This window comes from uncultured Microbacterium sp. (assembly GCF_937927635.1).
Taxonomy (GTDB): Bacteria; Actinomycetota; Actinomycetes; order Actinomycetales; family Microbacteriaceae; genus Microbacterium.
The window spans coordinates 169,547-226,068 of the sequence record NZ_CALBRW010000016.1 but is presented as its reverse complement, the minus strand read 5'-3'; the positions used below and the strand labels follow the sequence as shown (position 1 = coordinate 226,068).

Sequence of the window (56,522 nt, the reverse complement as noted above, 5' to 3'; positions counted from 1 at the left end):
GGCGGGTCAGGCGCGCTCGGCGAACTTCCCCTCGGTGCGGATGCGCGCGTTGAGCTCGTCGAGATAGCGCTTCTCGTCGAAGTCGGTCATGTCGACCTCCTCGCCGGTCCACGCGGACAGGTGCATGGCGTTGGCCAGACGCACGCCGTTGATGCCGTCGGCGCCGGGGGCGATCAGCGGGGTGCCGTCGAGCACGTTGCCGGCGAAGTTCTGCAGCACGGTGGCATGCTGCAGCCCCCACACCGACTCGTACTCCTTGGTCTCGGTCGTGTACAGGCTGTCCGCGTCGAGCTTGCCCATGAAGAGCTTCATGACGTCCTCCATGGTCATGTCCTTCGACAGCACCTGCTCGGAATCCTTCAGGCGCGTGATCGTGACGGTCTTGGAGTTCTCGACCACGATCTTGCCCCGATCGAACAGGATCTCCAGGCGGTCGGTGCCGACCAGGTCGTGGGTGGCGGTCATGAAGTGGCCGGTCGCACCGTCGCCGAAGTCGACGATGGCGTTGACCTCGTCCTCCACGGCGATGTCGCGGCGAAACCCGAAGCCCAGCTTGGCGAAGGCGGCCTTCGGCACCCCGCACAGCCACTGCCAGAGGTCCAGCTGGTGCGGCGCCTGATTGACGAGCACGCCGCCGCCCTCGCCGCCCCAGGTGGCACGCCAGTCGGACTGGTCGTAGTAGCCCTGCGGGCGCCACCAGTTGGTGATGATCCACGAGGTGTGCCGCAGCGCGCCCAGCTCGCCCGAGGAGATGAGCTCCTTGAGGTCGACGTACAGCGGGTTCGTGCGCTGGTTGAAGAACACGCCGAAGGTGAGCTCCGGCTTGGTGGCGGCGTAGTCGATCACCTCGCGCGCCTGCGCGGTGTACACGCCGACCGGCTTCTCGAGCAGGGTGTGCACGCCGCGCTTGAGAGCCTCGATGCCCATCTCGGGGTGCAGGTAGTGCGGCACGCAGGTGACGATCGCGTCGACGTCGCCGGACTCGATCATCGCGATGTAGTCGTCGTAGAACGGCACCGCGAGCTCGTCGGCCTTCGCCTTCTTCGCGGGGTCGATGTCGGCGATGGCGCCGATCTGCATGTTCGGCACCTTGCCGTCGGCGAGCAGGCCGGCGTACATGCCGCCCTCCGCGCCGAGGCCGATGATGCCCAGGCGAACCTTCTTGTCGGTCATTGCTACTCCATCTCTGTGAGCTGTGCGATCTGCTCGGGGTAGGAGCCCCGGTAGACCTCGTGGATGATGTCGACGAGTCGTGCGCCGTCGGTCGGGGTGATCCAGAACGGCTCGGAATCGCCGCGCCGTGCGTAGAAGTCGGTGATCAGTCGTTCGTGCGAGACGCCCCAATACGCGCGCTCGCCGCCGGCGGACTTCTCCTCGGTCACGGTCTCCACGCGCCCGTCGGTGTAGGTCACCCTGAGATCCCCGCTGAGGAAGAGCTCAGCGTGCTCGGTGACCACGCTGACCGTGATCGGGTCGTTGGCCGCGTGCGCGTTGGTGGCGTAGAAGATCGAGCGGATGCCGTTCTCGTGGGTGAGTGTCAGCTCGGCGGTGTCCTCGACCTCGATCGGCAGGGCTCGGGTGGCGGCGGTGCCGGCGACCGACTGCACCTCCCCGACCAGCCAGCGCAGCAGGTCGAGGGTGTGGATGGCCTGGTTCATGAGCAGGCCGCCGCCTCCGCCCGACCAGGTGCTGCGCCAGGGCGACGCCTGGTAGTACTCCGGGGTGCGGTGCCAGATCACGGTACCGGCGGCGCCGGTGATCGCCCCGAGCTCGCCGGAGTCCAGCAGCTCCTTGGCGGCGCGGACCGGCGTGTTGTAGCGGTTCTGGAAGCACACCGCGATCTTCGCCGAGCTGCGTGCGGCGGCATCCACCACGGCGGCGGCCTGCCGCGGATCCCGGGCGAGGGGCTTCTCGGTGATCACATCGATCCCGGCCTCCAGCGCGTCGATCGTGGCGGCGGCGTGCGCGGCGTGGGGCGTGCAGATGTGCACGACGTCGGGCGCGGCCTCGGCGAACAGCGTGCGGTGGTCGGTGAAGGCCGGCACGCCCAGCCGATCGGATGCCGCTGCGGCCCGTGCCTGGTCGATGTCGCACACGGCGACGAGCTCGGCATCCGGCATCGCGGCGATCGCGTCCAGATGCAGCGCGGAGATGTCGCCCAGCCCGATGACGGCCGCACGCACGCTCATCGCGTGGTCACCCCGGCCTGCCGCAGCAGTTCGGCGAACGCGCGGGCGGCGTCGCCGAAGGCCACCGGGCCGGAGAATCCGCCGAGGGCGTGCGCCTGTGCGAGGTGCGGCTCGAGCGAGGCGAACCCGGTGTAGCCGTCGGCCGCGAGCGCCTGGACGGTCTTGAGCACCTGTCCGTCGCCCTGGCCCGCGGGCACGACCTCGCCGGTGGCGGCGACGGCATCCTTGACCTGCAGGTAGTCGAGGTGAGGGCGCAGCATCGCGAATCCGTCGTCATGCGGATGCGCGACGCCGACCTGCACGAAGTTCGCGCTGTCCCAGGCCAGGCGCAGAGCCGGTGAGGCGACGGTCTCGACCAGATCGAGCACCCGCTCCGGGATGTCGCCGTAGATGTCCTTCTCGTTCTCGTGCAGCAGTGTGACCTTTTCGCGCTCGGCCTCGTCGGCGAGCAGTCGCATCCCGGTCATCACGGCGTCCCGGGTGCTCTCGACCGGCACGCCCTCACCGCGGAAGAAGGAGAAGATCCGGATGCTGTCGGTCTGCAGCGCGTGTGCGACGCGGATGATGCGCTGCAGGCGGCGCACCTCCAGAGCCGGGTCCAGCGACACGTCCACCTTGCCGATCGGGGAGGCGACCGCGGAGACGCCGAGACCGGCATCCTTCAGCAGGCGGGCGAGCTCGCTCAGCTGCTCATCCGAGAGATCCACGACGTTCACGCCCCAGGCGCTGCGGACCTCGATGTGCTGAGCGCCCAGCGCCTTGAGCACGGCGATCTGCACGCGCGGGTCGGGATCGATCTCGTCTCCGAACCCGGAGAGGGACCAGGTGATCGTGTTGTCCGTCATCATCGAAACCGCCTTGGCTCGTTCACGCCCGTGGGAACGCCTCCGCAGTCGCGAAGGCGCGACCAGCTTACGGACGAAGCGCCCATATTGCAACCGATTGCCAAAATCATTCATCACATCGGTCCTGGTGCTCGACAAGACATGATCAGTGTCTGGCAACCGGTTGACAAACGATGGCGGCCCACGGAAGAATACGAGCAGAACTTCCGCTGTGCACACCGAAGGACAACATCATGGTCGATCTGTCTCAAGCCCCGTTCCACCTCGATCGCGGTGCGATCGACTGGGTCGAGCGCACCGCCGCCGGCATGACGCTCGACGAGAAGATGGGGCAGCTGTTCATCAATCTCAACACCTCGTTCGGCGAGCCCTACCTCGACACCGTGGTGCGACGGTACGGCGTCGGCGGCATCCGGTTCATGGGCTCCGACTCCGCCACCGTGCAGCAGCACATCCGCTACGCGCAGTCGGTCGCCAAGATCCCGCTGCTGGTGGCATCCAACCCCGAGATGGGCGGGGCGGGCAGCATCGACGACGGCACCCTGGTCACCACCCACCTCGGTGCGGGCTCCAGCCCCGACCCGGACGACGCCTATCGCCTCGGGCTCGTCGGCGGCCGCGAGACGGCGGCGATCGGCTGCAACTGGGCCTTCGCCCCGATCGTCGACATCCACCGCAACTGGCGCAACACCGTGATCGGCACGCGCTCCTTCGGCGACAACGCCGACATCGTGATCGAGCGCGCCAAGCGCTACTTCGACGGTCTGAGCGAATCCGGCTCGGCCGCCGCGATGAAGCACTTCCCCGGGGACGGCGTCGACGAGCGCGACCAGCATGTGGTGACCACCTACAACACCCTCGGCTACGACGAGTGGAACGAGAGCTACGGCCGGGTGTACCGCGAGCTGATCGCGCACGGCGTGCAGTCGATCATGATCGGGCACATCGGCGCCCCCGAGCTGTCGCGCCATTTCCGCCCGGGCATCGCCGACGAGGACATCCTGCCCGCGACCCTCGCGCCCGAGCTGCTGCAGGATCTGCTGCGCGGCGAGCTGGGCTTCAACGGGCTCATCCTCACCGACGCGTCGATGATGGTCGGCATGACGCAGTCCATGAAGCGCAGCGACGCCGTACCCGCGGCGATCGCCGCCGGTTGCGACATGTTCCTCTTCTTCCGCAACCCGCTGGAGGACCTCGAGTACCTGCGCGCCGGCATCGAGAACGGCGTCGTCACCGAGCAGCGGCTGGACGAGGCCGTCACCCGCATCCTCGGTCTGAAGGCGTCGCTGGGGCTGCACGAGAAGCCCAAGGACCAGCTGGTCCCGCCCGTGCAGGCACTGTCGGTCATCGGCAGCGACGAGCACGTCGAGATCGCGACGACCGTCGCGGACCACACGGTCACCCTGGTCAAGGACACCCAGCACAACCTGCCGCTGACGCCGGCATCGCATCCCCGCATCCGCCTGTACGGCGTCACCGGGCAGTCCGACTTCACCGGCACCGATCCGCGCGGCTATCTCGACATCGCCCGCGAGGAGCTGGAGCGCGCGGGCTTCGAGGTGCACGTGTTCAAGGACGCAGCGCAGCGCCGGGCCGAGGGCGAGGAGGGCGTGTACTTCCACACCGTCATGGCCGATGAGGCATCCGGGGACTACACCGAGAAGTACGACGCCGCGATCGTCTTCGCCAACGTCGCCGGGTTCGCCCAGGAGGCGACCGTCCGCATCCGCTGGTCCTCGCCGATGGCCGCCGAGATCCCCTGGTACGTCACCGAGGTGCCGACGATCTTCGTCTCGCTCAACCAGCCGAACCATCTGGTCGACGTTCCGATGGTCAAGACGCTCATCCACTCCTATGCGCCCACGCGCGAGGCCATCCGCGCCACCGTCGAGAAGATCACCGGTGCGTCCGAGTTCACCGGCACCTTCAACGACAACGTGTGGTGCGGCGACATCTGGGGCACGCGACTGTGACCGGCGTGACCGCACCGACCTCCGACCTCCCATCCAGCAAGGAAGCACACATGGAACTCCGCTCCGACCCCGACCGGCTGCTGCCCGTCGATCCCCGCACCCGCGACATCGCGCGGGGGCTGTACGAGACCGTCGCCGAACTGCCCATCCTCTCCCCGCACGGGCACGTCGACCCGCAGCTGCTGATCGACGACGAGGCGTTCCCCAACCCGACCGAGCTGCTGCTGCGCTACGACCACTACGTGACCCGGTTGCTGCATGCGGCGGGGGTCGAGCTGCACGAGCTGACCGTGCCCGACCTGACCGGCGCTGCTGCGACCGCCGCTCCGCGTGAGGCCTGGCGTCGGTTCTGCGAGAACTGGCACCTGTTCGCCGGCACGGCATCCGGCTACTGGCTGCGCCACGAGTTCACCGAGCTGTTCGGCCTGACCGAGCAGCCCACCGCCTCGAACGCCGACGCGCTGTACGACCGCATCTCCGAGGTGCTCGCGCGCCCGTCGTTCCGCCCGCGGGCCCTGTTCGACGAGTTCGGCATCGAGTTCATGGCCACCACCGACGACCCGCTGGACGACCTCGAGCCGCACCGCGCGCTCGCCGCCGACCCGACGTTCCGCGGCCGCGTCGCCCCCACGTTCCGTCCCGACGCGTACCTGAACCCGGCCAACCCGGCGTTCGCGACCAACGTGCAGCGACTCGCGGAGTGGAACGGCACGGCCGTCGACGACTACGCCGGCTACGTGTCCGCGCTGGAAGCGCGCCGGGCGCACTTCGTCAGCAATGGTGCGGTGTCGGCCGACCACGGCGTGCTGCAGCCGCTGACCGTCGAGCTGGATGCCGTCGATGCCGCGGCCCTGTTCGCGCGCGCCGTGCGCGGCCAGCTGGATGCCGAAGAGGCGGCGGTGTTCCAGGGCCACATGCTGCTGGAGTCCGCGCGGATGTCGGTGCAGGACGGTCTGGTCATGACCGTGCATCCCGGGGTCTTCCGCAACCACAGCACCCCGACCTTCGACGCCTACGGGCCCGACACCGGACACGACATCCCGGTGCGCACCGGATACGTCGACGCGCTGCGCCCGCTGCTGCAGCGCTACGGCAACATCCCCGACTTCCACCTGGTGCTGTTCAGCGTCGACGAGACGTCGTACTCTCGCGAGATCGCACCCCTGGCGGGCTTCTACCAGAGTCTGTACATCGGTGCGCCGTGGTGGTTCCTGGATGCTCCGGATGCCGTGCTGCGCTTCCGCGCCGCGGTCACCGAGACGGCCGGGTTCTACCGCAGCTCCGGGTTCATCGACGACACCCGCGCGTTCCTGTCCATCCCGGCGCGGCATGACATGGCCCGGCGGCTCGACTCGGCCTTCCTCGCCCGGCTGGTCGCCGAGGGCCGGATCGACGAGCCGATGGCCCGTCGCATCGCGCACGACCTGGTCGACGCCCTTCCCCGAAAGGTCTTCAAACTGTGAGCACCGCTCTCGACACCCTCAACCGCCGTGCCGTGCTCGGCGACGCACCCGTGGTCGCCCCGCGCATCGTGCACCTGGGCCTGGGCGCCTTCCACCGCGCGCATCAGGCCTGGTACACCGCGCACGCGGCGGATGCCGCCGACTGGACGATCGCCGCGTTCACCGGGCGCAGCCCGAAGGCCGCGCAGGAGCTGTCTGCGCAGGACGGCCTGTACACGCTCATCGAGCGCACCGCGGCGGGAGACCGTGCGGAGATCATGTCGGTGATCGTCGAGGCGGATGCCGCTGACGACGTCGCCCGGCTGAAGCAGCTGCTCGCCGCGCCCGAGACCGCGCTCGTGACCCTCACGATCACAGAGCCCGCGTACCGTCTGCGGGCGGACGGCGGGCCGGATGCGGATGACCCGGCCGTGGCATCCGACATCGAGGCGCTGCGCGCGGGTCGCGACCCGCAGACCGCCCTGGGGCGACTGCTGGCGGGGCTGGACGCGCGCCGTCGCGCGGATGCCGGGTCGATCGCGATCGTGCCGTGCGACAACATCCCCGACAACGGGCCGTTCGTGCGTGGCGGCATCCTCGCTCTCGCCGAGGCGGTGGACACCGGGCTCGCCGCGTGGATCGAGTCCGAGGTGTCGTTCGTGTCGACCTCGGTCGACCGGATCACCCCTCGCACGACGGATGCGGACCGTGAGGCCGCGGAGGCGCTGACCGGCCTCGCGGATGCGTCGCCGGTGGTCACCGAGCCGTTCTCCGACTGGGTGCTCAGCGGCGACTTCCCCAATGGCCGCCCGCAGTGGGAGGCCGCGGGGGCGCGGTTCGTCGACGACATCGAACCGTACGAGCAGCGCAAGCTGCTGCTGCTCAACGGTGCGCACAGCCTGCTGGCGTACACGGGCCTGCTGCGCGGGCACGCCACCGTCGCCGAGGCGATGGCCGACCCCACCTGCCGTGGATGGGTCCGCGAGTTCTGGGACGAGGCGGTGCGCCACCTGCCCGCCGAGCTGGAGCTGGACGAGTACCGGCGCAAGCTGGAGGAGCGCTTCGACAACGCGCGGATCGCGCACCACCTGGCGCAGATCGCCATGGAGGGCGCGACCAAGCTGGCCGTGCGCATCATCCCCGTGCTGCGCGCGGAGCGCGACGCAGGACGTTCGGGCGCCGCATCGATCCGCGCCCTCGGTGCGTGGACCCAGATGGTGCTCTCGGGCGCCGGCGTGCAGGACGCGAAGCAGCCCGCGATCGACGCGGCGCTGCGCAGCGAGGACCGGGTGCGTGCGCTGCTGGCGCTGCTCGATCAGGGAATCGCCGAAGATGAGGACATCGTGGCCGCTGTGAAGGCCGTCCGGATCCAGGAGGGATCATGAGCGCATCTGCCAATATCGGAGTCGTCGGGCTTGCGGTGATGGGGTCGAATCTGGCCCGGAATCTCGCGAGTCGTGAGGGGAACACGGTGGCGGTGTTGAACCGTTCTCGTGCGAAGACGGATGAGCTGGTGGCGGGGTTCCCGGAGGCGGGGTTCGTGCCGGCGTTCTCGTATGAGGAGTTCGCGGCGAGTCTGCAGAGGCCTCGTGCGGCGATCGTCATGGTCAAGGCCGGTGGTCCCACGGATGCGGTGATCGATGAGCTGGTGCGGGTGTTCGAGCCCGGTGACATCATCGTCGACGGCGGCAACGCCTACTTCCCTGACACGATCCGCCGCGAGAAGACGGTGCGCGCCACCGGGATCAACTTCGTGGGCGCGGGGATCTCCGGCGGCGAGGAGGGTGCACTTTTGGGTCCGAGCATCATGCCGGGCGGGTCGGATGAGTCGTGGGTGACGTTGGGCCCGATCCTGGAGTCGATCGCGGCGGTCGCGGAGGGGGAGCCGTGCGTGACGCATATCGGTCATGACGGTGCGGGGCATTTCGTGAAGATGGTGCACAACGGCATCGAGTACGCCGACATGCAGCTGATCGCCGAGGCGTACGACCTGATCCGCCGCGGCACCGGCCGGACTCCCGCGCAGATCGCGGACATCTTCGCCGACTGGAACACCGGGGAGTTGGAGTCGTATCTGATCGAGATCACCGCGGAGGTGCTGCGCCAGACGGACGCGGCGACCGGGCTGCCGCTGGTGGATGTGATCCTGGACCAGGCAGGAGCCAAGGGCACCGGCGCGTGGACCGTGCAGACGGCGCTGGCATTGGGGGTCCCGGTCTCCGGGATCGCGGAGGCCACGTTCGCCCGGTCGCTGTCCTCCCACCCGGAGCAGCGCGCCGCCGCCTCGGGCCTGCCCGGCCCGGCCGAGCCGTTCGCCGTGGCGGACGAGGCGGCGTTCATCGAGGATGTGCGGCTGGCGCTGTATGCGTCGAAGATCGTCGCGTACTCGCAGGGGTTCGATGAGATCCGTGCCGGGGCGGCGGAGTACGACTGGCAGATCGACCTGGGGAAGGTCGCGAAGATCTGGCGCGGCGGGTGCATCATCCGCGCCCAGTTCCTCAACCGCATCGCCGACGCGTACGAGCAGACCCCGGACCTGCCGGTGCTGATGACCGCCCCGTACTTCGCCGAAGCCCTCACCCGCGGCCAGGCCGCCTGGCGGCGGGTGGTCACCGCCGCAGCCCAAGCCGGGATCCCCGCGCCCGCGTTCAGCTCGTCCCTGTCGTACTACGACGGCATCCGCGCCGACCGCCTCCCCGCCGCCCTCGTCCAAGGCCAACGCGACTTCTTCGGCGCACACACCTACAAACGCGTCGACCGGCCCGGCACCTTCCACACCCTCTGGTCCGGCGACCGCACCGAAATCGAAGCCGAAGACACCCACTGACACCACCCCGACGGGCTCAGCACCCCGGCTTCCCGGGCCGCTGGGCCCGTCGAAGCGCCGCCCGGCGTCCGCTCAGAGCCCTGCCTTCTCGGCGCACGGCACGCACAGCTCGGCGAACGGGCGTGCCGCCAGCCGTGCGGCGGGGATCTTCTTCCCGCACGATGTGCAGACGCCGTAGGTTCCGGCATCCCATCGTGCGATCGCCTCGTCGAACCGCTGCAGGTCCTCGGCGGCGGCATCCGACAGCGCCGTGAGCCGGTCCCACTCCGACGAGAGCGTCACGCCCTCGGGGTCGTGCTCGTCATCGTCGTTGGAATCCCGCCGGTCGTGCACGAGACCGGCCAGCACGGATGCCGCGGACTCGGCCCGCGCGACGGCATCCGCTCTGCCCTGCTCGAGCTTCTCGCGACTGATCATCGCCTCACCATAGACCCCGGCGGGTCATTCGGGGGCGGGATCGGTCCCGACACGCAGGATGCTCCGCCCTCGGACCGAGGGCGGAGCATCCGTGCATCCGTTCGTCTACGGCAGCAGGGCGAACCCCGACTCGTAACGCGTCTTGCCGAGCGACGCCATGATGATCTGCAGGAAGCCCATCGCCTCCAGCTCGCGCGCCCTCGTGAGGGGACCGGCGTCGACGGCCCGCATGCCCGACGCCTCGATGAGCTCCGCGATCTGCATCTTCGCGTCGGCGTAGTCCCCGGCGTACAGCACCGTCGTCGGCGTGACGCCGTTGGTGCCGCTGGTGAGCGTGTCGCCGAGATTGACGTTGAACGCCTTGACCACCGCGACGCCGTCGGGAAGCTGCTTCGCCAGCTCCGCGGCCGTCGACGAGTCGGCGGGAGAGCGCAGCCTGTCGTAGGTCGAGAAGTCGATCGGGTTGCTGATGTCGATGATCACCTTCGTCGCGAGCTGATCGCGGTAGTGCTCGAGGATGCCGGCATAGGCGCCGTACGGCACGGCGAGCACGACGAGATCGCCGGTGAGCTCATCGCCCATCACGCCGTGCTCGATGTCCGGGCGCACCGCCGAGGGGCTGGTCGGACTGCGCTTGATGATCTGGATGCCGACACCCGCGCGGACGGCGACCTCGGCGATCGCCCCGCTCATCTTGCCGCTGCCGATGATGCTGATCGAAGTCATGCGTACTGGACCTTTCGGAATCGGGTGAGTGCTTCGTGTGCGACCTTCTCTGCGTCGTAGTCGAACACCGCGCCGCGGCGGAAGTCCCGGCCCACGCGGATGTCGGCGTCGCGCTTGTCGAGATCGGCGAACTGGTTCTGCGCGTCGAACATCGCCCCCGCCCGGCGTGAGCCCTCCTGCAGGATCGCCGTGCGCTGCCTGCGGACGGCGGTGTAGCGGCGGAACGCCTCGGGGATGTCGGCGACGCTGTCGGCGGCGGCGAGGAACGTGGCGAGCGACATGCCGTCCTCGATCGCCTGGTTCAGGCCCTGCCCCTGATGCGGGAGCATCGTGTGCGCGGCGTCGCCGAGCAGTGTGACGGGTCCGCGCGACCAGTTCGCGAGCGGCTCGTGATCGAACAGGCCCCACCAGAAGGGCTTCTCGATGAGCTTGATGAGCTCCTGCAGCCGCGGATCCCACCCCTCGCCCGAGTACTCCGCCGCGAGCTCGCCGGGCGCGGCGGGGCCGGTCCACGGCCCGTTCAGCGGGCGGTCGCTCGGCACGGCCGCCACATAGTTGAGCAGCTTGTGGTTCTGCAGCGGGTAGCACATGAAGTGTCTGCTGTCGTGCATCCACACCTGGCTGATCATCGGCCAGTCGTCGGGCAGACGCGACGCGTCGATGACCCCGCGGTAGGCGATGAACCCGGAGTAGACGGGTTCGGGATGCTGGCCGACGGCATCCCGAACGACGGAGTGGATGCCGTCGGCGCCGATGACGGCGTCGAAGACCTCGACCGCACCGTTCTGGAACGTCACGCGCACGCCGTCATCCAGCTGCTCCACCATCGTGGCGCTGTGACCGAGGCGCACGGTGTCGGGGTCGACGTTGGCAGCGAGCACCTCGATGAGGTCGGGGCGGTACATCCCGATGTTCTGGTACTGCCGGGCGGTGTCCTCCCAGGCGGCGTCGGTGACCATGCGCCCCATGCCGTCGAGGTAGACGCCGCTGCCCTCGGGAACAGCGCCCGCGCCGCGGATCTGCTCGAGCACTCCGAGCCTGTCGAGGATGCGCGCGGCGTTGGGTGCCACGGTCACTCCCGCGCCGACGTCACCCAGCTGTCCGGCCTGCTCGAACACGGTGGGGCGGATCCCGGCGATCCTCGTCAGAGCGATGGCGGCGGTGAGGCCGCCCATCCCTCCGCCGATGATCGCGATCCTGGCGTCCTGATCGATCATTCTTCCTCCTTGACTGAAGCGTGTGGTGGGCCGGTGACGTCAGCGTGCGCCGGTGAGCTCGCCCGCGCGCTCGCGCGGGGCGAAGACCGTGGTCCGGTCGGTCTGCTGGTCCTCGTTGTCGGGGCCCAGTGGGATGCCGGGGCGATCGCGCAGGCACAGCGTCGCGGCCAGGGCGATGAGGGTGGAGGCCAGCAGGTAGGTGGACACGGCGGCGATGGTTCCGGTGGAGTTCAGCAGCGCCTGGGCGATCATCGGCGCGAAGGCACCGCCGAGCACGGCGCCGATCGCGTACGTGATCGACACTCCCGAGAAGCGGATGGATGCGGGGAACAGTTCGGCGTACCAGGCTGCGAGCGGGCCGTAGGTGAGCCCGAGCGCGGTCGAGATCAGCAGCAGCGCCAGGTACAGGCCGGGCAGCCCGCCCGACGCGACGATCCAGAACACGGGGAACACGATCACCGTCTGCAGTCCGAATCCGATGATGAACGTGCGGCGGCGGCCGATCCTGTCGGCCAGGTAGCCGGAGAGCAGCGTCGAGAAGAACCAGATGACCGCGGCGAAGACCGCCGCCACGAGCACCGCCGTGGTGTCGATGCCCTGCACGTTGATCGCGTACGCGTTGAGGAACCCGCCGGTGGTCATGTAGCCGAGGGTGCCGTTGCCGGCGAACACGAGCGCCGCGAGCAGCACGAGGTGCCAGTGGCGGCGCAGCAGGGTGACGATCGGGCGCTGCGCCTGCTTGCCGCGCTCGGCGATCTGCTCGAACACGGGGCTCTCGGCGACCGCGCGGCGGATGAGGTATCCGACGATGATCAGCACGAAGCTCGCCAGGAACGGAACGCGCCAGCCCCACTGCAGGTAGGCGTCTCCGCGCGAGATGACCCCGGTCATCAGCGCGGTCATGCCCGACGCCAGCAGGAAGCCGAGCGGGACGCCGAGCTGCGGCCATGCGCCTGCGCGGCCGCGGCGGCCGGCGGGTGCGTGCTCGACGGCCATCAGCACCGCGCCGCCCCACTCGCCGCCGGCGGAGAGGCCCTGCAGGATGCGCAGGAGCAGCAGGAGGATCGGCGCCGTGAGTCCGATGGCGGAGTAGGTGGGGAGCACGCCGATGAGCGTGGTGGCCGTGCCCATCAGGATGAGCGTGGCGACGAGGATTGTGCGCCGGCCGAGCGCGTCGCCGAAGTGGCCGGCGAGGAAGGCGCCCAGCGGGCGGAACAGGAAGGAGATGCCGACCGTCGCGAAGGACAGCAGCAGGGCGATGTCCTTGCCCGCGGGCTGGAAGAACAGCTGTGCGAAGACGAGCCCGGCGGTCGTGGCGTAGATGAAGAAGTCGTACCACTCGATGGTGGTGCCGATGATCGTCGCGAAGGCGATCCGGCGCTGAGAGGCAGTTCTGAGGGCGGCCGTGGAGGTGTGGGTCATCGTTGTCCCTAACGTCATTGTCTGTCCTCCGGAGGAGGGCGTGGGAAGCGGGTTTCTCCTATCGTGCGGTGCGAGCGTGTACATGTAAATCGCAGTTATGTGATGATGTTGTTCGGTTGAATCGAAGAGGATGCCGAGCGAAGGAGAGCCATGGCGGATGTGAGCCTGCGGCAGCTGGAGCTGTTCGCCGCGCTGCCGAACTTCGGCACGCTCAGCGCAGCGGCGGCGCACCTGCACATCTCGGAGTCCGCGCTCTCCCAGGCCATCACGAACCTGGAGCGGACCGTCGGGGAGCAGTTGTGCGTGCGGCGCAAGGCCCGCGGCCTCACGCTGACGCCCACCGGCCAGCAGTTCGCCGAGCAGGCGCGTCGGATCATGGCGGACACGCAGGAGCTCGTCCTGAGCGCGGGGCGCGGGCACGAGCTGCGGGGTCCCGTCAAGCTCGGCTGCTACTCCAGCTTCGCGGTCAACCTGGTCCCCGAGCTGCTCGAGGAGTTCCCGAAGCGGCATCCGGGAGTCGACCTGGAGATCATGGTGGGCACCAACGAGGAGCTCCTCGAGGCACTCGAAGCCGGGCGGCTCGATGTGGCGCTGGTCTTCGACGTATCGCTGCCGGTCGGCTATCGCCGTCGCAGGATCTACGCGACCGAACTGCAGGTGCACCTGCATCCCGGGCATCCGCTGGCCGCCGCCGAGACCGTCGATCTCGCGCAGCTCGCCGACGAGCCGTACATCTTCTACGACGTGGCGCCCGGCACCCGCAACGTGATCGACGCGTTCTCCGCGCGAGGGCTCGAGCCGACGATCGTCGCGACCGTGACCCAGCTCGGCCTCGTGGAGGCGCTCGTGGGGCGCGGTCTGGGTTACGGACTGCTCATGTCACGGCCCCATACCCTGCCGATGAGCTCGGAGGGCCTCCCCGTGGTCACCCGTCGGCTCGACCCGCCCGTCACGCGCTCGCACGTGGTGGGCCTGTGGCCGGCGGACATGACGCTCACCCCGCGCGCCTCGGCGCTGCTGGACTTCGCGGTGGAGGCGTTCGGCGGCTACGGCCGCGCCGACGAGTCCTGACGGCGGCATCCGCTCATCGCCTCGCACCGCCCCGGCTGATCAGGGAGGATGATGGAAGGGCTGGAACGACGCGAGGAGATGCGAATGCAGCTGGGAATGATCGGACTCGGACGAATGGGCGCCAACATCGTGCGCCGTCTGATGCGCGATGGGCACGAATGCGTCGGCTACGACGTGAACCAGGAGTCCGTGGCGGCCATCGTCGCCGAGGGAGCCACCGGAGCGTCCGACCTCAAGGACTTCGCAGCCAAGCTGCAGACCCCGCGCGTGGTGTGGATGATGGTCCCCGCCTCGCTCACCGGCACCGTCGTCGACCAGCTCACCGAGGTGCTCGAGCCCGGTGACATCATCATCGACGGCGGCAACTCCAACTACCGCGACGACGTGCGCCGCGCCAAGGCGCTGCGCGAGAAGGGCCTGGAGTACGTCGACGCCGGCACCAGCGGTGGCGTGTTCGGGCTGGAGCGCGGCTACTGCCTGATGGTGGGCGGATCGGATGCCGCGGTCTCGCACATCGAGCCCATCCTGAAGACCATCGCACCCGGTGTCGGAGAGGTCGAGCGCACGCCCGGCCGCACCGGCGACCTGGCCCCCGAGGAGCAGGGCTACCTGCACTGCGGCCCGTCCGGGTCCGGGCACTTCGTGAAGATGGTGCACAACGGCATCGAGTACGGCATCATGGCCGCGCTCGCCGAGGGCCTGAACATCCTCGACAACGCCGACGCCGGCGTGCGAGAGGCCGAGCACTCCGCCGAGATCGCCCCGCTGGAGGAGCCGGAGTACTACCAGTTCCCCATCGACACCGCCAAGGTCGCCGAGGTGTGGCGCCGCGGATCCGTCATCTCGTCGTGGCTGCTGGACCTGACCGCCGCCGCCCTGAACGAGAACCCCACGCTCGACGGACTCGCCGGTCGTGTGTCCGACTCGGGCGAGGGCCGCTGGACCGTCAAGGCCGCCGTCGATGTGGGCGTGCCCGTGCCGGTGCTGGCCGCATCGCTGTTCGAGCGCTTCGCCTCGCGCGACGAGGACCACTTCGCCAACCAGGTGCTCTCCGCCATGCGCCTGCAGTTCGGCGGGCACAAGGAGCTCCCCACGGGCGACTCGCTGGAGGCCGGCGGGCGCAAGTCCGAGCTCGGCTGAGCGCAGCATCCGCTTCTGACAGAAGGATCCCCGCCAGCCGCAGCCGACGGGGATCCTTCGCCTTTCCGTGGATCAGGCCGCGGCCGCGTCCTCGGCGTCGATCTTCTCCATGAGTTCGGCGCCGATGCGCAGCACCTCGTCGCCGTGGCGGGCGATCACGGCATCCGCGTCCCCGAGCGACCACTCCGGGGTGTAGTCGGTCTGCGCGATGGTGAGCGAGCCGCTGTCGATCAGGTCGAGACCGATGAACTCCAGCACCTCGCGCAGCTGACGAGCGGATGCCGTGCCGCCGTGCCCGCCGTAGGACAGGATGGCGCTCGGGCGACCCTTCCACTCGGCGTGCAGGTAGTCGATGGCGTTCTTCAGGGCTGCCGGGTAGCCCGCGTTGTACTGCGGAGTGAGGAAGATCACGGCGTCGCTGGCGGCGATCTCCTTCGCCCAGGCGTGCGTGTGCGCGTTCTGGTACTGGTGCATCATCGCCATGAGCGGCTCGTCCAGGAGCGGCAGGCCGATCTCGGCCAGGTCGAGGATGCGGATCTCGGCATCCACCTCCGGCGCGATCTTGGCGGCGACGGCGTCGGCGAGCTGACGTCCGATCCGGACGGGACGGGTGCTGCCGACGATGATGCTGATGCGTGACACGGGTGCTCCTTCAAGTCGATTCGCTTGAATGGAACTTGCGGTATCCCGGGATTATTCCTCAGTCGTCGTCCACCGGCTGGTTGCGGGGGTCATCGATGGGCTTCTTGGGGCCGGTGAAGAACAGCAGGGTGCCGGCGATGGCCACGAGCACACCGATCGAGATGCCGATCGGGGCGAAGCCGCGAGCACTCCCTGTGCCCGCCGCCAGCGCGCTGAGCGCGGGCAGGATCAGCAGCACGCCGATCACCCACAGCACGATGGCCGTGGTGAGAAATGGGCGCTTGCGGCGTGGGGCCATGGTCAGCCGCCCGCGACCAGCGTGAACAGCGTCGCGCCGCCACCGCCCACGATCAAGGCGATGATGGTCACCCACGCGATCGTGCGCAGGCGGCGGTTGCGACGCTCGAAGTCGCTGTAGTCCTCGTCGGCGTCCTTCGTCTTCGCGCTCATGCTGCCGACTCTGCGACGGTGGGGCCGAACACCGCGGGGAGGGTCGCGCGGGAGGTCTCGCGCAGCTCGGCGGCGGACAGGGCGAACACGTCCTGCACCTCGAGCGTCGGCTCGGAGTCGGTCACGCCGATGCGCAGCACCGGGTACTCGCGGCCCTGGCACAGACCACGGAACTTCACGTCGTCGTCGCGGGGGACGGTCACGATCACGCGGCCCGCCGACTCGGAGAACAGAGCGGATGCCGCATCCACCCCGTCGCGCTCCATGAGCTCGGTGAGCCAGACGCGTGCACCCATGCCGAAGCGCATCACGCCGTCGGCGAGAGCCTGCGCCAGGCCGCCCTCGGACAGGTCGTGGGCGGAGGAGATCAGCCACTCGTCACGGGCTGCGGAGAGCAGCCCTGCCAGGCTGCGCTCGCCGGCCAGGTCGACCACCGGCGGGCGCCCGCCCAGGTGGTCGTGGATCACGTCGGCCCATGCCGAACCCGACAGCTCGGTGCGGGTGGTGCCGAGCAGGTAGATGTTCTGACCGGCGTCCTGCCAGCCCGACGGGATGCGGCGGGACACGTCCTCGATGATGCCCATCACGCCCACCAGCGGGGTGGGGTGGATGGGGGTGTCGCCGGTCTGGTTGTAGAACGAGACGTTGCCGCCGGTGACCGGGGTGCCCAGCTCGAAGCATCCGTCGGCGAGGGCGTCGACCGTCTGCCCGAACTGCCACATGACCTCGGGGTTCTCGGGCGAGCCGAAGTTGAGGCAGTCGGTGATGGCGGTGGGCACGGCGCCGGTGACGGCCACGTTGCGGTACGCCTCGGCCAGGGCCAGCTGCGCGCCCGCGTAGGGATCGAGCTGGCAGTAGCGGCCGTTGGCGTCGGTGGCGATCGCGAAGCCCAGGCCGGACTCCTCGTCGACGCGGATCATGCCGGCGTCGTCGGGGAAGGCGAGTGCCGTGTTGCCGCCCACGTAGTAGTCGTACTGGTTGGTGATCCAACTCGGGTCGGCCAGGTTCGGTGAGCCGAGGATCTTCAGGAACTGCTCGCGGAGCACGGCCGGGTCGTTCGACCGGGGGAGGTTCTCGGCGGCATCCGCCTGCAGGGCGTCGATCCAGGTCGGGTAGGCGACCGGGCGGTCGTAGACCGGGCCGTCGACGGCGACGGTGGACGGGTCGACGTCGACGATGCGCTCGCCCTGCCAGTCGATGACCAGGCGGCCGTCGCCGGTGACCTCGCCGAGCACGCTGGTCTCGACCTCCCACTTGTGCACGACGGCCATGAACGCGTCGAGCTTCTCGGGGGCGACGATGGCCATCATCCGCTCCTGAGACTCGCTCATCAGGATCTCCTCGGCGGTGAGGGTGGGGTCGCGCAGCAGCACGGAGTCGAGCGAGACACGCATGCCGGAGTTGCCGTTGGCGGCCAGCTCGCTGGTGGCGCAGGAGATGCCGGCGGCGCCGAGGTCCTGGATGGCCTCGACCAGCTCGCCCTTGTACAGCTCCAGGCAGCACTCGATGAGAACCTTCTCGGCGAACGGGTCGCCCACCTGCACGGCGGGGCGCTTCGTGGGGCCGCCGTCGGCGAAGGTGTCGGATGCCAGGATCGAGGCCCCTCCGATGCCGTCGCCGCCCGTGCGGGCGCCGAAGAGCACGACGAGGTTGCCGACGCCGGTCGCGTTGGCGAGCTTGAGGTCCTCGTGGCGGAGCACGCCCACGGCGAGGGCGTTGACGAGCGGGTTGGCCTGGTAGACGGCGTCGAACACCGTCTCGCCGCCGATGTTGGGCAGGCCCAGGCAGTTGCCGTAGAAGCTGATGCCGGCCGTGACGCCGTGCACCACGCGCGGGGTGTCGGGGTGGTCGATGGCGCCGAACCGCAGCGCATCCATCACGGCCACTGGGCGGGCGCCCATCGAGATGATGTCTCGCACGATGCCGCCGATGCCGGTCGCGGCGCCCTGGAACGGCTCGATGAAGGAGGGGTGGTTGTGGCTCTCGGCCTTGAACGTGACGGCCCAGCCCTCGCCCACGTCGACGACGCCGGCGTTCTGGCCCATGCCGACCATGAGGCGCTCGCGCATCTCGTCAGAGACCTTCTGGCCGAAGCGCTTGAGGTAGTTCTTGGAGCTCTTGTAGGAGCAGTGCTCCGACCACATCACGGAGTACATCGCCAGCTCGCCGCTCGTGGGCCGGCGGCCCAGGATCTCGCGGATGCGCGCGTACTCGTCGTCCTTGAGGCCGAGTGCCGCGTACGGCTGCTCTTTCTCGGGAGTCGCGAGGGCGTTCTCGACGGAGTCGGGGACGTGGATGATCTGGGGCGCTTCGGCGGACACGCGGGCTCCTGGAGAAGAGGAATGGCGGGGCGGGATCAGTCTACCGGGGCGGCCGATGAGCCGGTCGTTGCGGGTCTCGGACCGCCGCTTGAGGGTTCAACCACGAAAATGTGGAGCTTTCAACCAGGGAAATGTGGAGGCTCGCTGCGAGCACGTTCCCCTGAGCACAACGCACACAACCTGCACTAATCCGGACAACCCTCGGCGCCTGCATCCGCGACCTTAGTCTGATCCGCGTCTCGGGAGCACCATCCCGACTCGCCATCACAAGGGAGTGAAACCTATGAAGAGCAGCATCCGCCGCCTCGCCACTGCGGCACTGGCCGTGGTATCCGTCACGGGCGTCGCCGTCTCGCTCACGGCCTGCGCCGGATCCGACGCCCCCAAGGCGCCGGAGAACAAGATCACGCAGAACGCGTGGCCCAGCTACTACCCCGCCGACTACAGCAAGATCGTCGACGCAGCCAAGAAGGACGGCGGCGACCTGGTGATCTACTCGAACACCGACCAGGAGAACTGGGCGCCGATCTTCCGCGATTTCCAGAAGAAGTACCCGTTCGTCAAGAACATCTCCGCGAACAACCTCGATTCCGATGAGGTCTTCCAGCGGCAGCTCAGTGAGACCGCCACCGGCAATGCCCCGGCCGACATCCTCGCCACCAACGCCGTGCAGGCCTGGGCGACCTACAACTCCGAGCCCGGCCGCGTGATGGACTACAGCTCTCCCGAGCTGTCGAAGCTGCCTGATTTCGCGCAGGTCATGCCCGGCGTCTACGCCATGTCGATGGACCCGGTGGGCCTGGCCTACAACGAGCAGCTGCTGGGCGGCAAGCCGCAGAGCATCGCTGACCTCGCTGCGATCATCGCCAAGGATCCCGCCAAGTTCAAGGGCAAGATCACCTCACGCGACGTGAGCGGTTCATGGGGCTTCTCGGTCTCGAAGGCGTACGCCGACGGGGGCAGCGACTCCTGGAACTCGCTGAGCTCGGTCCTCCCCTCCGCCCGCCCCGAGACCTCCTCGGGAACCCAGATCGACAAGATCACCTCGGGCGAGTACCTGGCCGGCTTCTTCATCTCCAGCGCGGTCGCGTTCCCGCAGGAGCAGAAGGCGCAGGGCATCTTCTCCTTCGTGTACCCGAAGGACGGCACCGTGGTGCTCGGCCGTGGCATCGGCATCACGCCGAAGGCTCCGCACGCCGCCACCGCGAAGCTGTTCATCGACTTCCTGCTCTCCGAGGAGGGCCAGAACGCCGTCGCCGAGGGCGGTCTGACCGCCTACCGCGACAGCGTCAAGCAGGTCGCGGGGCTGCACACCTACCAGGAGATCGTCGACCAGGTCGGCGAGAAGAACATCATCCGCGTTCCGTACAAGGTGACCACCGACGCCGATGTCAAGGCGTTCGTCGACAAGTGGAACGGCCTGCTCGGCAAGTGATCCTCCGGGACACCCGCAGCAGCATCCCGAAATGGAAGTGACTCATGTCAACCCAGACCCTCGCTCCTGAGAAGGACGTGCAGGATCGGGCGACCGCCTTCCCGGCGCCGAAGTACCCTCGGGTCTTCGGCGTCGGGCGGGACCGGTTCGTGCAGTGGGCGGTGCTCGTCGTCGTCGCTCTGTTCGTCGTCGCGCCGATCGCGCCGATCCTGTATCAGTCGATCCGCAGCAAGCCGCTGTACGACTCGACCGGCGCGTTCACGATCGACTCGTATGTGAAGCTGTTCGCCGAAGACGGCTTCGGCCAGGTGATCCTCAACACGGCGATCTTCGCGGTGCTGACCACCTTCCTGACCCTGGTGTTCGCCATCCCGATGGCGATCCTGGTGGTCCGGACGAAGCTCCCCTTCGGGCGGCTGCTGGCGGCATCCATGCAGTGGCCGTTCTTCATCTCGTCGTTGCTGCTGGGCTTCGGATGGATCACCCTCTACGGCCCCGCCGGGTTCGTCAGCGTGGAGGTGCAGCGCTGGATCGGCTTCGTGCCGTGGGACCTGTACTCCATCCCCGGCATGGCGCTCACCGAGGCCGTCGGCCTGGCGCCGATCGCCTACGTGTTCTGCGCCAACGCGCTGCGCAAGTCGGATGCTTCGCTGGAGAGCGCCGCGCAGGTGTGCGGCTCCGGCCCGTTGCGCATCGTGTTCCAGGTGATCGTGCCGCTGCTGCGTCCGCCGATCGTGTACGCGTCCGTGCTGATCTTCTCGATGTCGATCGAGACCCTCAGCGTCCCGCTGCTGTACGGCACCCCGGTGCGCATCGAGGTGTTCTCCACCTTCCTGTACACGCACGGCCTGCAGTCCATTCGCCCCGACTACGGGGTGCTGGCCTCGGCCTCCACGATCATCCTGGCCGTCACCATCAGCACCGTCGCCCTGCAGGCCAAGGTGCTCAAGGACGCGCAGCGGTTCGTCTCGGTGCGCGGCAAGGCCACCCGACCCCGCCGCCTCGACCTCGGCTGGTTGAAGTGGGTCGCCACCGTGCTGATCGTCATCTACGTCGTGTTCGGTGCGGCCCTGCCGATCCTCGCGCTCGTGCTGCGCTCGTTCACGTTGATCTTCACTCCGCTGCAGAGCCCGTTCAAGACGCTCACCCTCACGAACTACCAGACCGTGTTCACGTACCAGTCGTACATCCAGTCGATCTGGAACAGCGTGATCGTGGCCCTGGTCGGAGCGGTTCTGGTCAGCGCACTGGCGCTGATCGCGGTCGTGGTCGCAAAGAGATCGTCGTTCCGCTTCGCACGACTGGTCGAGTACCTGTCGCTGGCGCCGCAGGCCATCCCCGGCATTATCGTCGGCATCGGCTTCTTCTGGGCCTTCGCAATCCTGCCGGGCGGCAATCTCGTTCAGGGCACCCTGTTCGCGATCATCATCGCGTTCGGACTGCGGGCGCTGCCGACGGCCTTCGGGTCGATCTCGCCCGCGCTCATGCAGATCGCCGGCGAACTGGACAACGCCGGCCGAGTGGTCGGCGCCGACTGGGTGGGTGTGTTCATGCGCATCCTGCGCAAGCTCCTGGTCCCCGCCTTCGCGGGCGCCATGCTGCTGGTGTTCGTCACCATGCTCAAGGAGTACTCGGCCGCACTGTTCCTGTCCTCGGCCAGCACCAACGTGATCGGCACGACCATGCTCGAGCTCTGGGTGCAGGGCAACAGCGGCTCGGTCGCGGCGCTCGCCACCATACAGATCGCCATCACCGCCGTCGTCGTCGGTCTGGCGAACCTCCTGATGAAAGAGAAGACAGATGCCTGAGATCCGCGTCTCGCACATGGCCAAGACGTTCGGGGACGTGAAAGTCCTGAACGACATCGACTTCGAGGTGAAGGACGGCGAGTTCTTCACCCTGCTCGGCCCCTCCGGCTGCGGCAAGTCGACCACCCTCAACAGCATCGCCGGGCTCGAGGATCCCACCGAGGGCTCCATCTCGATCGGGGATCGGATGCTGGTGGACCGCGCCAACAAGGTCTATGTGCCCACCGAGGAGCGCAACCTGGGCATGGTGTTCCAGTCCTACGCACTGTGGCCGCACATGACCATCCGCAAGAACCTGGCGTTCCCGCTGAACATCCGTCGTGCGGGCAGGGCCGAGACCGCCGCCCGCATCCAGGACGCGCTCGACAAGGTGGGCCTCGCGCACCTGGCCGACCGCTACCCGCACCAGCTCTCCGGCGGGCAGCAGCAGCGCGTGGCGCTGGCGCGGGCGCTGGTCTACTCGCCCAGCGTGCTGCTGCTGGACGAGCCGCTGTCCAACCTCGACGCCAAGCTGCGCGAGCAGGCCCGTGCGTGGCTCAAGCGCCTGCAGTCTGATCTGGGCATCACCACCCTGTACGTCACGCACGACCAGGATGAGGCACTCAGCCTCAGCGACCGCATCGCCGTGATGTTCAACGGCGTGATGGCGCAGATCGGCACCCCGAAGGACATCTACGAGCACCCGGCCAGCGCCGAGGTGGCCGGGTTCGTCGGCAGCTGCAACTTCCTGGTCGGCACCGTCGAGCGGATGCTGGGCGACCAGGTCGAGGTGCGGCTGCGCGCCACCGGCGAGACCGTGCACGTGACCACCGACCAGCACTGGTCGGCGGGTTCGCCGGCGACCATCGCCATCCGCCCGGAGAAGCTGCGCATCGTGACCGAGCAGCCCGGAAGCCGCGACCTGAACGTGCTGGACACCGAGGTGTCGGCCAGCGCCTACGTCGGCTCGCACCACGAGTACATCCTGAAGCTGGGCGACCTGGGCGTGCAGGTGGTCTCGCCCGACGGCGGGCTGAGCGGCCGCGTGCGCCTGGTGTTCGGCGCCGGCGACGCGCACGTGTTCCCCGGCGAGTCAGGACCTGCCACCGAGGTGCTCGACCTGATGAAGGCCACGGTCTGACCGTGACCGGCGGATGCCGAAGCGGAGCGGCCTGGTGGTGAGCAGCGGCAGGCGGGGGATGCTCCTGCTGCTCGTGCACGCCGCGCTGATCCAGATCATCGTCTTCGGCATCCGCCCCTCCCTCTCGTATGCGGCGCTGGACGTCGGCGCCTCGCCCACTCTGCTGGGCCTGCTGACCGCGTTCTACGCGCTGCCGGCGCTGGTGCTGGCGATGCCCGCCGGGCGGCTGACCGACGTGATCGGCGAACGGGCGGGCATGATCATCGCGTCGGTCATCACCGTGGCCGCCACGCTGGTGGCCGTGCTGGGCGCGCGATCGCTGGGGATGCTGATCGCGGCGTCCGTGCTGCTGGGCTGCGGGCAGATGATGACGGTGCTGGCCGAGCAGTCGTTCGTCGGCGCGATCTCGCCGGCCGGACGCTCGGACAGCATCTTCGGCATCTACGGGTTCGCCGTGGCGCTGGGGCAGACCGTCGGGCCGCTCATGCTGATGCTGCCCGGCGAAAGCGCGCACACGCCGCCGATCCGGCTGGTGTTCACGGTCGGACTCGTGTGCGCGGTGCTGATGCTGGCGGTCTCGCTGATCATCCGGGGGCCGGAACGGGAGGTCGCGCAGGAGCGAGTCGGGATGCTGCGGGCCGCGCGCACCGTGCTGGGCACGCACGGGCTGCCCCACGCGCTGGTCGCTGGGAGCCTGGTGCTGGCGACGGTGGACATCTTCGTCGCCTACGCGCCGCTGCTGGGCCAGGAGCGCGGGATCCCTGCGGCCGTGATCAGCCTGATGCTCGTGGCGCGGTCGGGCTTCTCGATGATCTCGCGGCTGTTCCTCGGGCCGTTGGCGAGAGGGCTCGGCCGGCGGTGGCTGCTGGTGGGCAGCATCCTGGTCTCGGCGCTGACGCTGGGGGCGTTCTTCTTCGGGCTGCCCGCCTGGGCGCTGGTGGCGCTGACCTGCGGGTACGGGTTCGCGATCGGGGTGTGTCAGCCGATCACCATGTCGTGGATCTCGCTGATCGCCCCGACCGGCATGCGCGGGGTCGCGATGTCGCTGCGGCTGGCGTCGAACCGGCTCGGCCAGACCGCGCTGCCGGCGCTGCTGGGCACCCTGGCCGCGGCCACCGGGGCTGCGGGCGTGCTGGGCGCCAGCGGGGCGCTGCTGCTGGTGGCGGCGGGGGCGGGCCTGGGCGTGCCCGACGATCGCGGCACCGGTCAGTCGGAGGTCGTGGCCCGGTAACGGTGCTCAGGACGGCCGGTGGCTCCGTAGCGCAGCGTCAGCTCGACCGAGCCCTGCTGCGCGAGTGCGGAGAGGTAGCGCTGAGCGGTGGGCCGGCTCACGCCGATGCCCCGCGCCACCTCGGCGGCCGAGACATCGGCATCCGCTCTTCTGACGAAGTCCCGCACGAGCTTCATGGTCTCGGAGGACTGACCCTTGGGCGGGGCGGCGATGGTCCCCGTGCGCATCAGCTGGAACAGCGAGTCGACCTCCTGCTGATCGGCTTCGGCGTGGCGGGCGCCCAGGTCCTGAAGGCGCAGGCGCAGGTCGCGGAACGCGTTGAGGCGCTCGGCGAAGGTGGCGAAGCCGAACGGCTTGACCAGGTAGTGCACGGCGCCCTGCGCGATGGCGGAGCGGATGTGGTCCAGGTCGCGCGCCGCCGAGATCACGATCACACCGGGCGGGTCGGGCAGGTCGACGATCCTGCGCATGAGGTCGAGGCCGGAGCCGTCGGGCAGGTACAGGTCGAGCAGCACCAGGTCGGGGCGGCTGTCGCGGATGGCCAGGAGCGCATCGGAGACCGAGTGGGCGACGCCGGTCACCTCGAACCCGGCGATCTTGCTCACGAATCCCGCGTGGATCTCGGCGACGCGGTAGTCGTCGTCGACGATCAGGGTGCGGATGCTGTTCGGGACCGGGCTCACAGCGACACCGCCTCGGAGTCCTCGACGGGGTGGGGCGTGCCGTGCCGGGGCATGGTGACGGTGAAGACGGCATGCGGTCCGCTGGAGACCTGCACCGTGCCGTGCTGCTGGGTGACCACACGGTGCACCAGGGCGAGGCCCAGGCCGCGCCGCCGGACGCCGTCGTCGGGCTTGGTGGAGAACCCGTCCTCGAAGACTTTCGCACCGCTGTCGGCGGGCAGGCCGGCGCCGCTGTCGGAGACCCGCAGGTGCACGTCGTCGGCGTCGCAGCGGATGTCGACCTCGACCGTGCGCGGGGCGGGGCCGGTGTTGGCGGCGTCGATGGCGTTGTCGAGCAGGTTGCCCAGCACGGTCAGCAGGGCACGCGGGTCGCCGTCCTGCTCGGACAGCTCGGACTCGTCGGTGAGGGTGAGGGTGACGCCGCGCTCGGAGGCGATGACCGATTTGGCCACCAGCAAGCCGACCAGCTGCGGGCTGGCGATGCGGCGCTGCAGGCGCGTGGCCAGGTCGGTGGCGGTGGCGGAGAGCTCGTGGATGTACTCGACGGCCTCGTCGGTGCGGCCCAGTTCCAGCATCCCGGACAGCGCGTGCACGCGGTTGGCGAATTCGTGCTGCTGTGCGCGCAGCGCGTCGGTGAGGCCGCGGACGCTGTCCAGTTCGCGCAGCAGGCGCTCCTGTTCGGTGCGGTCGGAGACGGTCACGATGTGGCCGAGATCGCGGCCGCGCAGGTCCACCGGCATCCGGTTCATCACCAGGCAGTGCTCGTCGGTGAGCACGACCAGGTCGGTGCCAGAGGTGGCGCCGGTGAGGATGTCGCGGATGCGGCCGGCTGGGACGAGCTGGTCGATGCGGCGTCCCTCCGAGCCGGGGGCCAGGCCCAGCAGGCGCCGGGCCTCGTCGTTCAGCAGCACGACCTCATCGTGCGGGCCGAGCCCGACCATCCCCTCGGCGATGCCGTGCAGCATGGCCTCGCGCTCCTGCAGCAGCGAGGCGATCTCGTTGAGCTCCAGGCCGAAGGTCTGGCGCTTGAGGCGTCTGGCGAGAAGCAGCGAGACGATCACTCCGACAGCCAGGGCGATTCCGGTGTACAGCGCGATCGACGGCACCAGCCGCCACAGGCTGCCAGCGATCTCGCCGGCGTCGATGCCCACCGACACCTCGCCGACGATCGACCGGTCGGTGGCGCGCAGCGGCACCTTCGCGCGAGCGGAGAGACCCAGCGTGCCCTGCTCCATGTTGACGACGGTGCGGCCGGCGAGCGCACCGCTGGGGTCGGTGGAGACGTGCTCGCCGATGCGTTCGGGGGTGGGGTGCGAGAAGCGGATGCCGGCATCATCCGTCACGACGACGAACAGCGCACCGCTGGCGCGCCGCACCTCCTCAGCCCGCTGCTGCACGAGGCCGGCCGGGTCGTCGTGGATCACCGCATCCGAGATCTCCGGGTCGACGGCGACGGTCTGCGCGATCGCCAGCGCGCGCTGCTCGTACTGGTGCACGAGCATCTCGTGGACGAGCCACAGCGAGAGCCCGAACGTGACCAGCAGCACGGCGAACAGCACGGCGAGCTGGGTGCCCAGGATGTTCGTCGACAGTCTGATGCTGCTGCGCGCCATCGCGATCTCCTACGGGTCCTGGCCATGGCGCCGTCGGGCCCGCGTCGTCTCTGAAGCGGCAGCGCCATGGCCATCTTCGCACCTGCCCGCCGTGGTTTCGGGGTCGGGGGCGTGAGCAGAACGCACGAAAGTGGGGACTATTCCCCGGCGAGCCACGGATCGATGATGCGAGCCCCGGTGCCCTCGAAGTCGCGGATATTCCTCGTCGCAACGGTGCCGGAGCAGTCGACGGCGATCGCGGCGATCTCCGCATCGGCGACGCTGATGGGGCGGCCGAGGTCTTTGCGTGCCGCGATGATCGCGCCGTAGTGCAGTGCGGCTCGGGCAGTGAACGGAAGGATGCGTCCCGCGAAGGCTTCGAGCATCGCCTCCGTGGACTGCTCCAGCCTTGTGCGCCGCTTGCCTTTTGGCAGCACGGCGATTCCCGCAGCGATCTCGGCGACGGTGATCGCGCTCGTGCAGACCTCGCTTCGGGGGACGCTGTCAAGCCAGGAGATGACCGCGGGATGAGGTTCGGGCTGCATGAGCTCGGAGAGCACATTCGTGTCGAGGACGATCATGGCAGGTCGACGTGCTCAGGAAAGTCGATGCGCGCTGGTATCTCTGGGGCGCCGATGCCCGCGAAGATGCCTGCGAGCAGTGTGCCGAACCCGACACCGTCGTCCGCTCCGGCGACGGCAGAGGTCAGGATGCTGCGGACCTCTGACTCCATGGACCGCCCTTCGCGAGCGGCTCTGAGTTTCAAGGCGCGGACTGTGCTGTCATCGAGCCCGCGGACAGTGATGGTCGTCACAGCGCCTCCTGACTGCGATGCTGTCAATGCAGTCATATTGTACTCGCTGGGATGCAGGTGATCAGGGCACCTACTCTCACCCGGGCCACCGACGATGACGTCCTGAGATCCTCGAGGCTGGGGAGAACTTCCTGTAGTTCGAGACTGTGCAGGAGGACTGACGGACGGGAGATCCTCAGGTGTTCGAAGTGCTGCTGGTGACGGGCCGGCGCGTCAGCCCTGCAGCCACTCCCGCAGACGCGTGAAGTGCCACTGCGCCGCGGCCTCGTCGTAAGAGGACGTGTCGGCCATCGTGTATCCGTGCGGCGCGCCAGGACGGATGCTCGTGTCGTGCGCGATGCCGGCTTCCTCCAGCATCCGATCGACCGTCGCCACGGCATCCGGAGTCATGGAGCGGTCGTTGTCGGCATAGCCGGCCAGCACCCGGGCGCGCAGGTTCGGGATGCCGAGGTGCGGGCTGTCGGAGGCATCCGTCACCAGCCCTCCGACGTGGAACATGCTGACGGACTGCACCTGCTCGGGATGCTGCGCCGCCGCGCGCAGCGCGAGGCGCCCGCCCATGCAGTAGCCGACGGTGCTCAAGGAGCCCTGGCTGTAGGTGGAGAGCGCGGCGAGGTAGGCGTCGGCATCCGTCGCCGCCTGTTCCGAGGTGTGCGAGCGCAGCAGGGGGCCGATGCTCTCGAACGCGGCCTGCCTGGCCTCGGGATCGTGCAGGTCGCCGGTCGGGGCGATGTCGGCGATGCTGCCGCCGCGGTAGAAGGCATTCGGGGCGAGCACGACGCAGCCCCAGTCGGCGATGCGCTGCATCATGGTCGCGATCTGCGGGCGCAGGCCGAACGCGTCCATGTAGAGGAGGACACCGGGCCGGTCTGTCGTCGGTGTGGCGTCCGGCCGGGCGAGGTAGGCCTCCGCGACGCCGTCGGCCGTGTCGATCGCGACGTTCTCGATGGGCATGCGCGCTCCTTCGTCTGTGCGGGAGCCTACGCCGGTGGTCGGTCGGAGTCGCCCGTCGGATATGGAGTCAGGTATGAAACCTTTGGACTGATTCATACCGTGACGCATAAAGTTCATAACTATGTCATAATTATCCAATGAATCTGGATGAGGTGCAGCGAGTTCTCGCCGGAGGTGAAGAGCTCGATGCCGAGTTCAAATCCGATCAGCGTAAGCCGTTCAGCGACTCGAGCGTGGTGGAGGCCGTCGTCTGCTTGGCGAACGGGGGTGGTGGACGTCTCTTCATCGGCGTTGAAGATGATGGGACAGTCTCCGGTGCGCGTCCGCGGCATGGCAAGGTCACCGACCCGATTCGTGTGAGGGCGATGGTGGCCAACAACACGGTCCCGCAGGTCGTTCCCGATGTTGAGATTCTTGACGTCGAGGGCAAGTCGGTCATCGTCGTCAGTGTTGCATCGTCAGAAACTGTCGTGGGCACGCGCAACGGCTTGTACGTGAGGCGTGGACTCGGATCGGACGGACGGCCGGCGTGTCTGCCGTTTCTCGCACATGAGATGCTGGCGGATCGCATCTCGCGAGGCGAGGTGGACTTCGCGGCCATACCCGAGCCCGGTGCGAGCCTCGGGGATCTTGACCCGGCAGAGTTCGAGCGTTTCAGGACCCTCGCGGCGGCCGCGAGCGGTTCAACGGATGTGATGTCCGAACTGGGCGATGAAGAACTGCTGAGCGCGCTCGGGGTCGCGGAAAGGCGCGAGGGCAGGCTGCTTCTGAAGCGAGGGGCGATCCTCCTTTTCGGGTATGAGGGGGCGATCCGGAGATTCGTGCCGACGCACGAGACGGCCTTCCAAGTGCTCGAGCGCGGTGTCGTCATCCAGAACCAGATCGCGGCCGCGCCTCTGCTGCGATCGGCTGAGCGACTCTACGACCTTCTTCGGTCCGTGAACTCCCAGGATGAGGTCATGGTCGGCTTGATCCGTGTGGGGATAGACCGCATACCGGAAGTCGTGGCGCGCGAGCTCGTAGCCAACGCTCTCGTGCACCGCGACTACACCCGGATGGGCATGGTGTCCGTCCAGGTCGCGGATGATGAGTTGACGATCGTCAGTCCTGGCGGATTCCCCCGTGGCGTGACGTTGGAGAACTTCCTTGAGAGCAGCAACCCGCGCAGCCGCATTTTTGCGGAAGCATTCAAACGCGCGGGGATCGTCGATCGGGCCGGTCGGGGGATCAACCGGGTTTTCGAAGCAAGCCTGCGCGCTGGGCGCCCTGAGCCGGATTACACGCGCTCGTCCGCAGAACGCGTTTCGGTGTCGATGCAGCTCGGCGGCACTGACAGCGACCTTGTTCGCTTCGTCGTGGAACATGACGACCGAGCCGGTCGGAGGTTCGACCTGGTCGACCTTCAGATCGTGCGAGCGCTCAAGGAGGACCCGCGCCTATCTGCCGCGGATATCGCCGACATCCTTCAAAGACCGCTCGTGTGGACCAAGGCGAGATTGGCGACTCATCTGGAGGAGGGCCTGATTGAGATGAGGGGTGATGGTCGCGGACGAAAGTACACGTTGAGCGCTGCGACATACCGGCGCCTGGCCAGTGCCGCTGGGTACGTGCGTGTACGGGCGTTCGATGAGCCACAGCAACGGCAGATGATCCTGAATTATGTACAGGCGAACGGCAGCATCTCCAGGAGTGAGGCCGCCGAGCTGAGCGGGACAGCCCCGGAAGCGGCAAGGCGAGTGCTGCTTCGGATGCGTGACGAGGGAGCTCTTGAGCTTCGGGGAGAGCGGCGAGCAGCGCGGTACTACTTGCCGTAAAGCTGACTGCTATTGCACGGACCACCCGCCGTCGGATGCGAGCACAGCGCCGTTGATGTTGACGGCGTCGTCGGACAGCAGGAACGTGATCGACGCGGCCAGCTGCTCGGCGGTCGCGACCGAAGGGATCGCCTGCTGGAATGGCGCGAGGCGCTCGGAGCCGTACTCGGACATATGCGGAGGCATCGGGATGCCGGTGGCCACGCCGCCTGGGGCGACGGAGTTCACGCGGATGCCCTTCGGACCGTACATGACAGCGGCCGAACGAGTGACGCCGATGATGCCGTGCTTACTGGCCGTGTAGGCGTTGCCCGACGCGTTGCCGCGCAGCCCGGCCTCGCTCGAGACGTTGAGGATCGCGCCGCGGCCGGCCTGCTCCATGATCGGCAGCACGGCGCGCATGAGCTTGAACGGCGCGGTGAGGTTGATCGCGATCACGCGGTCCCACACGGCATCCGTCGTCTCTCCGGCGGGTGAGAAGTCGTCGTTGATGCCGGCCACGTTGGCGAGGGCGTCGATGCGGTCGCCGGCGGCGGCGATGACGGCGTCGAGGGCGTCCTGCTGAGTGAGGTCGCCCGCGACGGTGACGATGTTCGGGAACTCGGCCTTCAGCGCGTCGAGCTTGTCGGCGGCGATGTCGGAGGCGATGACCCGGCCGCCTTCCCGGGCGATGCGGGATGCCGAGGCTCGGCCGATTCCGGATGCCGCTCCCGTGACGATCACGGTCTTTCCGGCGAAGCGCCCGGAGGTGACGTTCTCGACCCAGCCGTGTGCTTCGTCGCTCTCGGGGATGACCCCGTCGTTGGCGGCGCGCACCAGGTCGTCGACGACGGTCTGCGGCAGGGCGCCCTGGCTCATCGCGACGAGTTGCTGCAGGGGGAGCCCGAGCACGGGGGTGAGCAATGCCGGGTCGGCGCCGGTCTTCTCGAACAGGCCGGTGATCAGCGGGCCGCCGGCGGCGTCGTTCATCCACTCGCCGATGGTGGACTGCGCGGTCAGTGCCATGAGTGCTCCTTGGTTGTCGGGTGGTTCCACTTTACGTATAACGCAACGCATCGTCCAGTTATTTTTCGTCACGCTCGGTATCCTTGATCCGTGCCCCGCCCCCGCAGTGAGAAAGCCCGCCAGGCTGTGCTGTCGTCCATGCGCTCCGCGCTCGCCGCGGAGGGTTTTGCCGCGGTGACGATCGAGGGCCTGGCGGCGGATGCCGGTGTCGCCAAGCAGACGATCTACCGATGGTGGCCGTCGAAGGCAGCGATCCTCGGTGAGGCCCTGCTCGAGGGCTCGCTGCCCGGCGGAGACATCGAGGTTCCCTTCACAGACGACCTTGCCGCTGACCTGCGCGCGTGGTTCACTGCCGTGTCGTCGTCGCTGTCGCACCCCGAGGGCTCGGCTGTCGCCCGCGCCCTGATCGCCGTGACGGCGACGGATGCCGAACTCGGCACCCGCCTGAACGAGCGCCTGGCGGCGCCCATCCGCGACTGGGTGCTGCGCCGTCTGCGTACGGCGGTGGATGCCGGTGACGTGAGAGCGGATGTCGAGGCCGAGGTCATCGCCGACCAGTTCGTCGCCATCGCCAGCTACGCGGCGATGCTCGGAAAGCCGCTGGCGGCGCAGCGGATCGAGCAGACAGTGCGGGTGATGATGCGGGGGATCGGGCGGTAGCCCGAGCTGCTCTCAGCCGGCGGCGTAGGTCAGGGCGAGTCGAGAAGGGCGCGGCAGTTCACGGTCGCTGCTCGAGCTGGCGCTTCAGCTGCTGAGTGCGCTCGCTTGCTCGCTCGATGAGAGTAGCGGCGAAGCGTCGCTCCTCCCCGTCGAGCGAAGCCTCCTCAGCCGCAAGGCTCAGCGCGTCCGGCAACCCGTCGACGTATGTCCGTGCGCGCGAGTGCACCCAGTCTTCCGTGGCTCCCCGCCCCAGAACATCGTTGAAGACGCTCGCCTCGCGCACGATGTGTCGAGGCTCTATCTCGAAGGTGCGGTAGTGGCCGTCGAACGACATCGCGAGCTTTGCGTTGCGGCTGTTGATCTCGGGGTATGCCAGTGCCGAGCCGAGATCGTACAGAGGCGCGAGGCGAGGCCATCCCGTTCGAGTCGTCGAGGACAGCACTGCATAGTTCTTCGCGTGGGCGTCGGTGCCGAGCGCGGCCCAGTTGAAGATCGTCGCGTCGAAGAACTTCAGCGCCTCCATGGGGGCGGCAGGACCGAAGGAGTCGAGGATGAGCCTGGAGATCGCGGCGATGCCCGGACCGCCCTCGTTCTGATACTTCGCGGTCGGATGCGTGCCCGTCGCTTGGGCGAAGTCCTCTTGGTGTCTGCGGACGATCGCCGAATCCGCCGCCGGTTCGCCGTGTTGCCGATACCGGTCGAAACGCTCGACGACGATGGCGCTCTCGTCTTCGAAATGCACGATTCGGCTGCGCGCGACATCGATCTTGAGGTGGTGTGCCGCACGCATCGTCAGGTGCTCGTTCAGATCACCGCGGCGGAGTCCCGCCACGCCCGGTTTGACGATATGCGTCGACGCGGCTCGACCATTCGCAAATCCCCACGCGTCCGGGCCGCGGACGAGGGTGAACTTCGACTGGGCTCCCGAGAGCGAGAAGTAGCCACCCTCATGTTCTGACGCCACCCACGCGGAGGGATCGGCTCGCAGTGCGCGCAGATGCGATGCGATGACGGTGTCGTCAACCCAATCGACGTCGCCCTGCCCGTCGAGTTCCGGACCATCCCACTGGGTCGAGTCGACGAGCTGCACGGCGCCGGCCGCGTCCGACCCGACGTTCGCAAGCAAGCGCATCGGGTTGCGCGGGGAGACGCCGAATGAGCGTCCCCAACGTTCCAGCACTTCGGAGTTGTCGGGGAGAAGATTCCAGAGGAAGTTCCCGGGTGCGTCACCGGAATGCCGGCGTCGGCTCTTCGGCAGCGACAGTGACAGCTCGAGGCGTCCGGCATCACGCTGCCATGCTGGATCGAACTCGAGCGCGACGTCGCCGCCGTCCTGCTGCGTGAACCAACCGATGCGTTGTCCGCTGAGGTAGGCGGTGAGCTTCATGGCTGTGCCTTCGGCGGCTCCCATGGGTCGACGACATCCATGAACATCGGATCCGGATCGACGTCGTCTTCTGCGATATCGACCGCGGCGTACAGATCGAGTGCATTGAGTACCGCCATCAGGCTGTCGACGCTCGCGCTTCCGGCGTGGCCGGATTCGAATCGCACCACCCATTGGCGGGCGCGTCCGACCCGTTGTCCGAGGTCGGCCTGGGTCAGACCGAGCTCCAAGCGGCGATCGCGGACGATGTTCGCCCAATCGCGTGAGACGTTCACCAGCACGGGGAGCTCCCTCCTGTGCTTATGCGTACGAGAACTCAGACATCCATGACGCCGTACGAATATTCTGACATAGCGACGGGTGTACGTCAACGCGGACACCGTCAGGCCGCTCAGGCCAGCAGCCCTCGCATCCGCTCCCGCAGCCGCGGATCGCACACGTACACGTACGTCCCCCGCATCCCGCGGGTGAGCAGCACGCCGTAGATGTTGTGGATGAACACCAGCAGGTCGGCATCAGTGAAGGCATCCTTCAGGTGCCCGGTGTTCTCCTTGCCCTTCTTGTCGCGGTACGCATCGCGGTCGGCGACGATCTCGCCGTCGGAGGACAGGCGCAGGTCGGGGCCGATGATCACGCCGGCGTAGTTGAGGTCGTAGCCCTGCACGGTGCGGATCGAACCAACCTCGTCCAGGGAGCCCGGGGAGTTGATCCAGTCCTTGTCGGTGCTGTTCCACCGCATCCGCTCGCCGTCGATCTCGATGTCGAAGAATGCCGGATCCTTCTTCGACACCCAGTCCCACGCGTATCCGGCCACCAGCCTCGACAGCCCGACTTCGCGGTCTCGGGTGCGAATGGCCTGCCGCATCTTGCCGAGGTCGTCGAAGAACCGCAGGTCGTAGTCGCCGAGATCGGGGCGCTGCACGGGTGCGCCGCGCAGCAGCATCCGGATGTACTCGACATAGTCGGCGCCGGCCCGCACCCGCATCTGAGTGGTGAGCGGGTAGTGCCGGTGAGTGTTCTTCGCCGCGGTCAGTTCGGCACCCAGGGTGGCTGGCGAGAGGTCGTGCGGACGCACGGTCTGCTCGCCGTCGAGCAGCAGCAACTGGTGGCGGCTGCGGGCCTTGATCCAGTCGAGCTGCGTGTAGGTCGGGTTGTCGGCGCCGAACAGCGCCTGGTTGATGAGGCCGAACTTCTTGTTCTGCACGCCGGATGCCTGGTTCGCGCGCTGGTTGAGCCGGTGGGTCTCGTCGACCAGGATCAGGTCGAATCCGGCATCCGATTCCCCCACCTGGAACGGGGTCAGCACCATCGACGGGTCGAGCTTCGGGGTCTTCCGGAATACTTTCTTGACCGACAGGCGCAGCGACTGCTGCGGGATGACCAGCGCCATGCGCAGGTCCTTGAGCGCGTCGGCGTTCTCGGGCGTGAAGAACTCCGCGAACATCGAGTCGGGCTCGACGTCGTCGTGATCGGTGAAGTCGCGGATGTCGGCGAGCAGCTTCATGAGGAAGATCGCGATGATCGTCTTGCCGGTGCCGGGTGCGCCTTCGACGACGAGAGTGGAGGTGCGCGTCGGGTCGCGCAGGTCTTTCAGCAGGCCGTCGACGATGTCCTCGACGGCGATGGCCTGATCGTCGGTGAGCGCCTTGAACGGCGAGAGCTTGAACAGATCGCTGTTCTCGATCTGCGGGATGCTGCGGCTGAACAGACCCTCGGCGCGCAGCGCCTCGAACACCTCGCGGAAGGACTCGCGGTACAGCTCGCGGTCGTAGTAGCGGGCGTCGGTGAGGCCGTCGTTGCCGCCCCGCAGCTCGTACTGGCCGTCGCCGTGGAACCAGCGGATCAGGTGCGATTCCAGGTCGAGGCAGACCGACTTGTTGTAGTGCTCGTCGATCACGACGCGGATGTCGGTGAGGCCCTTCTTGGTCGGGTTTGCGAGGTGCTGGCGCATGCGCTTCTGCGTGCCGGTCGTCTCGCCGACATAGAGCTTCTTGTTCCGGCTTTCGCCGTCGAGCACGTAGACGACGGGCCAGTTGGTGAGGGGCTGGTTGTGCTTGGCCCAGTCATCGACGCGATTCTTGTCGAACGGGATGCGCTGGATGCTGACGCTCATGGCTCCAGCTCCGTGTACTTGACCATCCGTCCTTTCGCGAGCTCGACAGGGTACTTGGCGCGGGTCTTCTCGAGCTTGCTGAGGATGATCTCGTCGATGTCGACGCCGATCCTGTTCGCCAGATGGATGCAGTAGGTGAGCACATCGGCGAGCTCTTCCTCCACCCGCTCCTGGTTCGGCGTCTGGCCCCACTGGTACAGCTCCAGCAGCTCGGCGGCCTCGATCGAGATGCTCTTGGCGAGGTTCTCGGGCGAGTGGAACTGGTCCCATTCACGCTCGGCGACGAAGGCTCGGAGCGCGGCGAGAGTTGCGGGGGAGGGCATGGGATGCACGGTAGCAGGGTCGGAGAGTCGCGTGGTCTGCGCGTCTGTCAGTGCCGCGTCACTGTTCGAGCCGTGATCGCGGATTACTCGTCGCTGAGCGCCTTCTCGGCATCGTGGGCACGCCGCACCTCTACGTCAGGTTTGTGTGTGGCGACCAACTGCTCGCCCTCGGGGCCTTCCATGCCGATGAAGTGGAACTCCCAGAACCCGTCGATCTGGGTCTCACTCGTGCACTTGTACACGGCGTAGAGGCTGTAGAAGTAGGGCTCACTGAGCGGCAGTTTGGAGATCATGCCGGTCAGATTTTTGCCTGACATCGGTGCGGGCAGGTCGCCGGTCTTGAAGCCGTCTCGTGGACCACCGAAGTACGCGCAGTAGAGCGTCGGGTCCTGGTTCTTTGCCGATTCGACAGTGCTCATGGTGATCTCCTATCGCCCCACGATGGTTGGCTCAGATCGTAGGAGGGGCTTCCGACACCAGGAACCGGGGCTCAACGTTCCTACCGAATTACGAACAGGCGGCATAAGCGGTCTGCCTATGCGGCAGCCGCCGGCCGTGGCGATTCCAGAACGTACAGCAATGCGGATGCACCGACGGAAGAGTGAAAATGCTCGAATAGCTGATCGTATCGAGCACGATCGACGCCGGGGCCCTCTCCAAAGGCGTTCGGGACGTCCCTGACTACCCATTCGTGGAGCATGATCAGTTCGTCGATTGCGTCGAGCGCGTCTCCATCGAAATCGAGCAGCTTATGACGCTCCAGGAGTTCGAGGATGCGACGCTCTCGTTCGACGGTGAAAGCCATCCCGACGTTAGCTTGGATCCCTGACTGCAGGATGTTCTTCAAGTCGACCGGCAGCGGTCGAGGACGCACGGAGGGCGTGGCGTCGATGCGGTCCGCCGCATCCACCATGCCTGCCAGACGAAGTTCGATAGCAAGGTATGGAAAGTAACGTGTCACGCGCTCGTTCAGGTCTCGATCGGGCATGTCGGGAGACTACAGCCTGTCGATCCAGGTGTCCTCGTCGCGGTCGGCCCAAGAGTTTCCGGTGTTCGATCGACCGTGGATGGCGGCTCGACCTCGCAGGCGTAGGATCAGCCGTTGCGCATCTGACATGGTCAGCTCGGCGACGGCCTTCAGCCGGACCCCGATGAGCTCCTCGACCAAATGGAATTGCTCGCGTGCGGTAGACAGCCCGAGCGTTGCGAAGAGCCCTCGGATCTCGTTCCGCTGAGCCTCGTGCATCGGCTGGGGCTTCGATGGGATGCTCGCAGAGTCCTCGGGGTCATCGAACAGGTTCAGTGTGCTCATCATCGTGGACCATTCTCCCAACATCGTCGGATGATCGCATCAGTTCGAGCTCTCGCCTGATGCATCGCGCAGCGTCTTCTGCCGATGTGTGCTCCCAGAACCGGAGGACGGCCCAGCCGGCTTCCTCTAACATCGCCGTGGTCTCGGCATCACGTGCGATGTTCCGCGCGAGCTTCGTGTCCCAGTACTCGCGGTTCGTGACGGGATGAGTCGCGTGGAGCGGGCACCCGTGCCAGAAGCAGCCATCTACGAACACGGCGAGGTGCCACCTGGTGAACACGATGTCGGCTCGACGGCGTCGTTGCGTCTGCAGTGGTGCGTAGTCGACGCGGTACCGGTAGCCCTGAGCGTGCAGCAGCTTCCGCAGCGCGAGCTCGGGCGTGGTGTCGCGACGTCGATTGGAACGCATCGACTTCGCGACGCCTGGGCTGGACGCCCAGGACTCCATTGCTGAGGGCATACCTACATGGTCACACCCATAACGTCAGTCGGCGTCGACGATGGCGACGTCGGGATCATCCTCGCGCCGCACACCGAATCCAATACGGCCACGTGGCGCGGACTTGTACGGCATCGCAAGTGAGAGCAGCGTGGCGACGTCGGCCGACGGCATCTCAGCAGGCCAGGCGCTGCGCTTGATGCGCGATGCGTCGGCGCGCCCCTCGGCGACCTCATCGGCGGTGAGCTCTGGATCGTATGTGAAAGTCAGGAGGAGCGCTCCACGTGTATCGGTTGCGAGATCGTCCGCATTCTCGCCGGCATCCACCGTGCGATCGGCTTTCTGGGCAATGACTTCCAGCGTCGCACGATGGCGGCGCTCGCTACCGGCGAAGCCCGGCCGGTCCTTGCGGCGCTGACGCTCGGCCAAGGAGATCTTTGTGCCGTCGACGACTCGTTGGTAGTCGCTCCCCAATTCCGGGACGACCACAGCCCAGTCCTTGAGCGTTCCTTCCTGCTCGGCCTTCTCGATCATGTGGATCGTCGGGTTCAACTGATCCGGCGAGTACAGCGTGATCTCCCGCAGAGCGGCCAATACAGCCTCCGTCGAGACCTTGCCCGTGCGTGCGTTGAACGACGTGCCGTTGACACCCTTGAACGCCTGCGGCTCTGACAAGTCTGCAAGAAGGGGCTTGATCGCGGCGAAATGCTTCTGGTTCCGGGAACCGTCCTCACGGCGGTCGTGGCCGTTGAAATCCTTCACAGTCCCGCCGTCGCCCTCATATTTCAGCACGGCGTTGTACATCTTATTGGTTCCGGTTGGACGCAGCCACGGGAACTGCTGGAACACCAGTGGAGGCACGTGGATGGGACGAACGGCAGGGCGTCCATCCTCCTGAATCTCCGCGAACTTGCGCAGCTGTGCGCGGAACTCCTCCTCGTCCTCGATGATCGACGTGAAGGCGTCGTACAGGTCGTAGGACTTTCCGCGACTATCGACGATGTTGCGAGCGATGTACAGCCGAACCAGGTCACCGTACCCGGGGCGGTATCCGAACCATCTACCCATCTGCATCAGTGTGTCCGCTGCGGTTGCGCGTCGTCGGTAGTACGAGACTGTGAGGCCTTCGACAGTGAACCCGCGGCTGAGTTTCGCGCCTCCGACCATGATCCGCCAGTACGGGCGCAGCTGGAAATCCATGGCGTTGTAGTCGCTGTCCTTGGTGCCGTTCACGACGACGACAGGGTCGACGTCGGCCGTGATGGCATCGACGGCCTCGCCGATCCAGGGCTTCAGATCGTCGAAGTCATCGGGCATTGGAAGATCCGCCCAGCCGTCACGGGAATCGTGCACGGCGACGAAGTCCTCCTCATACATCTCGCGCAGTCGTGTGAGACAAGCAGGACTGCTGTAGCCGGCTGTCCTCCACACCTCGCGGAAACGTTCCGCGAGGTCGGCCTGCTCCGCCGTGCGCACGGACTCGTGCACGAGCATCGTGTGGTGACGATAGGTGTACTCGCCGCTGATCGACTCACGCCACTTCTTGATCGCGCCGCTTAGGATGAATGCGTCGAGCGCTGACTGGATCTCCGTCTCCTCAGCGTCGGGGTCGGTATCCCCGTCGGCCTCGAGATTACGCACGAACGCTGCTTCGTTCGAGTACGCGGGGTCACCCTTGTCGTCGTCGTCCACCCTACCCAGATCATGGAAGTAGCGACCCCCCATGTACTGCTTCGACGGTTCCAGGCTGACGAGGAAGTCTTTGGGGAAGATGTCCTCGGAGTCGTCTGGTGAGATGAACACGTTGGCGAACGGTGTCGCCGTGTATCCGACGTACTGTGCGCGGGGCAGTTCTTGGAGGAGTTGCGCGATCAGCTTGTTGATTGTCGAGCGGCGCTTCGCCTCTGCCGCGACTTCCTTCTTCGACCGTGGGTTGACGGTGTTGACGGACGCCTGGTCAGCCTCGTCATCGATGATGAGCGCAGGGATCTCCTTGCCGTCGGCGCGAATGTTCTGCAAGTCATGAAGCAGGTTCCTCAGCGACGCGGTGTTCTTCTTCATCACCGCGATACGGGCGTCGACCGAGTAGATGTTCTCCGGCGCGTAGACGGGCTTTCCCGTGTCGTGAAGCTCTCCTGTGCGACGGAAGTCGAGCACATCTTTGCCCAGCCGGAGCTTCCGGTAGTCCCTGTCGGCCGTCGTGAGCCGTTTGATCGAAGGCACTTCGGGCAGTGAATGGACGTCCTGGCCGTGCTTGAGGAACTTGCCGGCATACCAGTCGGAGTCGTTCGTGCCGATGTAATCGATGCCACGGATCGCGTCGGCATTCGTCGGATCGACTCCGTCGAGAATGTTCTCCTCGCCCACGAGCTCCATGTCCAGGCGTCGTTGTGTCTGCCCGCGGAGCAGTTCGATTGTGCCGGTCAGGACGATGATCAGGCGGTAGCCGGCATCGATGGCCTTGGCGACGATACCTGTGAAGTTGGCGGTTTTCCCGCTCTGGACGTGCCCGACGACGAGCCCCTTGGTCTGATAGCCCTTCGAAGCGCTGGGGTCGGCTAGTCGCTGGACGATTTCGGTAGTCGAGCGGTCGAGTGTCGTAAGCGCGTCGACATCCCAGCCTTTGCCTTCGAGCACTCCGCGATATGCGCGCCAGTAGAAGTCATGAGAACCGCGACGATCTTGGGAGTACCAGGGAGTCCAGTGGTTCGGATCGACGATCATCGCATCCATCTGAGACGCGCTGGGGAACGCGGCATCGAGCGCCTCACGCGCCGGCGTGGAGATCTCTAGCAGCTCGTAGATCCGCTCGCGACGATCGGGGGTCGCCGGTTGGGTGTTGTTCGCCCAATCCGGAGCTGAGGCCGCATCCCAGACTGCGAGTGCCATGTGCATTGCACGACGTGTGGGATCGTTCAACTCCGGCACTGTCGTGGATGCGATGACTTCGGCTTCGGTCGGCTTCAGTTCCGTCTTGCGCAGGTCGTTGCCGATCAGGAAGACGAGCTCCTCGGGGCCCGTGTCACGGATCTGATTGAGGATCTTGCGCGTGGAGGAGGCGATGCGGCTGTCGACGGTATCGGTCATTCGGGTACCTCGCAAAAGTCGTGAAGGGGTGAGCTGATCGCTGCATGCGCGAGATCGGCGACATTCACACGGTAGGTGACACCACTGACATACGGGCGGTTCGGTACCACCTGATCGAGTCGGCTCGAGGTGATGGCGGGGAACTCGTCATCGACGAAGAACGCGCGTGGAGCGTTCCTGTGCATGAAGCGGCTCCGATAGAGGTCCTTGTCCGCGTTGTGCCAGCCGAGACCCTCAAGCGCCGAATCGAAAGTGCGGAGCGTCTGATCCAGTCGGTTGCGGATGTCGTCGACAAGGGTCGGCAACCCGAATCCTTGGTTGGCGTTGCCGGCGCGCGTCAACTGGATCGAGACGAGATACAGCGGACGTCCGGGAGAAGCCTCGAGCTGCGTGTCCGAACCGATCAGATGCGTCCGCGATTCGGACTTCGTCGTCTTGATCTCGGCATCGAACTCGGCGAATGCGAAGTCGTGCTCCTCGGCGAGAGGGCCCAACCACGCTGCCATCGCTGCGGCTTCCCCTTCCGCGACGAGCACGTGTGAGAGGACGAGCAGCTCGCCGATGAGCCCGAGCTCCTTCTCCTCGGTCAGGCGTCGTCTGCTGGCGAGCAGGTCTTTGAGCGTGAACACGGCCTCTGAAACGGCATGGCGGAAGGAGGTGCCTGCGCGCAGCTGGTCGGCGACTGAGGCGACGAGCACGTACGCCTCGTAGTGCATGTCGGTTGCGTTGACCGTGAGCCGGAACCACTCCTGCCCTTCCGCCCTGAACCTGGTGAAGGCGAGGTGCTCGAAGGACGTGACCTCGGGGTCGGAGCCGGATGCCGGCGTCGTGAGCTCGATCGTCTCGTGGCCGGGGTCGATCTCCATACGGACTGGTGGGTCGGGGCGAAGGACGAATGCGGTCTTCACTCCCAGCCTGAAGTACTCCTCGATCGCGCGCGGGTCCAAATAAGTGGGTTGCTCATCGGCGTTCGTCATTGTCACGCATCTCCCTCTCCTGTCGCGCGGTCTCGTCGCGTATTGCAGCGGTCAACTACTGATCCCAGGTATCCAGCTCAGCCTTCTCTCTAGAACTGAAGTACGAGCCTCGAGGGTGTGCGCCCAGATCCACGCGATGACATTCGCCTCGGTGTCGTCGTCCAGCTCCACTTTCGGGTACAGGTGCCCGTTACGGTTCTGCGCCTCGGCTTCCATGCGGTACTCGTCGGCGTTCTCGCCCGGATCGTCTACGAGTAGAGTCACGGCGCGGGCTGTCGCGAGGGACCGACGCGCCCACCAGAGGTGCAGCGTCGATGGGCGCCCATAGCGGATCGACTCCTCCTGCGCCGACTGGGCGTTGATCGCTTCAAGCGGCAGTGAGATCTCGATGAGCTTCTTCTTGGGCACAGCGACTCCACTACTCTTGCGGCCCACGCGCACAGTGGTCGCGGTCCCTCAGGCCGGGGGTAGTTCATTTCTATCGCATGGACCCGACGGCGGGCGAGGAAGTCCGCGGCGACCACCATGTCGATGGTCCTCGCTACCATCACAGGCATGAGCGAGTTCGTTGACGAACACATGCCGACTCAGGCATTGCGATCAGTAGAGCTGCGCCCGGATGCGTCGATCCTTGATGCGATCGGCCGCGGGCACACGCTGTCGTCCGCGCTCGCCGATCTGATCGACAACAGCATCGACGCCGGCGCGAGTGAGGTGGGCATCCGATTCGTCACAAAGCACTCGACTGTGCGCGCCATCCGGATCATCGACGACGGATGCGGGATGACAGCCGAGCAACTGGAATCGGCAATGTCCTTGGGGAGGAAGCACGACTACGACGAATCCTCGCTCGGACATTTCGGCGTGGGGCTCAAAGGTGCGTCGTTCAGCCAGGCGCAGATTCTCACTGTGTGTTCGGCTACCGGATTCTCCCCGGCCGCGGCAATGCGACTCGACAGACAGCAGGCCGGGAACGGCATCGTGGCCGATGCATTCGACAGTGAGACAGCCAACGTGCTGATGAGACGTCGCGGGTTCGATAGCGATTCCGGGACTGTTGTGGAGTGGACGCATCTTGAGGCGGTATCTGTCGCGACTGCGGTTCAGGATCGCCGCCGGTGGGTCGAGTCGATGATCCTCCAAGTCCGGGATGAACTCGGCCTGACCTTCCACAGGCTCGTCGCCGATGGTCGGCTGACGATCACGCTCGACGAAATGGACGAGGACACTTCGCAGACCGGCGCACCGCGCAAGGTGAAGCCGATCGATCCGTTCGGGTTCACTCGCTGGGGAGCTTCGGGCTATCCCGTCGACCTCGCGGCCGAACTGCCGTCGGGCGCATCGATAACGGCGTCGTGCGTGATTCTTCCGCCGGGTGTAGAGGACGCCGCGGCGAAGCCGTTGGGGCGGAGCAGGCGCGAGAGCCAGGGACTCTACGTGTATCGCAACGATCGACTTCTTCAGTCGAGCGGCTGGTTGGGGCTCCGCAATGATCTGCCCGCGGATCTGCAGTTGTGCCGGGTAGTGATGGACCTCAACGACGACGTGCTGGATGCTGTGTCGATCAACCCTGAGAAGCGTGGAGTCGTGCTCAGGCCGGCTGCGCTGCAGGCGCTGGAAGGCGCCGTGACGGGCGGCCGCACTCTCCGTTCTTTCTGGGACGATGCGCGGGAAGTGTGGTCCGACTCGCGGCAGCGAGTGATGAGCGCGCAGCCTGTGGCGTCCATCGGTGAGGGTGTCCCCGCAGCGCTTCGAACCGTGATGGAGCAGACGGTCGGTGTGAAGGACGACGGCAGCGTTGCACTCTCCTTCGCGTGGAAATCAATGCCCTTGGGGCAGCTGTTCATGTTCGAGCCGCGTGTCGGAATCGTGCACCTCAATGCCGAGCATCAGGCCGTGCTGGAAGACGATTCCGACAGGTTCGACTTCATCAAGACCAGCATCTTCATGCTTCTGGAGTCGCACGTGGGGAAGGAGCGGCTTGGCGCGTCGACCGTCGACCGACTGAATGCGATGCAAGCCGCGCTGGCCCGGTCTTTGAAGATTCAGGATGCGGCGGCTGCGACTGGGGCGCGCGCGTCCGATCGGCAGGTCCACGTCCGGCCGGTTCGCACAGCGAGAGATGAGTCGCCCGACGAGGATCCACACCGAGTCGAGATCGAGGCCGAAAGCGAGGACGACGACGCCCGCGAAGAGTTCGAGATCTACTCGGCGGTGATCTCTGGTGCTGACCCGTACGAACCGCTCGCCGATCCTCACGTTGCGGATGTCCGTGTGCGGAGCGTCTTGGACGACTATGGAATTCTCGCCCGGCGCACTCCGCTGCTCACGGCAGCGGAGGAGGTCGAGCTTTCGATGGCGATCGAGATCGGAGTCCTCGCCGAGGCTGCACTCAGCGCACGGCCGTCAGCAATACCTTCTCGAGAGGAGAGGCGTGACTACATCACACTCGTCCGCCGTGGTGCTCTGGCACAACGGCACATGGTCAACGCCAACCTGCGTCTCGTGATTTCGATAGCGCGCTCCTACCGTGGCAACGGTCTTGATTTCATCGACTTGATACAGGAGGGAAATCTGGGCTTGATCCGCGCCGTGCAGAAGTTCGACTACGCCAAGGGGAACAAATTCTCGACTTATGCGACATGGTGGATCCGGCAGGCGGTGACTCGTGCGGTCGCGGACAAGGGCCGACTGATCCGCTTCCCCGTGCACGTGATCGAGAAGCTCCCGAAGCTGCGCTCTGCATGGGACGCAGCGACCGGAACCCGTGCAGAGCGCCTGGCAGAAGCTGCGGCATCCATCGATGTGGATACCAAGGCAGTTCGCACCATATTGCGTGCGGACCGACCGTTGCTGTCGTTGGATGCGCCGCAGGCGGTTGAGATGCCCAGCGGCACATGGCTGTGGCTCCCGTTGGAGGACATTCTTCAGGATGTTGAGGCTGTGCCTGTCGATTCGCAGTTGGAATTCACGATGTTGCAACGTCAGCTCGAGCAGCTTCTCGACACCTTCAGCGAGCGAGAGGCCAGTGTCATCCGCATGCGGTTTGGCCTCGGCGATGGACAGCCGAAGACGTTGGAGCAGATCGGTGACACTTTTGGAGTTACGAGGGAACGTATTCGGCAGATTGAAGCCGAGACGATGAAGAAGCTCAGGCATCCGAGCCGGTCTCAGAGCCTTCGGGACTATCTGGAGGTGTAGACGAGGGCAGGAACTAGGCGTTGAGAGGCCGGCGACAGGACGGATACTGTCCTAGCCGGCGCGCCGGCTAGGACACGCGGAGGGAGGCACCTACGTTGTACAGGGTGGAGAGTAAAGTTCGCCAACTGGATGCAGCGATCACGAATGTTTCAAGTGAGTCTGTTCAGCCGACGGAGATCACAGTGATTGATCTCTTCGCTGGGGCGGGAGGGTTCACTGCGGGGTTTCACGCTGCATCCGACCGCTACAGGACTGTGCGCGCGGTCGAGTGGGACTCGGCTGCTGCAGCGTCCTACGAAGCTACGTTTGGCAAGGGCATCGTCTTCTTTGGGAGCATTCAAGACTGGCTCGAGACGGAGCAAGTACCGCAGGTCGATCTGATCGTCGGTGGTCCGCCCTGCCAGGGCTTTTCCACACTCGGAAAGCGTGACGCGGAGGACGAGCGGAACGCCCTGTGGCGCGAGTACATGGATACGATCATTAAAGCCAAGCCGAAGTACTTCGTGGTGGAGAACGTCGCGGCGTTTGCCTCCTCCCCGCAGTACGGACTCTTCAAGAGAGAAACGGAGGAGGGCGGTCAGCTTCAGCACTATACCTTCCAACATCGTGTGCTGAACGCCGCTGATTATGGAGCGCCACAGGCGCGGAAGCGCACCGTCATCATCGGGCACCTGCGGACGCTACCGTTCCCGGGGTGGCCCGAGCCGACCCATGTCGGAAAACATCGGTCTGTGCGAGATGCGTTCGAAGAGGCAGAGGTCCCTGCCAAGCCGGATGGGATCGATCTGCCGTCGGAGCGCCATGTTGAGGTGGATGGCAAGGAGCTTGCCGGTCCGTTCACTCGCAAGGACTTGCATCTCGGGCGCAGGTACACGCAGCTTTCGAAGGACAGGTTCAAGGAAATCGATCCGGGAGGGAACCGCTTTGACTTGGCGCGGAAGCGGCCCGACTTGCTCCCGAAATGCTGGATCGAACACACGACGGGCTCTGCCGATGTGATGGGCCGTCTGTCCTGGGACAAGCCGTCAGTGACGATTCGAACGGAGTTCTTCAAGCCGGAGAAGGGACGCTACCTCCACCCCGTCGAAGACCGTGCCATCACTCACTACGAAGCAGCCGTACTCCAGGGTTTTCCTCCTGAGCATAAGTTCGTTGGATCCAAGACAGCAATCGCACGGCAGATTGGCAACGCGGTTCCGATTCCGCTTGGGAGGGCGATTGCTGAGCTACTGCTCGACTTCCTCTAAGTGTCGGTGGTCGCTGACTCAATGGCGCCTACGCGACGGCGCAGGTGTGAGATCAGGCTCAACGCATCGAGGCAGTCTTGGTAAGTGAAGACGCCACTCTGGAGCAGGTCGCGGACCCCCTCATGTTGGATAAGGTTTCGGAAGCCAGTCCAGGCCGCTTCTGAAAGGGTCTTTTGAGCGTCACGGATATTCTTCTGAGTTCGGGGTGAGAGACTGAAGCTCATGTAGGGAGCGACTACGTCGACTCGCGGCGTACCGCTTCCACCCGTCGAGAATGAGCTCTGAAGTACCGCCAGCTCGTCCATATCGGCAGAGACTCCGGAGGCTGAGCGGACGTCTCGTACGTAACGCTTTATTGCCTCGACTACTGCGTGGTGGTAGTTGCCGGACTTGTACTCTTGCTCCGCCGCCTCCTGGATCGATTCGTGCAGTGCTCGCCAGTGCAAGTCGGCGTAGTCAGGAGCAATCTCGCGGAGGCTGTCGACGATCTCTTTGCGGTCGTCGTCTTCGATCTCGTTGTCTGGTGACGTCAGGGTCTCGAGTACGCGCTTGACCGCAGCAGATTCTCTGCCCTGGATCGAGGATGTCCATGCTTCGATATCAACGCCGGCGGCCGTTTGAACCTTCTTCTTGTTCTCCCGCTCTCGCAGGGCACGCCGCTTTGCCGCGGCCTCGCGGACGATCGCGGCCAAGTGCGCTTGTAACTCAGCAGTCCACTCGGATTCCCAGCTGACTGACCGGCGGTCGGTCGAGATGACGTCTGTGACAGTATCCAGATCATCGGCGTCAAGATACCCAGTCAAGTAGGCGTACGCCTGCGACGAGTCCGGTACGCCGAAGAACTCGGGTTCGTTCGCCATACGCCCGCGGACATAGAGCGTGATGCCCCGAAGATGTGGCGGCAACGGTCGCTTGGACGCGAAGATCTCACCCGTGACAAGGAAGCCGACCGCGTTGCTACTCGACTTCGGGAAGTCTGTGGGAACTTCCCACGTTGCTTCCGTTCCGAATGATGAGTAGCGGAGGCGGCGGTCTACTGTGATGTGGTCGCTTCCGCGACGGACGTCGAGGTGGAAGTCGTCGTCGGCGTAGTTGAACAGGCGGGACAGCTGTTCAGCGAGTAGCTGGGGATTGATCTCGCTTTTCCTGCTCAGATCCGAGACGTGGATACGTGTGAAGTGTGCGGCGCTGTCTGTGTCGAGCATGTCCACGTTTGGGCGGTACTCGGCATCGGCCGCAGCTCTGATGTCATCCCACACCATGGTGACCTTGGTCGATTGCGCTGAGCCCTCTCTTTTCGATTCGATGACGATGGTGTTGCCGATTCCGAAAACGGAGAGCTTGCCCAGCCCCTTTCTGCCGGCGACTTTCCGTCGCCCCGACTCCGAGAGATCACCCGTGCCCGATGCGCGCCGGTTCCGGCCTATGCGGAGATAGTTGTTCTGGATCTCGTCGATTGACATGCCGTGGCCGTTATCGTTCACGGAGATCGAGCGTCCGTCGTCTGCAATGATCACGCTGACTTCAGTGGCATCCGCGTCGTATGAGTTCGCGATCAGTTCGGCAACAGCGTTCGGCAGGTGCGAGTACATCTTGAATCCGAGATGTTCGATTGTCATCGGGTCGAACGTCAGTTTCAAGTCAGTCATAATCTGCCTCGAGCCGTCTGAGCTTGGTTCGGATCCTGCGCGACGAATTCGTCAGCGTGATCGATGATCTGTTGGGCGAGTGCCATGAGGCCAGTGACTGAGGCTGCGTACAACGTAAGAAATTGCGATCTGTCCTCGCCTACTTCGAAACCGCAGCTTGTTTGCATTGCCAACCGCTGAACGATCTGCGCACGTCGTCTATCTCCGGCGAAGATCACCACGGGATACTCGGACCATCGACGGTGCTCCGCATCGTGTCCTCGGCAGCTCGCCGCAGTGATGATACCGATCGCATTCAGCGCATAGGAGATGCCTGCAACACCTAGCTCGAGTCCTTCGACCCCCGGCCAGGCTTCTGTCGACGTGAAGAAGTCCGGGGCCTCATCCGAGGGAACGTCGGGCTGCTCGAACTCGATCTGATCCGCCAGCTCATCGAACTCCTCCGCGTTGGCGGAGTGCCCGTCTACATATGTCACTGCTTCCAATTCGGCGGCTATCACAACGGTGGCCTCATCGAGGTCGGTTTCGATGAGCCACGCATCATGAAAGTCGCCCAACTGATCTTCCTCGGCGAGCTCCTCGACGTTTGGCATCCAGAATGTCGCTTCGGAAGGGAGCCGCGGATCGATGTCGACGCTATACCGAGGGATCATGAGGCCAGCATGGCATGCGTCTGCGGTAGGTGTTGCGAGCTGACCTGGCGAGCCACGCGCGGCAAGCTCCTCATCGGGGATAGGTGTCGGCTAGGTTGAAGCCATGGCGGAACGGGGAGACCTGCGGATTTGGGTCGTGGAGGCTCTGAGGCAGCTGGGCGGCGAGGGCACAATCGTTCAGGTCAGCCAACGCATTTGGCAGCTGCACGAGAATGATCTGCGGGCGTCCGGTGACCTGTTCTACACGTGGCAGTATGACGTCAGATGGGCCGCCCAGTACCTTCGTGACACGGACCTGCTGGTCGCCGTCGGTGGAAGCAGAACCAAGTTGTGGACCCTGTCGGATACGGGAAAATCAATCGCGGTTGACCTGATCAAGACCCACGGCCGTATGTAGTATCGCCGGCCATGACCCGCATGATCCCCGCCCGCCCGCGTGCCGGCGCCAACACGTCTGAGAAGCGCATCTTCGACGCGTTCGCGGGGGCGCATGACGCCGACGACTGGATCGTGCTGCACAGCCTGGAGATCCGGCGGCACGCGGCGCAGTTCCAGGGTGAGGCCGACTTCATCGTGCTTGTCCCTGGGCGTGGGATCGTCGTGGTCGAGGCGAAGAGCCCGGAGTACGTGGAGTACAAGGACGGCGAATGGCGGCTCGATCGCGTGCCGAACCCGGGCAAGAGCCCGTTCGCGCAGCTGGACGGCAGTATCCGCAGCCTGCGCGGCTACCTGAAGCACCGGGAGATCCTCACCGGCAGCGAGCCGATCGCGCGCCTGGTCTGGTTCACGTCGCTCGAGCGGCACCAGTTCCACAACGCCACCCCGGGCGACATGCAGTTCTTCGAGTGGGAACTAGCGTGGCGCGGTGATCTGCAGCATCCGATCAAGGCGTTGGGCCACCTGCTCGACGAGCACGACGGCTGGTACTCGGCCATCGACAGCGTCGAGCACGATCCGTCGGTCATGACCGCCGAGCACACCGAGGCGATAGCATCCGCTCTGCTGGGCGACTTCGCCGGCGGACGCACCCTCGCCGACCGCAAACTCGAGCGCCTCGACGACGAGCGCCACCTGCTCAAGAGCCAGGCCCGCGTGCTCGACATGATCGAGCGCAACGACCACATCTACTTCGACGGCCCGGCCGGCACCGGCAAGAGCTACCTGATAGCGCAGCTCGCCAAGCGCTGGCGCGGCGGCCACCGCACCCTCGTCGTCTGCTGGAACGTGCTCATGGCCGACGAACTGCGCGACATGCTCCGCGCCCAGCGCGACATCGTCGTCGCTGACCTCAACTCGCTCATGCTGCGGCTGGCAGGACTCGACGAGAACCCCGCGGATGCCGGACGCGAGTGGTACTGGGAAGAGCTGCCCGCCCTCGCCCTGGCAGCCGTGCAGGCGGATCCCTCGATCGGCGCCTATGACGCGATCTGTGTCGATGAGTTCCAGGACATCGCAGGCTTCCCCGCCGTGCTCGACCTGCTGTTCGCGCTCGCTTCGGGGCCCATTGCGAATGTCAAGCTGGCTTTCGCGGGCGACTCGCACCAGCAGATCCTGCGGCCCGCCGACGCGCACGTCGACCCGTACGGCATTCTGCGTGAGCGCATCCCGGACCTGGTGCACGTCGGGCTGCGTCGCGGACTGCGGCAGGTGAGCGGGCTGACCCGCTCGGCCGAGGAGCTGCTGTCGCGCAAGTTCGGATACCGAGGGCACCGGACGACGTCGACGATCGAGGGGGCGCTCGAGATCAAGAGGGTTTCGGGTGCCGGTGATGCGTCGCACGCTCTCGCCGAGGCGCTGCGCGAGCTGCTGGAGAACCACCAGGCGCACGACATCGTGATCCTCAGCCCGTTCGGAGGGCACCGTTCGCTGGTCGGCCGGCTGCTGGCTGCGGAGAACTTCACCAAGGAGGAACGCTGGCTGCGCGACCGGCTTCGGGTGACGGACGACATTGCGTCTGTGGACCTCGGGCGGGTGGATCTTGTCGAGGCGCCAGCGACTGCGGTGGTTCCCCGGGCTGCTCCCGCACGGCCGAAGGCGCCGGCGGGGCGGGTGCGCTGGGGCTCGATCTTCAAGTACAAGGGCCTGGACGCCGAGGCCGTGATCCTCACCGACATCGGCGACGATGCGATGGACTTCGTGCGCGGCGAGGGCCTGGACTGGTTCGACCTGCTGTACGTCGGGCTGACCCGGGCGCGGTACCGGTGCGTGGTGGTGCCGAACTGATTGGTGGGGGCGTATCAGCCTTCCTCCGCCGCGGACCTCAGCTCGTCGTCGCTGTAGCCGAAGCGGTAGTCGGGATCTTCGCCGTGAGAGCGCCAGATGTCTGCCGCGTCGTACACGCTCAGTGATTCGGACTCGTCTTCCAGGTCCTGCCAGTCGTCGACCTCGGTGCCGTCGGCATCGTGGTTCGTGCCGATCATGCATCGGCACTCCTCGGTTGAGACACTGAGCAGATTTCCGGCGTTATCGAAGGACGCCGAGATCAGGCGGTCGTGCAGCGATCCAGTGGGCATTGCAACCTCCGGGCTTTGGTTGGTGCGATCATGCCATGGCCGCGGGCGGATAGCGAGAGTCCGCAGCCCCGAATCGGTGGTGTGAAGAACGCGGCAACGTCAACTCCCGCCGATCGCGTCCTGGGTGATGGCCGCAACTCGTGGCGAGGTAGATCCTGACTGAACTACCCCTCGTCCCGCAGCCCCGCGATCATGCTGCGCAGACTCGTCAGCGCGGCGGCCTGCTGCGCGGCGGTCATGCCGCTCAGCATCCGCTTCTCCACCGATCGCACCGCGGCGCTCGCCGCGCGCAGCACCTCACTCCCTCGAGGTGTGAGCAGGGTGGGAAGAGCCCTGCCGATGGGAGCCTCAGCGGCCCGGGTCACGTAGCCGTCGTGCTCCATGGCCTGCAGCAGCACGCTCATCGACTGGCGGGTCACGAACGCGCCCCGGGCGAGCTCGGAGTTCGACAGACCGGGGCGCTGCGCCAGCAGCTCCAGGCAGGAGTACTGCGTGACCGTCAGCTCCATCGGACGCAGCGCGGCCTCCATCGCCACGCGCAGCGCGCTGGACGCCTCCTTCAACAGGTATCCCAGCGACGTCGTCAGATCGATGCCCTCTTGACTCATGTCAGTATTCTGACATACAGTTGCCTATGTCAGATAACTGACACGACTGAGGAGGACATCATGCCCGTCACCGGACCCGACTTCATCTCGCTGCAGGCCAGCGATCTCGCTGCCTCGCAGGCGTTCTACGAGCACTATCTCGGCCTGGTCCGCTCGCCGGCCGGCCCGCCGCAGGCCGTCGTCTTCGACACGAAGCCGATCGCGTTCGCGCTGCGCGACATCGTGCCGGGTACGGATCTGGCATCCGCTCCGGTGCCTGGGGTCGGCACAGCGATCTGGCTGCATGCAACCGAGGTGCAGCAGATCCACGACGCGCTGGTCGCCGACGGGCACACGATCGTCTCGGCACCGATCGACGGTCCGTTCGGCCGCACCTTCACCTTCGCCGACCCGGACGGCTACCGCATCACTTTGCACGACCGGGCCTGACGGCTGCCGCCGGTCCGCGAGAGTCGAACTCTCGCCCGCGCACGACTGCGGCTGACATCCGGCTCTGGATATCCTACGAAGGGTCCTCACGACGGAGTGACCGGACGAAGGGTGCGTGGTTCGCGGTGCATGTCCAGGAGATCCGACTTCAGCAGGTGTTGGAGGGTTCGAAGCAGTATCGCGTGCCGCTCTACCAGCGCACGTACGCGTGGCATGAGAAGCAGCATGCACGTCTCTGGGATGACATCGTCGCCGTCGTCGAGGCGAGGCAGACGGAGAAGGCGGCATCTCACTTCACTGGATCGCTGGTGCTCGCGACCGGGATGATCGGCCCCGGCGGCAACGAGTTCCTCGTCGTCGACGGACAGCAGCGTCTCACGACCCTGTCGGTCCTGATCGCCGCCATCCGCGACCACGTCGCCGAGACCGAGGGGACCGACTCGCCAGGCTTCGCGCGCCTGCATGAGAACTTCCTGATCGACCGGTTCAAGCAAGGAGATGCTCGGCTCAAGCTGCTCCCCACGCAGGCGGATCGGGATGCATTCCGCGGCATCATCGACCGGCATCTGCCATCCAGCGAAACCTCCGGACTCGTCTCGGCCTATCGCTACTTCCGTCATCGCGTGCATGAGTTCGATGACCCGGAGGATGAGAACGATGTCGAACAGCTCACCAGTGCAGTGCTCGACGGTCTCGTCTTCGTCGCGATCACCGCGGGGCAGGACGACAACGTCTACCGGATCTTCGAATCGCTGAACAACACCGGGATGAAGCTGACCCAGGGGGATCTGCTGCGGAACTACCTCTTCATGCGGCTGGGTGACCGTGGCGAGCAGGTCTACGCCGGAGTCTGGCTCCCCATGCAGTCGATCCTCAGCGCCGAGGAACTTGAGTCCCTGTTCTGGATGGATCTCACCTGGTCCGTCCCCGAGGCCAAGCTCAACAACGTCTATGCGCTGCAGGAAGCGCGGCTGAGCAAGATGGACGCGGACGCCGTCGAGCAGGAGATCCGCCGCTACGCGGATCTCGCCGAGCTCCTGGCCACGATCCATGATCCGGAACGGGAGGCGGATCCCGGCGTCAGACTCGCTCTGCGCAGGCTCCGCAACTGGGGGAACAGTGGAGTGGACCCCGTGGTGCTGCGTCTGCTCGAGCGGCGATCCGCGCAGGTCATCTCCTCCGACGACGTGCGAGATGGGCTGCATCTGCTCGAGTCCTTCCTCGTGCGGCGCCTTCTCGTGAACGCCCCATCCAACGCGCTCTCGCGCATCCTCCTCCGCGCTTCGCAGGATGTCACAGACGAGGATCCGGTCGGCTCGCTGCGCGCCTACCTGTCCACGGGCCGCAAGTTCTTCGCCTCCGACAAGCAGATCGCGGAGGCCCTGGTCAGCAAGCCGTTCTACTACTCGGGTCGGTACAACCAGCGCAAGCTGGCGCTCTCATGGATGGAGCAACTGCTCGCGGGCAAGGAGCCTGCATCGCTGGACGCCGCATCCATCGAGCACGTCATGCCCCAGACCCTCACACCCGGCTGGCAGAACTCCCTCAGCGACGACGTCGGCGACTACTCCACGGTCGAGGACATGCATGAGGCGCTGCTCCACGTCGCGGCGAATCTGACGCTCACGGGCTACAACTCGGAACTCAGCAATGCGCCCTTCGCGCAGAAGCGGCTGCTCCTGGCGGACAGCAACATCGCACTCAACGCCGAGATCGCCGCGCAGCCGGTATGGGGTCGCACGCAGATCCTTGAGCGCGGACAGAGGTTGGCAGCGCTGATCTGCGGATACTGGCAGGGCCCGCTGAGCGAGGATGAGTCGGAGGGGGCTGACGACATCCGCTGGGCCCTCGTCTCAGACGTGCTCGAAGCCATCCCCTCCGGACGGTGGACGAGCTACGGGCAGGTCGCCGCTCTCATCGGCACGCATCCGGTGCCGCTGGGTGTGTATCTCTCGGCTCATGCGGTCCCCAACGCATGGCGCGTCCTGCAGGCTGCGGGGACGGTGTCGCCCGGGTTCCACTGGACTGCCGGCGACGCGGAACGTGACGTGCGCGATGTCCTGGCGGAAGAGGGCATCGAGTTCGACGGACAGGGTCGCGCATCGGCAGAGCAGTTCCTGGATGTGCACGCACTCGCGCGGCTGGTCGGAATGTCGGCTGAGGCCGATGTGCAGGTCGACGACGAGTCCGAGTCCGAAGAGCGGCAACGGGAGTTCGAGGCCCAGATCGCCGAGCGGTTCCCGGCGGCGACGGTGCACGGGATCATCGAGCTGTTCACGGCTTGGCGCTCGCTCGGCGGCGACGTCGCCTACGGGACCTCCAAGGACATCGGAGCGTTTCTCATGCACCGGAGGGGTGTGCGCGACGACATCTGGCCACTGGTCGTCTACAGCGATGGGCGCGTGGAGGTGGTCTTCCAGTGGCTGATGAATCGCCCACCGTTCGACGACCGTGACCTGCGTGACGATCTGCGGCGTCGGCTCAACGCGATCGGTGGCATCGCACTCGCAGAGCGGAAGCTCGAGGCGCGCCCGTCCTTCTTCGTCGACGTGCTCGGCGCCGCAGACAAGCGTGCCGCCCTCGTCGAAGTGCTCGAGTGGTTCGTGCGCGTCGTCGATGATTTCGACCTGGAGCCGCATGCAGAGCTGGTCGCCGAGTCGGATGCATCAGTCGTGATCGAGCTGAAGACCGGTCGCCGCAGCGTGACGCGGGAACAGATCGAAGCACGTCTTCTCGGCGCGAAGCCTGAAGGCATCACGACCCACTGGGCGCTGGTCCATGGGCAGAGGTTCCCGGTCAAGCAGGTGGTGGCAACCGCGCTGCGCGTGTCATCACGGGAATTTCAGTCGAGCGCGGCGAGGCGGTGCCTCGAGGCGCTGGGATTCGAACTCGGTCGTATCGATCGTGAGGACTAGTCGCCTGCTCGCACCCGAGCCGCGGGTGATCCACACCGGGCAGGCGCTCGTCGACCTGATCGTGGAGGTGCCGGGCCTGCCCGACCGCGGGCAGAACGTGATGGCCGCATCCGCTGCGCAGTACCCGGGTGGTGCGGTGACGGTGCTGTTGGCGGCAGCGCGGCTCGGCGCGCAGTGTGTGCACGCCGGCGCCATCGGCACCGGTCCGAACGGCGACCTGATCCGTTCCGCGCTCACGGACGCCGGGATCACGGCATCCGCTCCTGCGATCCGCACCCGCGACACCGGCGTGTGCGTCGTGATGATCGAGCCCACGGCCGAGCGCACCTTCGTCACGACGCTCGGCGCCGATCGCGACATCACCGTGGATTCGCTGGCGACCGCAGCCGTCCGGCCGGGCGATCTGGTGTGCGTCACCGGGTACTCGCTGGCCGTCGACCAGACCCGCGGCCCTCTGCTGGCCTGGCTGCCGTCGCTCCCCGATGCGGCCGTCGTGGTGCTCGACCCGGGGGCGGCCTTCGCCGCGCTGCCCGCGGCGGTGCGGGATCGGATGCTGGCACGCACCGACGTGTTCACCGGCAACGCCGAGGAGTCGGCCGACCTGCTGCGCGTGCTCGGGGCGCGGACGACCGGGGACGACATCGCTGCGCATGCCCGCGCGCTGGCTCCGCTGCTGCGCGAGGGCGCCGTGGCCATCGTGCGCGACGGGCCGGAGGGGTGCACGGTGCACGCCGATGGCGAGACGACGTCCGTGCCCGGCTTCCCGCAGACCCCGGTCGACACCAATGGCGCAGGCGACACGCACACGGGCGCGCTGCTGGCCGGCATCGCCGCCGGCTCGACCTGGGCGGACGCCTGCCGGCGCGCCAACGCGGCGGCTGCGATCAAGGTGACCCGACGCGGGCCGACGACGGCGCCGACCGCGGGGGAGGTGGACGAGTTCCTGCAGACGATCCGCTGAACGACGCGGGGCAGCGTCGGTGCACAGCTGTACACTTTGATGTACAAGGAGGCGATCATGGACGTGATGCCAGTTGCAGAAGCACGCGCGGGGCTGACCCGCCTGCTGGCCGACTACCGCCGGAACGACGATCTCGAGGTCGTCGTGATCGGAGCCCATCGACGACCGGATGCCGCACTCGTGCCGTACCGGCAGTACCAGGAGCTGACGAGTACCGTCTGCTTCGTGCGGCTCCACCGGCTGAGCGAGCTCAAGCCGGTGATCGATCGTCTGGCCGCAGCCGCGCACCTCTCCGGCGTGCGCGTGTTCGGATCCGTGGCCCGCGGAGATCAGGCCGCCGGAAGCGACGTGGATCTGCTGGTGGATGCCGGTGACGAGGCGACGCTGTTCGACATCGCGCAGTTCGAACTCGATCTCGAGCTGATCCTCGGCGTGCCCGTCTCGGTGGTCACCAGCGGCAGCCTTGATGCGGACCGCGACCGGGAGATCCTCGACGGAGCAGTGTCGTTGTGAGGGCGGAGGATCGCATCGACCGATGGTTGGCCGACTTGGACTCGACGCTGGCCACCGCGGTGGCACTGGCGGCTCGCGGAGCCGAGGCTTACGCGGATGACGACGCGCTGGCGCTTGCGTTCGAGGCGCTCGCGAACCGAGTCGGTGACCTTGCCAAGAAACTCATCACCGCCGACGCGGGCCGCTTTTCGGACGACATGTGGCGCGCCGCCGCGAGAACGCGCGACTTCATCGTGCACCACTACGACCGCATCGACACGGATGTGCTGTGGCGCACGGTGACGGGGAGCTTCCCGGCGCTGCGGGAGCTGGTCAGATCTCAGATCGACATCCAGCGCCCCTGATGTCGGTGACTTCCGCCACACTGGCGGGGGAGGTGAATGATGTCAGCCACAGC

54 protein-coding genes (1 of these 54 cut by a window edge) are annotated in these 56,522 nt (G+C 66.5%); 22 read left to right on the top strand and 32 right to left on the bottom strand.

The window, feature by feature from the left end; genetic code table 11:
• Positions 1-6: 6 nt before the first annotated feature.
• The 3 genes from Q0568_RS05755 to Q0568_RS05745 are packed head-to-tail and all read right to left on the bottom strand — an operon-like array spanning position 7 to position 3,037.
• Positions 7-1,173 (bottom strand): Gfo/Idh/MocA family oxidoreductase, encoded by a 1,167-nt coding sequence (locus Q0568_RS05755; protein WP_298863627.1) that lies wholly within the window; start codon positions 1,171-1,173, stop codon positions 7-9.
• A 2-nt stretch (positions 1,174-1,175) separates the two neighbouring features.
• Entirely contained in the window at positions 1,176-2,189 is a 1,014-nt protein-coding gene (locus tag Q0568_RS05750; RefSeq protein WP_298863624.1) for a Gfo/Idh/MocA family oxidoreductase, read from the bottom strand.
• Complete coding sequence (locus Q0568_RS05745) at positions 2,186-3,037, bottom strand: sugar phosphate isomerase/epimerase (RefSeq protein WP_298863621.1); 852 nt, start codon at positions 3,035-3,037, stop codon at positions 2,186-2,188. Before Q0568_RS05745 ends, Q0568_RS05750 begins: the two co-directional genes overlap by 4 nt.
• Before the next feature lie 230 nt (positions 3,038-3,267).
• On the opposite strand from Q0568_RS05745, the gene Q0568_RS05740 reads away from it, so the two are divergent.
• The 4 genes from Q0568_RS05740 to gndA are packed head-to-tail and all read left to right on the top strand — an operon-like array spanning position 3,268 to position 9,276.
• Positions 3,268-5,007, top strand: coding sequence for a glycoside hydrolase family 3 N-terminal domain-containing protein (locus Q0568_RS05740; protein ID WP_298863618.1), 1,740 nt, complete (start codon positions 3,268-3,270; stop codon positions 5,005-5,007).
• Positions 5,008-5,057: 50 nt separating this feature from the next.
• A complete protein-coding gene (gene uxaC / locus Q0568_RS05735) occupies positions 5,058-6,470 on the top strand; it encodes a glucuronate isomerase (RefSeq protein ID WP_298863614.1) in 1,413 nt (470 codons plus the stop codon).
• Positions 6,467-7,834: a mannitol dehydrogenase family protein gene (locus Q0568_RS05730; protein ID WP_366941362.1), complete on the top strand. Its 1,368-nt coding sequence runs from the start codon at positions 6,467-6,469 to the stop codon at positions 7,832-7,834. The genes uxaC and Q0568_RS05730 overlap by 4 nt, the downstream gene beginning before the upstream one ends.
• Positions 7,831-9,276, top strand: a complete 1,446-nt coding sequence (gene gndA, locus Q0568_RS05725; RefSeq protein WP_298863611.1) for an NADP-dependent phosphogluconate dehydrogenase — start codon at positions 7,831-7,833, stop codon at positions 9,274-9,276. Before Q0568_RS05730 ends, gndA begins: the two co-directional genes overlap by 4 nt.
• A 72-nt stretch (positions 9,277-9,348) precedes the next feature.
• On the opposite strand, the gene Q0568_RS05720 is transcribed toward gndA, so the two are convergent.
• From Q0568_RS05720 to Q0568_RS05705, 4 genes are all read right to left on the bottom strand, one after another.
• The gene (locus Q0568_RS05720; protein ID WP_298863608.1) at positions 9,349-9,693 is read right to left on the bottom strand and encodes a TraR/DksA family transcriptional regulator; all 345 of its coding nucleotides are present in this window, start codon (positions 9,691-9,693) and stop codon (positions 9,349-9,351) included.
• Positions 9,694-9,798: 105 nt separating this feature from the next.
• Positions 9,799-10,419, bottom strand: coding sequence for an NAD(P)-binding domain-containing protein (locus Q0568_RS05715; protein WP_298863605.1), 621 nt, complete (start codon positions 10,417-10,419; stop codon positions 9,799-9,801).
• Positions 10,416-11,636: an FAD-dependent monooxygenase gene (locus Q0568_RS05710; protein WP_298863598.1), complete on the bottom strand. Its 1,221-nt coding sequence runs from the start codon at positions 11,634-11,636 to the stop codon at positions 10,416-10,418. The genes Q0568_RS05715 and Q0568_RS05710 overlap by 4 nt, the downstream gene beginning before the upstream one ends.
• Positions 11,637-11,675: 39 nt before the next feature.
• A complete protein-coding gene (locus tag Q0568_RS05705) occupies positions 11,676-13,058 on the bottom strand; it encodes an MFS transporter (protein ID WP_298863595.1) in 1,383 nt (460 codons plus the stop codon).
• 150 nt (positions 13,059-13,208) lie between these two features.
• On the opposite strand from Q0568_RS05705, the gene Q0568_RS05700 reads away from it, so the two are divergent.
• Together Q0568_RS05700 and gnd are read left to right on the top strand one after the other, a co-directional pair.
• Complete coding sequence (locus Q0568_RS05700; RefSeq protein WP_298863592.1) at positions 13,209-14,129, top strand: LysR family transcriptional regulator; 921 nt, start codon at positions 13,209-13,211, stop codon at positions 14,127-14,129.
• 84 nt (positions 14,130-14,213) lie between these two features.
• Positions 14,214-15,269: a phosphogluconate dehydrogenase (NAD(+)-dependent, decarboxylating) gene (gene gnd / locus Q0568_RS05695; protein WP_298863590.1), complete on the top strand. Its 1,056-nt coding sequence runs from the start codon at positions 14,214-14,216 to the stop codon at positions 15,267-15,269.
• A 72-nt stretch (positions 15,270-15,341) separates the two neighbouring features.
• On the opposite strand, the gene Q0568_RS05690 is transcribed toward gnd, so the two are convergent.
• The 4 genes from Q0568_RS05690 to purL are packed head-to-tail and all read right to left on the bottom strand — an operon-like array spanning position 15,342 to position 18,682.
• Positions 15,342-15,911 (bottom strand): NAD(P)H-dependent oxidoreductase, encoded by a 570-nt coding sequence (locus Q0568_RS05690; protein ID WP_298863587.1) that lies wholly within the window; start codon positions 15,909-15,911, stop codon positions 15,342-15,344.
• Between the two features lie 58 nt (positions 15,912-15,969).
• Positions 15,970-16,209: a hypothetical protein gene (locus tag Q0568_RS05685; protein WP_298863584.1), complete on the bottom strand. Its 240-nt coding sequence runs from the start codon at positions 16,207-16,209 to the stop codon at positions 15,970-15,972.
• A 2-nt stretch (positions 16,210-16,211) separates the two neighbouring features.
• Positions 16,212-16,361, bottom strand: coding sequence for a hypothetical protein (locus Q0568_RS05680; protein WP_298863581.1), 150 nt, complete (start codon positions 16,359-16,361; stop codon positions 16,212-16,214).
• Positions 16,358-18,682 (bottom strand): phosphoribosylformylglycinamidine synthase subunit PurL, encoded by a 2,325-nt coding sequence (purL, locus tag Q0568_RS05675; protein WP_298863577.1) that lies wholly within the window; start codon positions 18,680-18,682, stop codon positions 16,358-16,360. The genes Q0568_RS05680 and purL overlap by 4 nt, the downstream gene beginning before the upstream one ends.
• Positions 18,683-18,965: 283 nt before the next feature.
• On the opposite strand from purL, the gene Q0568_RS05670 reads away from it, so the two are divergent.
• Genes Q0568_RS05670 through Q0568_RS05655 form a run of 4 tightly spaced genes read left to right on the top strand, consistent with a single transcriptional unit; the run spans position 18,966 to position 24,276 of the window.
• Entirely contained in the window at positions 18,966-20,117 is a 1,152-nt protein-coding gene (locus Q0568_RS05670; RefSeq protein ID WP_298863574.1) for an extracellular solute-binding protein, read from the top strand.
• Between the two features lie 44 nt (positions 20,118-20,161).
• Positions 20,162-21,925 carry an iron ABC transporter permease gene (locus tag Q0568_RS05665; RefSeq protein WP_298863571.1) on the top strand — a complete coding sequence of 588 codons (1,764 nt, stop codon included), beginning with the start codon at positions 20,162-20,164 and terminating at the stop codon, positions 21,923-21,925.
• Entirely contained in the window at positions 21,918-23,045 is a 1,128-nt protein-coding gene (locus Q0568_RS05660; RefSeq protein WP_298863568.1) for an ABC transporter ATP-binding protein, read from the top strand. Before Q0568_RS05665 ends, Q0568_RS05660 begins: the two co-directional genes overlap by 8 nt.
• A 13-nt stretch (positions 23,046-23,058) precedes the next feature.
• The gene (locus Q0568_RS05655) at positions 23,059-24,276 is read left to right on the top strand and encodes an MFS transporter (protein ID WP_298863566.1); all 1,218 of its coding nucleotides are present in this window, start codon (positions 23,059-23,061) and stop codon (positions 24,274-24,276) included.
• Here Q0568_RS05655 and Q0568_RS05650 read toward each other — a convergent pair.
• From Q0568_RS05650 to Q0568_RS05630, 5 genes are all read right to left on the bottom strand, one after another.
• On the bottom strand, positions 24,252-24,959 hold the full coding sequence (locus Q0568_RS05650; protein WP_298863563.1) for a response regulator: 708 nt from the start codon (positions 24,957-24,959) through the stop codon (positions 24,252-24,254). The genes Q0568_RS05655 and Q0568_RS05650 overlap by 25 nt on opposite strands.
• Complete coding sequence (locus Q0568_RS05645) at positions 24,956-26,572, bottom strand: sensor histidine kinase (protein WP_298863560.1); 1,617 nt, start codon at positions 26,570-26,572, stop codon at positions 24,956-24,958. Before Q0568_RS05645 ends, Q0568_RS05650 begins: the two co-directional genes overlap by 4 nt.
• 137 nt (positions 26,573-26,709) lie before the next feature.
• Entirely contained in the window at positions 26,710-27,132 is a 423-nt protein-coding gene (locus Q0568_RS05640) for a type II toxin-antitoxin system VapC family toxin (protein ID WP_298863557.1), read from the bottom strand.
• Positions 27,129-27,284, bottom strand: a complete 156-nt coding sequence (locus tag Q0568_RS05635) for a hypothetical protein (RefSeq protein ID WP_298863554.1) — start codon at positions 27,282-27,284, stop codon at positions 27,129-27,131. The genes Q0568_RS05640 and Q0568_RS05635 overlap by 4 nt, the downstream gene beginning before the upstream one ends.
• A 294-nt stretch (positions 27,285-27,578) precedes the next feature.
• Positions 27,579-28,319 carry a dienelactone hydrolase family protein gene (locus tag Q0568_RS05630; RefSeq protein ID WP_298863551.1) on the bottom strand — a complete coding sequence of 247 codons (741 nt, stop codon included), beginning with the start codon at positions 28,317-28,319 and terminating at the stop codon, positions 27,579-27,581.
• A gap of 137 nt (positions 28,320-28,456) precedes the next feature.
• Between Q0568_RS05630 and Q0568_RS05625 the strand changes: the two genes are divergently transcribed.
• On the top strand, positions 28,457-30,133 hold the full coding sequence (locus tag Q0568_RS05625) for a crosslink repair DNA glycosylase YcaQ family protein (RefSeq protein ID WP_298863548.1): 1,677 nt from the start codon (positions 28,457-28,459) through the stop codon (positions 30,131-30,133).
• A 9-nt stretch (positions 30,134-30,142) separates the two neighbouring features.
• Here Q0568_RS05625 and Q0568_RS05620 read toward each other — a convergent pair whose 3' ends face one another.
• Positions 30,143-31,138 carry an SDR family NAD(P)-dependent oxidoreductase gene (locus Q0568_RS05620; RefSeq protein ID WP_298863545.1) on the bottom strand — a complete coding sequence of 332 codons (996 nt, stop codon included), beginning with the start codon at positions 31,136-31,138 and terminating at the stop codon, positions 30,143-30,145.
• A 90-nt stretch (positions 31,139-31,228) separates the two neighbouring features.
• Here Q0568_RS05620 and Q0568_RS05615 point away from each other — a divergent pair, with 90 nt between their 5' ends.
• On the top strand, positions 31,229-31,798 hold the full coding sequence (locus tag Q0568_RS05615) for a TetR/AcrR family transcriptional regulator (RefSeq protein ID WP_298863542.1): 570 nt from the start codon (positions 31,229-31,231) through the stop codon (positions 31,796-31,798).
• Positions 31,799-31,856: 58 nt separating this feature from the next.
• On the opposite strand, the gene Q0568_RS05610 is transcribed toward Q0568_RS05615, so the two are convergent.
• The 11 genes from Q0568_RS05610 to Q0568_RS05560 form a co-directional block, all read right to left on the bottom strand.
• Entirely contained in the window at positions 31,857-33,185 is a 1,329-nt protein-coding gene (locus Q0568_RS05610; protein ID WP_298863539.1) for a type II toxin-antitoxin system HipA family toxin, read from the bottom strand.
• Positions 33,182-33,466: a helix-turn-helix domain-containing protein gene (locus tag Q0568_RS05605; protein WP_298863536.1), complete on the bottom strand. Its 285-nt coding sequence runs from the start codon at positions 33,464-33,466 to the stop codon at positions 33,182-33,184. The genes Q0568_RS05610 and Q0568_RS05605 overlap by 4 nt, the downstream gene beginning before the upstream one ends.
• 110 nt (positions 33,467-33,576) lie before the next feature.
• Positions 33,577-35,298: a DUF2075 domain-containing protein gene (locus Q0568_RS05600; protein ID WP_298863533.1), complete on the bottom strand. Its 1,722-nt coding sequence runs from the start codon at positions 35,296-35,298 to the stop codon at positions 33,577-33,579.
• On the bottom strand, positions 35,295-35,621 hold the full coding sequence (locus Q0568_RS05595) for a nucleotide pyrophosphohydrolase (protein WP_298863530.1): 327 nt from the start codon (positions 35,619-35,621) through the stop codon (positions 35,295-35,297). The genes Q0568_RS05600 and Q0568_RS05595 overlap by 4 nt, the downstream gene beginning before the upstream one ends.
• 83 nt (positions 35,622-35,704) lie before the next feature.
• Positions 35,705-36,040: a hypothetical protein gene (locus Q0568_RS05590; protein WP_298863527.1), complete on the bottom strand. Its 336-nt coding sequence runs from the start codon at positions 36,038-36,040 to the stop codon at positions 35,705-35,707.
• A 116-nt stretch (positions 36,041-36,156) separates the two neighbouring features.
• Complete coding sequence (locus Q0568_RS05585) at positions 36,157-36,609, bottom strand: hypothetical protein (RefSeq protein ID WP_298863524.1); 453 nt, start codon at positions 36,607-36,609, stop codon at positions 36,157-36,159.
• A 9-nt stretch (positions 36,610-36,618) separates the two neighbouring features.
• Positions 36,619-36,936: a hypothetical protein gene (locus Q0568_RS05580; RefSeq protein ID WP_298863521.1), complete on the bottom strand. Its 318-nt coding sequence runs from the start codon at positions 36,934-36,936 to the stop codon at positions 36,619-36,621.
• Positions 36,908-37,342, bottom strand: coding sequence for a very short patch repair endonuclease (locus Q0568_RS05575; RefSeq protein ID WP_298864143.1), 435 nt, complete (start codon positions 37,340-37,342; stop codon positions 36,908-36,910). Before Q0568_RS05575 ends, Q0568_RS05580 begins: the two co-directional genes overlap by 29 nt.
• Positions 37,343-37,417: 75 nt before the next feature.
• The gene (locus Q0568_RS05570) at positions 37,418-40,459 is read right to left on the bottom strand and encodes a Z1 domain-containing protein (RefSeq protein WP_298863518.1); all 3,042 of its coding nucleotides are present in this window, start codon (positions 40,457-40,459) and stop codon (positions 37,418-37,420) included.
• On the bottom strand, positions 40,456-41,325 hold the full coding sequence (locus Q0568_RS05565; RefSeq protein WP_298864140.1) for a PD-(D/E)XK motif protein: 870 nt from the start codon (positions 41,323-41,325) through the stop codon (positions 40,456-40,458). The genes Q0568_RS05570 and Q0568_RS05565 overlap by 4 nt, the downstream gene beginning before the upstream one ends.
• A 162-nt stretch (positions 41,326-41,487) precedes the next feature.
• Positions 41,488-41,844 (bottom strand): DUF1156 domain-containing protein, encoded by a 357-nt coding sequence (locus Q0568_RS05560; protein ID WP_298863515.1) that lies wholly within the window; start codon positions 41,842-41,844, stop codon positions 41,488-41,490.
• 147 nt (positions 41,845-41,991) lie between these two features.
• Between Q0568_RS05560 and Q0568_RS05555 the strand changes: the two genes are divergently transcribed.
• Entirely contained in the window at positions 41,992-44,637 is a 2,646-nt protein-coding gene (locus tag Q0568_RS05555) for a sigma-70 family RNA polymerase sigma factor (RefSeq protein WP_298863512.1), read from the top strand.
• 104 nt (positions 44,638-44,741) lie between these two features.
• On the top strand, positions 44,742-45,884 hold the full coding sequence (locus Q0568_RS05550) for a DNA cytosine methyltransferase (protein ID WP_298863509.1): 1,143 nt from the start codon (positions 44,742-44,744) through the stop codon (positions 45,882-45,884).
• On the opposite strand, the gene Q0568_RS05545 is transcribed toward Q0568_RS05550, so the two are convergent.
• Entirely contained in the window at positions 45,881-47,533 is a 1,653-nt protein-coding gene (locus Q0568_RS05545; protein WP_298863507.1) for a TIGR02391 family protein, read from the bottom strand. The two genes, Q0568_RS05550 and Q0568_RS05545, sit on opposite strands and share 4 nt — an antisense overlap.
• Entirely contained in the window at positions 47,530-48,186 is a 657-nt protein-coding gene (locus Q0568_RS05540) for a hypothetical protein (RefSeq protein WP_298863503.1), read from the bottom strand. The genes Q0568_RS05545 and Q0568_RS05540 overlap by 4 nt, the downstream gene beginning before the upstream one ends.
• Positions 48,187-48,289: 103 nt before the next feature.
• On the opposite strand from Q0568_RS05540, the gene Q0568_RS05535 reads away from it, so the two are divergent.
• Both Q0568_RS05535 and Q0568_RS05530 read left to right on the top strand, forming a co-directional pair.
• Positions 48,290-48,583: a hypothetical protein gene (locus tag Q0568_RS05535; RefSeq protein WP_298863499.1), complete on the top strand. Its 294-nt coding sequence runs from the start codon at positions 48,290-48,292 to the stop codon at positions 48,581-48,583.
• 11 nt (positions 48,584-48,594) lie between these two features.
• The gene (locus Q0568_RS05530) at positions 48,595-50,409 is read left to right on the top strand and encodes a nuclease-related domain-containing DEAD/DEAH box helicase (protein ID WP_298863496.1); all 1,815 of its coding nucleotides are present in this window, start codon (positions 48,595-48,597) and stop codon (positions 50,407-50,409) included.
• Positions 50,410-50,423: 14 nt separating this feature from the next.
• On the opposite strand, the gene Q0568_RS05525 is transcribed toward Q0568_RS05530, so the two are convergent.
• Both Q0568_RS05525 and Q0568_RS05520 read right to left on the bottom strand, forming a co-directional pair.
• Positions 50,424-50,606 (bottom strand): hypothetical protein, encoded by a 183-nt coding sequence (locus Q0568_RS05525; protein WP_298863494.1) that lies wholly within the window; start codon positions 50,604-50,606, stop codon positions 50,424-50,426.
• A gap of 257 nt (positions 50,607-50,863) precedes the next feature.
• A complete protein-coding gene (locus tag Q0568_RS05520; protein ID WP_298863492.1) occupies positions 50,864-51,307 on the bottom strand; it encodes a MarR family transcriptional regulator in 444 nt (147 codons plus the stop codon).
• Between the two features lie 60 nt (positions 51,308-51,367).
• Between Q0568_RS05520 and Q0568_RS05515 the strand changes: the two genes are divergently transcribed.
• From Q0568_RS05515 to Q0568_RS05490, 6 genes are all read left to right on the top strand, one after another.
• A complete protein-coding gene (locus Q0568_RS05515) occupies positions 51,368-51,736 on the top strand; it encodes a VOC family protein (RefSeq protein WP_298863489.1) in 369 nt (122 codons plus the stop codon).
• Positions 51,737-51,861: 125 nt separating this feature from the next.
• Positions 51,862-54,651, top strand: coding sequence for a DUF262 domain-containing protein (locus Q0568_RS05510; protein WP_366941361.1), 2,790 nt, complete (start codon positions 51,862-51,864; stop codon positions 54,649-54,651).
• Entirely contained in the window at positions 54,641-55,612 is a 972-nt protein-coding gene (locus Q0568_RS05505) for a PfkB family carbohydrate kinase (RefSeq protein ID WP_298863484.1), read from the top strand. Before Q0568_RS05510 ends, Q0568_RS05505 begins: the two co-directional genes overlap by 11 nt.
• A 57-nt stretch (positions 55,613-55,669) precedes the next feature.
• The gene (locus tag Q0568_RS05500; RefSeq protein WP_298863481.1) at positions 55,670-56,125 is read left to right on the top strand and encodes a nucleotidyltransferase domain-containing protein; all 456 of its coding nucleotides are present in this window, start codon (positions 55,670-55,672) and stop codon (positions 56,123-56,125) included.
• Positions 56,122-56,469 carry a HepT-like ribonuclease domain-containing protein gene (locus Q0568_RS05495; protein ID WP_298863478.1) on the top strand — a complete coding sequence of 116 codons (348 nt, stop codon included), beginning with the start codon at positions 56,122-56,124 and terminating at the stop codon, positions 56,467-56,469. The genes Q0568_RS05500 and Q0568_RS05495 overlap by 4 nt, the downstream gene beginning before the upstream one ends.
• Before the next feature lie 39 nt (positions 56,470-56,508).
• On the top strand, positions 56,509-56,522 hold the start of the coding sequence (locus Q0568_RS05490) for a DUF3375 domain-containing protein (RefSeq protein WP_298863475.1). Its footprint extends 1,441 nt past the window's final position; only the first 14 of its 1,455 coding nucleotides appear in the window; it begins with the start codon at positions 56,509-56,511; the stop codon falls past the right edge of the window.

Excerpts from the sequence above, each read along its gene's own strand:
- Q0568_RS05755 (WP_298863627.1), bottom strand. The coding sequence starts at position 1,173 with ATGACCGACAAGAAGGTTCGCCTGGGCATCATCGGCCTCGGCGCGGAG.
- Q0568_RS05750 (WP_298863624.1), bottom strand. The coding sequence starts at position 2,189 with ATGAGCGTGCGTGCGGCCGTCATCGGGCTGGGCGACATCTCCGCGCTG.
- Q0568_RS05745 (WP_298863621.1), bottom strand. The coding sequence starts at position 3,037 with ATGATGACGGACAACACGATCACCTGGTCCCTCTCCGGGTTCGGAGAC.
- Q0568_RS05740 (WP_298863618.1), top strand. The coding sequence starts at position 3,268 with ATGGTCGATCTGTCTCAAGCCCCGTTCCACCTCGATCGCGGTGCGATC.
- uxaC (WP_298863614.1), top strand. The coding sequence starts at position 5,058 with ATGGAACTCCGCTCCGACCCCGACCGGCTGCTGCCCGTCGATCCCCGC.
- gndA (WP_298863611.1), top strand. The coding sequence starts at position 7,831 with ATGAGCGCATCTGCCAATATCGGAGTCGTCGGGCTTGCGGTGATGGGG.
- Q0568_RS05720 (WP_298863608.1), bottom strand. The coding sequence starts at position 9,693 with ATGATCAGTCGCGAGAAGCTCGAGCAGGGCAGAGCGGATGCCGTCGCG.
- Q0568_RS05715 (WP_298863605.1), bottom strand. The coding sequence starts at position 10,419 with ATGACTTCGATCAGCATCATCGGCAGCGGCAAGATGAGCGGGGCGATC.
- Q0568_RS05710 (WP_298863598.1), bottom strand. The coding sequence starts at position 11,636 with ATGATCGATCAGGACGCCAGGATCGCGATCATCGGCGGAGGGATGGGC.
- Q0568_RS05705 (WP_298863595.1), bottom strand. The coding sequence starts at position 13,058 with ATGACCCACACCTCCACGGCCGCCCTCAGAACTGCCTCTCAGCGCCGG.
- Q0568_RS05700 (WP_298863592.1), top strand. The coding sequence starts at position 13,209 with ATGGCGGATGTGAGCCTGCGGCAGCTGGAGCTGTTCGCCGCGCTGCCG.
- gnd (WP_298863590.1), top strand. The coding sequence starts at position 14,214 with ATGCAGCTGGGAATGATCGGACTCGGACGAATGGGCGCCAACATCGTG.
- Q0568_RS05685 (WP_298863584.1), bottom strand. The coding sequence starts at position 16,209 with ATGGCCCCACGCCGCAAGCGCCCATTTCTCACCACGGCCATCGTGCTG.
- Q0568_RS05680 (WP_298863581.1), bottom strand. The coding sequence starts at position 16,361 with ATGAGCGCGAAGACGAAGGACGCCGACGAGGACTACAGCGACTTCGAG.
- Q0568_RS05670 (WP_298863574.1), top strand. The coding sequence starts at position 18,966 with ATGAAGAGCAGCATCCGCCGCCTCGCCACTGCGGCACTGGCCGTGGTA.
- Q0568_RS05665 (WP_298863571.1), top strand. The coding sequence starts at position 20,162 with ATGTCAACCCAGACCCTCGCTCCTGAGAAGGACGTGCAGGATCGGGCG.
- Q0568_RS05660 (WP_298863568.1), top strand. The coding sequence starts at position 21,918 with ATGCCTGAGATCCGCGTCTCGCACATGGCCAAGACGTTCGGGGACGTG.
- Q0568_RS05655 (WP_298863566.1), top strand. The coding sequence starts at position 23,059 with ATGCCGAAGCGGAGCGGCCTGGTGGTGAGCAGCGGCAGGCGGGGGATG.
- Q0568_RS05645 (WP_298863560.1), bottom strand. The coding sequence starts at position 26,572 with ATGGCGCGCAGCAGCATCAGACTGTCGACGAACATCCTGGGCACCCAG.
- Q0568_RS05640 (WP_298863557.1), bottom strand. The coding sequence starts at position 27,132 with ATGATCGTCCTCGACACGAATGTGCTCTCCGAGCTCATGCAGCCCGAA.
- Q0568_RS05635 (WP_298863554.1), bottom strand. The coding sequence starts at position 27,284 with ATGGAGTCAGAGGTCCGCAGCATCCTGACCTCTGCCGTCGCCGGAGCG.
- Q0568_RS05630 (WP_298863551.1), bottom strand. The coding sequence starts at position 28,319 with ATGCCCATCGAGAACGTCGCGATCGACACGGCCGACGGCGTCGCGGAG.
- Q0568_RS05625 (WP_298863548.1), top strand. The coding sequence starts at position 28,457 with ATGAATCTGGATGAGGTGCAGCGAGTTCTCGCCGGAGGTGAAGAGCTC.
- Q0568_RS05620 (WP_298863545.1), bottom strand. The coding sequence starts at position 31,138 with ATGGCACTGACCGCGCAGTCCACCATCGGCGAGTGGATGAACGACGCC.
- Q0568_RS05610 (WP_298863539.1), bottom strand. The coding sequence starts at position 33,185 with ATGAAGCTCACCGCCTACCTCAGCGGACAACGCATCGGTTGGTTCACG.
- Q0568_RS05600 (WP_298863533.1), bottom strand. The coding sequence starts at position 35,298 with ATGAGCGTCAGCATCCAGCGCATCCCGTTCGACAAGAATCGCGTCGAT.
- Q0568_RS05595 (WP_298863530.1), bottom strand. The coding sequence starts at position 35,621 with ATGCCCTCCCCCGCAACTCTCGCCGCGCTCCGAGCCTTCGTCGCCGAG.
- Q0568_RS05590 (WP_298863527.1), bottom strand. The coding sequence starts at position 36,040 with ATGAGCACTGTCGAATCGGCAAAGAACCAGGACCCGACGCTCTACTGC.
- Q0568_RS05585 (WP_298863524.1), bottom strand. The coding sequence starts at position 36,609 with ATGCCCGATCGAGACCTGAACGAGCGCGTGACACGTTACTTTCCATAC.
- Q0568_RS05580 (WP_298863521.1), bottom strand. The coding sequence starts at position 36,936 with ATGATGAGCACACTGAACCTGTTCGATGACCCCGAGGACTCTGCGAGC.
- Q0568_RS05575 (WP_298864143.1), bottom strand. The coding sequence starts at position 37,342 with ATGCGTTCCAATCGACGTCGCGACACCACGCCCGAGCTCGCGCTGCGG.
- Q0568_RS05570 (WP_298863518.1), bottom strand. The coding sequence starts at position 40,459 with ATGACCGATACCGTCGACAGCCGCATCGCCTCCTCCACGCGCAAGATC.
- Q0568_RS05565 (WP_298864140.1), bottom strand. The coding sequence starts at position 41,325 with ATGGAGATCGACCCCGGCCACGAGACGATCGAGCTCACGACGCCGGCA.
- Q0568_RS05555 (WP_298863512.1), top strand. The coding sequence starts at position 41,992 with ATGAGCGAGTTCGTTGACGAACACATGCCGACTCAGGCATTGCGATCA.
- Q0568_RS05545 (WP_298863507.1), bottom strand. The coding sequence starts at position 47,533 with ATGACTGACTTGAAACTGACGTTCGACCCGATGACAATCGAACATCTC.
- Q0568_RS05540 (WP_298863503.1), bottom strand. The coding sequence starts at position 48,186 with ATGATCCCTCGGTATAGCGTCGACATCGATCCGCGGCTCCCTTCCGAA.
- Q0568_RS05535 (WP_298863499.1), top strand. The coding sequence starts at position 48,290 with ATGGCGGAACGGGGAGACCTGCGGATTTGGGTCGTGGAGGCTCTGAGG.
- Q0568_RS05530 (WP_298863496.1), top strand. The coding sequence starts at position 48,595 with ATGACCCGCATGATCCCCGCCCGCCCGCGTGCCGGCGCCAACACGTCT.
- Q0568_RS05525 (WP_298863494.1), bottom strand. The coding sequence starts at position 50,606 with ATGATCGGCACGAACCACGATGCCGACGGCACCGAGGTCGACGACTGG.
- Q0568_RS05520 (WP_298863492.1), bottom strand. The coding sequence starts at position 51,307 with ATGAGTCAAGAGGGCATCGATCTGACGACGTCGCTGGGATACCTGTTG.
- Q0568_RS05515 (WP_298863489.1), top strand. The coding sequence starts at position 51,368 with ATGCCCGTCACCGGACCCGACTTCATCTCGCTGCAGGCCAGCGATCTC.
- Q0568_RS05500 (WP_298863481.1), top strand. The coding sequence starts at position 55,670 with ATGGACGTGATGCCAGTTGCAGAAGCACGCGCGGGGCTGACCCGCCTG.